The 57671-nt window shown below is 62.8% G+C and carries 52 protein-coding genes (2 of these 52 cut by a window edge); 15 read left to right on the forward strand and 37 right to left on the reverse strand.

The window, feature by feature from the left end:
* The 13 genes from ASD31_RS10715 to ASD31_RS10775 all read right to left on the reverse strand — a co-directional run.
* Positions 1-23 carry the start of a F0F1 ATP synthase subunit B gene (locus ASD31_RS10715; RefSeq protein WP_056332688.1) on the reverse strand. It extends 469 nt beyond the left edge of the window, so 23 of the gene's 492 nt are visible here — the first part of the coding sequence; it begins with the start codon at positions 21-23; its stop codon lies beyond the left edge, outside the window.
* Positions 24-33: 10 nt separating this feature from the next.
* On the reverse strand, positions 34-642 hold the full coding sequence (locus ASD31_RS10720; RefSeq protein ID WP_056332691.1) for a F0F1 ATP synthase subunit B: 609 nt from the start codon (positions 640-642) through the stop codon (positions 34-36).
* A gap of 71 nt (positions 643-713) precedes the next feature.
* A complete protein-coding gene (locus ASD31_RS10725) occupies positions 714-941 on the reverse strand; it encodes a F0F1 ATP synthase subunit C (protein WP_056332699.1) in 228 nt (75 codons plus the stop codon).
* A gap of 80 nt (positions 942-1021) precedes the next feature.
* Positions 1022-1783: a F0F1 ATP synthase subunit A gene (locus ASD31_RS10730; protein ID WP_274534260.1), complete on the reverse strand. Its 762-nt coding sequence runs from the start codon at positions 1781-1783 to the stop codon at positions 1022-1024.
* A gap of 61 nt (positions 1784-1844) precedes the next feature.
* Entirely contained in the window at positions 1845-2210 is a 366-nt protein-coding gene (locus tag ASD31_RS10735; protein WP_056332705.1) for an AtpZ/AtpI family protein, read from the reverse strand.
* Positions 2211-2452: 242 nt separating this feature from the next.
* Complete coding sequence (locus ASD31_RS10740; RefSeq protein WP_056333228.1) at positions 2453-3631, reverse strand: cell wall hydrolase; 1179 nt, start codon at positions 3629-3631, stop codon at positions 2453-2455.
* Between the two features lie 239 nt (positions 3632-3870).
* Positions 3871-5772, reverse strand: a complete 1902-nt coding sequence (locus tag ASD31_RS10745; protein WP_056332708.1) for a potassium transporter Kup — start codon at positions 5770-5772, stop codon at positions 3871-3873.
* A 15-nt stretch (positions 5773-5787) separates the two neighbouring features.
* Entirely contained in the window at positions 5788-6765 is a 978-nt protein-coding gene (corA, locus tag ASD31_RS10750; protein WP_056332712.1) for a magnesium/cobalt transporter CorA, read from the reverse strand.
* A gap of 376 nt (positions 6766-7141) precedes the next feature.
* On the reverse strand, positions 7142-8323 hold the full coding sequence (gene apbC / locus ASD31_RS10755; RefSeq protein ID WP_056332714.1) for an iron-sulfur cluster carrier protein ApbC: 1182 nt from the start codon (positions 8321-8323) through the stop codon (positions 7142-7144).
* A 522-nt stretch (positions 8324-8845) separates the two neighbouring features.
* Positions 8846-11248, reverse strand: a complete 2403-nt coding sequence (locus ASD31_RS10760; protein ID WP_056332717.1) for a methyl-accepting chemotaxis protein — start codon at positions 11246-11248, stop codon at positions 8846-8848.
* 290 nt (positions 11249-11538) lie between these two features.
* On the reverse strand, positions 11539-12279 hold the full coding sequence (locus tag ASD31_RS10765) for a LuxR family transcriptional regulator (protein WP_056332720.1): 741 nt from the start codon (positions 12277-12279) through the stop codon (positions 11539-11541).
* A 55-nt stretch (positions 12280-12334) separates the two neighbouring features.
* Positions 12335-13075 (reverse strand): helix-turn-helix transcriptional regulator, encoded by a 741-nt coding sequence (locus ASD31_RS10770; protein ID WP_056332723.1) that lies wholly within the window; start codon positions 13073-13075, stop codon positions 12335-12337.
* Positions 13076-13289: 214 nt separating this feature from the next.
* Entirely contained in the window at positions 13290-14108 is an 819-nt protein-coding gene (locus tag ASD31_RS10775) for an IclR family transcriptional regulator (protein WP_056332726.1), read from the reverse strand.
* A gap of 143 nt (positions 14109-14251) precedes the next feature.
* On the opposite strand from ASD31_RS10775, the gene ASD31_RS10780 reads away from it, so the two are divergent.
* From ASD31_RS10780 to ASD31_RS10805, 6 genes are all read left to right on the forward strand, one after another.
* The gene (locus ASD31_RS10780; RefSeq protein ID WP_056333231.1) at positions 14252-15022 is read left to right on the forward strand and encodes an SDR family NAD(P)-dependent oxidoreductase; all 771 of its coding nucleotides are present in this window, start codon (positions 14252-14254) and stop codon (positions 15020-15022) included.
* Positions 15022-15939, forward strand: coding sequence for a 2-dehydro-3-deoxygalactonokinase (locus tag ASD31_RS10785; RefSeq protein WP_056332729.1), 918 nt, complete (start codon positions 15022-15024; stop codon positions 15937-15939). Before ASD31_RS10780 ends, ASD31_RS10785 begins: the two co-directional genes overlap by 1 nt.
* Before the next feature lie 29 nt (positions 15940-15968).
* Entirely contained in the window at positions 15969-16607 is a 639-nt protein-coding gene (locus tag ASD31_RS10790) for a 2-dehydro-3-deoxy-6-phosphogalactonate aldolase (RefSeq protein ID WP_056332732.1), read from the forward strand.
* On the forward strand, positions 16604-17488 hold the full coding sequence (locus tag ASD31_RS10795; RefSeq protein ID WP_056332734.1) for an SMP-30/gluconolactonase/LRE family protein: 885 nt from the start codon (positions 16604-16606) through the stop codon (positions 17486-17488). Before ASD31_RS10790 ends, ASD31_RS10795 begins: the two co-directional genes overlap by 4 nt.
* 89 nt (positions 17489-17577) lie before the next feature.
* A complete protein-coding gene (locus tag ASD31_RS10800) occupies positions 17578-19305 on the forward strand; it encodes an IlvD/Edd family dehydratase (protein ID WP_056332737.1) in 1728 nt (575 codons plus the stop codon).
* Positions 19306-19545: 240 nt separating this feature from the next.
* A complete protein-coding gene (locus ASD31_RS10805; protein WP_056332740.1) occupies positions 19546-20202 on the forward strand; it encodes a PRC-barrel domain-containing protein in 657 nt (218 codons plus the stop codon).
* 95 nt (positions 20203-20297) lie between these two features.
* Here ASD31_RS10805 and ASD31_RS10810 read toward each other — a convergent pair whose 3' ends face one another.
* The gene (locus ASD31_RS10810; RefSeq protein WP_056332743.1) at positions 20298-21851 is read right to left on the reverse strand and encodes a trimethylamine methyltransferase family protein; all 1554 of its coding nucleotides are present in this window, start codon (positions 21849-21851) and stop codon (positions 20298-20300) included.
* Between the two features lie 90 nt (positions 21852-21941).
* On the opposite strand from ASD31_RS10810, the gene ASD31_RS10815 reads away from it, so the two are divergent.
* Positions 21942-22910 (forward strand): LysR substrate-binding domain-containing protein, encoded by a 969-nt coding sequence (locus tag ASD31_RS10815; protein WP_056332746.1) that lies wholly within the window; start codon positions 21942-21944, stop codon positions 22908-22910.
* Here the strand turns inward: ASD31_RS10815 and ASD31_RS10820 are convergent.
* Positions 22877-24235 carry a putative bifunctional diguanylate cyclase/phosphodiesterase gene (locus ASD31_RS10820; protein WP_056332748.1) on the reverse strand — a complete coding sequence of 453 codons (1359 nt, stop codon included), beginning with the start codon at positions 24233-24235 and terminating at the stop codon, positions 22877-22879. The two genes, ASD31_RS10815 and ASD31_RS10820, sit on opposite strands and share 34 nt — an antisense overlap.
* A 184-nt stretch (positions 24236-24419) precedes the next feature.
* Positions 24420-26135 (reverse strand): response regulator, encoded by a 1716-nt coding sequence (locus tag ASD31_RS10825; protein WP_056332751.1) that lies wholly within the window; start codon positions 26133-26135, stop codon positions 24420-24422.
* Between the two features lie 280 nt (positions 26136-26415).
* Between ASD31_RS10825 and mutL the strand changes: the two genes are divergently transcribed.
* On the forward strand, positions 26416-28215 hold the full coding sequence (gene mutL / locus ASD31_RS10830) for a DNA mismatch repair endonuclease MutL (RefSeq protein WP_056332754.1): 1800 nt from the start codon (positions 26416-26418) through the stop codon (positions 28213-28215).
* Between the two features lie 138 nt (positions 28216-28353).
* Complete coding sequence (locus ASD31_RS10835; RefSeq protein ID WP_056332757.1) at positions 28354-28587, forward strand: DUF2093 domain-containing protein; 234 nt, start codon at positions 28354-28356, stop codon at positions 28585-28587.
* 6 nt (positions 28588-28593) lie between these two features.
* Here the strand turns inward: ASD31_RS10835 and lpxK are convergent, their stop codons facing one another.
* Entirely contained in the window at positions 28594-29631 is a 1038-nt protein-coding gene (lpxK, locus tag ASD31_RS10840; protein ID WP_056332759.1) for a tetraacyldisaccharide 4'-kinase, read from the reverse strand.
* A gap of 311 nt (positions 29632-29942) precedes the next feature.
* On the opposite strand from lpxK, the gene ASD31_RS10845 reads away from it, so the two are divergent.
* Positions 29943-31040: a flagellin gene (locus ASD31_RS10845; protein WP_056332762.1), complete on the forward strand. Its 1098-nt coding sequence runs from the start codon at positions 29943-29945 to the stop codon at positions 31038-31040.
* A gap of 10 nt (positions 31041-31050) precedes the next feature.
* Here ASD31_RS10845 and ASD31_RS10850 read toward each other — a convergent pair whose 3' ends face one another.
* The 5 genes from ASD31_RS10850 to ASD31_RS10870 all read right to left on the reverse strand — a co-directional run bounded on the left by ASD31_RS10850 (position 31051) and on the right by ASD31_RS10870 (position 35723).
* A complete protein-coding gene (locus ASD31_RS10850) occupies positions 31051-31758 on the reverse strand; it encodes an HAD family hydrolase (RefSeq protein ID WP_056332765.1) in 708 nt (235 codons plus the stop codon).
* Between the two features lie 27 nt (positions 31759-31785).
* Complete coding sequence (waaA, locus tag ASD31_RS10855) at positions 31786-33099, reverse strand: lipid IV(A) 3-deoxy-D-manno-octulosonic acid transferase (RefSeq protein ID WP_056332768.1); 1314 nt, start codon at positions 33097-33099, stop codon at positions 31786-31788.
* Positions 33100-33199: 100 nt separating this feature from the next.
* Complete coding sequence (locus tag ASD31_RS10860; RefSeq protein ID WP_056332771.1) at positions 33200-33436, reverse strand: DUF4170 domain-containing protein; 237 nt, start codon at positions 33434-33436, stop codon at positions 33200-33202.
* 59 nt (positions 33437-33495) lie between these two features.
* Positions 33496-34317, reverse strand: coding sequence for a 3'(2'),5'-bisphosphate nucleotidase CysQ (locus ASD31_RS10865; protein ID WP_056332774.1), 822 nt, complete (start codon positions 34315-34317; stop codon positions 33496-33498).
* A gap of 59 nt (positions 34318-34376) precedes the next feature.
* Complete coding sequence (locus tag ASD31_RS10870; RefSeq protein ID WP_056332777.1) at positions 34377-35723, reverse strand: TldD/PmbA family protein; 1347 nt, start codon at positions 35721-35723, stop codon at positions 34377-34379.
* A 172-nt stretch (positions 35724-35895) separates the two neighbouring features.
* Here ASD31_RS10870 and ASD31_RS10875 point away from each other — a divergent pair, with 172 nt between their 5' ends.
* Entirely contained in the window at positions 35896-37749 is a 1854-nt protein-coding gene (locus ASD31_RS10875; RefSeq protein ID WP_056332780.1) for a monovalent cation:proton antiporter-2 (CPA2) family protein, read from the forward strand.
* A gap of 4 nt (positions 37750-37753) precedes the next feature.
* Here ASD31_RS10875 and ASD31_RS10880 read toward each other — a convergent pair whose 3' ends face one another.
* Genes ASD31_RS10880 through ASD31_RS10890 form a run of 3 tightly spaced genes read right to left on the reverse strand, consistent with a single transcriptional unit; the run spans position 37754 to position 41221 of the window.
* A complete protein-coding gene (locus ASD31_RS10880) occupies positions 37754-38623 on the reverse strand; it encodes a patatin-like phospholipase family protein (protein WP_056332783.1) in 870 nt (289 codons plus the stop codon).
* A gap of 18 nt (positions 38624-38641) precedes the next feature.
* Positions 38642-39202, reverse strand: coding sequence for a 16S rRNA (guanine(966)-N(2))-methyltransferase RsmD (rsmD, locus tag ASD31_RS10885; RefSeq protein WP_056332786.1), 561 nt, complete (start codon positions 39200-39202; stop codon positions 38642-38644).
* Positions 39203-39208: 6 nt separating this feature from the next.
* A complete protein-coding gene (locus ASD31_RS10890; protein WP_056332789.1) occupies positions 39209-41221 on the reverse strand; it encodes a pseudouridine synthase in 2013 nt (670 codons plus the stop codon).
* 77 nt (positions 41222-41298) lie between these two features.
* On the opposite strand from ASD31_RS10890, the gene ASD31_RS10895 reads away from it, so the two are divergent.
* Positions 41299-41748: a nucleoside deaminase gene (locus ASD31_RS10895; RefSeq protein ID WP_056332792.1), complete on the forward strand. Its 450-nt coding sequence runs from the start codon at positions 41299-41301 to the stop codon at positions 41746-41748.
* Between the two features lie 21 nt (positions 41749-41769).
* Here ASD31_RS10895 and ASD31_RS10900 read toward each other — a convergent pair whose 3' ends face one another.
* The 7 genes from ASD31_RS10900 to chrA form a co-directional block, all read right to left on the reverse strand.
* A complete protein-coding gene (locus ASD31_RS10900) occupies positions 41770-42246 on the reverse strand; it encodes a GNAT family N-acetyltransferase (protein WP_056332795.1) in 477 nt (158 codons plus the stop codon).
* 6 nt (positions 42247-42252) lie between these two features.
* Positions 42253-42870: a hypothetical protein gene (locus ASD31_RS10905; protein WP_056332798.1), complete on the reverse strand. Its 618-nt coding sequence runs from the start codon at positions 42868-42870 to the stop codon at positions 42253-42255.
* A 137-nt stretch (positions 42871-43007) separates the two neighbouring features.
* Complete coding sequence (gene ileS / locus ASD31_RS10910; protein ID WP_056333234.1) at positions 43008-45977, reverse strand: isoleucine--tRNA ligase; 2970 nt, start codon at positions 45975-45977, stop codon at positions 43008-43010.
* Positions 45978-46466: 489 nt separating this feature from the next.
* Complete coding sequence (locus ASD31_RS10915) at positions 46467-46706, reverse strand: BrnA antitoxin family protein (RefSeq protein WP_056333236.1); 240 nt, start codon at positions 46704-46706, stop codon at positions 46467-46469.
* A 12-nt stretch (positions 46707-46718) separates the two neighbouring features.
* The gene (locus ASD31_RS10920; protein ID WP_056332801.1) at positions 46719-47717 is read right to left on the reverse strand and encodes a bifunctional riboflavin kinase/FAD synthetase; all 999 of its coding nucleotides are present in this window, start codon (positions 47715-47717) and stop codon (positions 46719-46721) included.
* 82 nt (positions 47718-47799) lie between these two features.
* Positions 47800-48648: a TIGR01459 family HAD-type hydrolase gene (locus ASD31_RS10925; RefSeq protein WP_056332802.1), complete on the reverse strand. Its 849-nt coding sequence runs from the start codon at positions 48646-48648 to the stop codon at positions 47800-47802.
* Between the two features lie 131 nt (positions 48649-48779).
* Positions 48780-50144, reverse strand: a complete 1365-nt coding sequence (chrA, locus tag ASD31_RS10930) for a chromate efflux transporter (protein ID WP_056333240.1) — start codon at positions 50142-50144, stop codon at positions 48780-48782.
* 173 nt (positions 50145-50317) lie between these two features.
* Here chrA and groES point away from each other — a divergent pair, with 173 nt between their 5' ends.
* From groES to ASD31_RS10945, 3 genes are all read left to right on the forward strand, one after another.
* Positions 50318-50614, forward strand: coding sequence for a co-chaperone GroES (gene groES, locus ASD31_RS10935; protein WP_056332810.1), 297 nt, complete (start codon positions 50318-50320; stop codon positions 50612-50614).
* A gap of 64 nt (positions 50615-50678) precedes the next feature.
* Positions 50679-52322, forward strand: coding sequence for a chaperonin GroEL (gene groL, locus ASD31_RS10940; protein WP_056332812.1), 1644 nt, complete (start codon positions 50679-50681; stop codon positions 52320-52322).
* A 506-nt stretch (positions 52323-52828) separates the two neighbouring features.
* A complete protein-coding gene (locus ASD31_RS10945) occupies positions 52829-53278 on the forward strand; it encodes a hypothetical protein (RefSeq protein ID WP_056332814.1) in 450 nt (149 codons plus the stop codon).
* 27 nt (positions 53279-53305) lie between these two features.
* Here the strand turns inward: ASD31_RS10945 and ASD31_RS10950 are convergent, their stop codons facing one another.
* The 5 genes from ASD31_RS10950 to hisS form a co-directional block, all read right to left on the reverse strand.
* Positions 53306-54523 (reverse strand): NAD(P)/FAD-dependent oxidoreductase, encoded by a 1218-nt coding sequence (locus ASD31_RS10950; RefSeq protein ID WP_056333243.1) that lies wholly within the window; start codon positions 54521-54523, stop codon positions 53306-53308.
* Between the two features lie 94 nt (positions 54524-54617).
* Positions 54618-55325 (reverse strand): glutathione S-transferase C-terminal domain-containing protein, encoded by a 708-nt coding sequence (locus ASD31_RS10955; protein WP_056332820.1) that lies wholly within the window; start codon positions 55323-55325, stop codon positions 54618-54620.
* A gap of 116 nt (positions 55326-55441) precedes the next feature.
* Positions 55442-56140 (reverse strand): ATP phosphoribosyltransferase, encoded by a 699-nt coding sequence (hisG, locus tag ASD31_RS10960; RefSeq protein ID WP_056332822.1) that lies wholly within the window; start codon positions 56138-56140, stop codon positions 55442-55444.
* A complete protein-coding gene (locus tag ASD31_RS10965) occupies positions 56137-57276 on the reverse strand; it encodes an ATP phosphoribosyltransferase regulatory subunit (protein WP_056332825.1) in 1140 nt (379 codons plus the stop codon). Before ASD31_RS10965 ends, hisG begins: the two co-directional genes overlap by 4 nt.
* 268 nt (positions 57277-57544) lie before the next feature.
* Positions 57545-57671, reverse strand: partial view of a histidine--tRNA ligase gene (hisS, locus tag ASD31_RS10970; RefSeq protein ID WP_056332827.1) — the final stretch only. Its footprint extends 1394 nt past the window's final position; 127 of the gene's 1521 nt are visible here — the last part of the coding sequence; its start codon lies beyond the right edge, outside the window — the gene reads right to left on this strand; its stop codon occupies positions 57545-57547.

Genomic DNA, 57671 nt, shown 5'->3' on the forward strand with positions numbered 1-57671 from the left:
GTGGCCAGTGCGGTCAAGTCCATGACGCTCTCCCTACTTTGCTGATGCCTTGACCGCAGTTGCGATCTCGGCCTTCGATACCTTGCCGCCGATCAACTGCTCGACGACGGCGCTTGCGGTTTCCTCGGCGATGGCGCCGACATCGGCAAGTGCCGTTGCCTTGATACCGGCGATGCGGGCCTCGGCAGCGGAAATCTTGTCGTTGAGGCTGGCCTCGACCGCGCTGCGATCGGCTGCCGCCTTGGTCTTTGCGGCTTCGCGCGCGGTGGATGCGATGGCGTTGCCCCGAGCCCTGGCCGCAGCCAGTTCCTGTTCATAGGCGGCAATCGCCGCGTCCGCCTCTGCCTTCGAACGGGAGGCATCATCGAGGTCGCGGGCGATGGTGTCGCTGCGCGTTTCGAGAATGCCGCCGATGCGCGGCATGACGACCTTCGACATCAGGAGATAGAAAAGACCGAAGCTGATCGCCAGCCAGAGAAGCTGCGATGCGAATGTCGAAGAATCGAAGGGCGGGAACACTCCCGAGCCATGTCCGCCTTCATGGGCTACACCGGTTTCGGTGTGGACCTCGCCGGCGGCGGCGTCGTGGGTCTCTGCGCCTTCGGTGGTGGTTGACTGGGCATAGGCCGCGGTCACGAACATGCTCACCTCCAGGTGCATTAAAAAGATGCGGGTCGCGGACGAAAGACCGCGACCCTGCCTTCAAGCCGTTATCAGACGGCGAAAAGGAGCAGCAGCGCTACGAGCAGCGAGAAGATGCCCAGAGCTTCCGTAACGGCGAAGCCGAATACGAGACGGCCGAACTGGCTGTCTGCTGCCGACGGGTTGCGCAGGGCGCCCGACAGGTAGCTGCCGAAGATGTTGCCGAGGCCGAGAGCCGTGCCGGCCATACCGAGGCAAGCGAGACCTGCGCCGATGTACTTTGCTGCTTCCGCTTCCATGATTTTCTCCTTCGAAATGGTTGTTGCGGCTGGATTGGTACTTTCGCCGGCGGCAAACCGGGAAAGGCCATGACTATTCCCTAGTGACCACCCGGATGCACTGCGTCGTTGAGGTACATGCAAGTGAGTACCGCGAAGACATAGGCCTGGAGGAAGGCGACGAGGAATTCGAGACCCGTGAGGGCCACGGTCATGATGAGCGGCAGAACCGCTCCTCCGATGCCCAGCGCGCCGAGGGTTCCGAGCGAGGCGACGAAGCCTGCGAACACTTTCAGCGTGATGTGACCGGCCAGCATGTTCGCGAAAAGACGAACGGACAGGCTGATCGGGCGGGACAGGAAGGAGATGATTTCGATGGAAACCACGAGAGGCAGAAGAATGCCGGGTACGCCAGAGGGCACGAACACATTGAGGAAGCCAAGGCCGTGCTTATAAAAACCATAGACCAGAACCGTGCCGATCACGAACAGCGCGAGCGCAAACGTCACGATGATCTGGCTGGTAACGGTGAAGAAATAGGGGACCATGCCGATCATGTTCGCCGTCAGGATGAACATGAACAGCGAGAACACCATGGGGAAGAACTTCATGCCGCTCGAGCCGGCGCCTTCGCGCAGCATGGAGGCGATGAATTCATAGGACATTTCGGAGACGGACTGCATGCGGCCGGGAACCAGGCTGCGCTTCGACGTCGTGAAATAAAGGAAACCAGCTGCGACGACAAGGGTCGCGACCATGAACAGCGAGGCGTTGGTGAAGGAAAAATCCACGCCGCCGATTTCGATCGGAATGATCTTGTTGACCATAAACTGGTGGGTCGGATCTACCTTGTCGCCTGCCACAGCCGCTCTCTCTCGTTCTGGTCCGCCTTGCGGTGGACATCTCTATCTTGCAACGGCGGCTCTAGGCGCCGTCTCTTCCGTTCTTGCCATCCTTGCCCGACAGATCCACGGGACGGGGCGCCGCCACCATGCCCGCCGAACGAAGGACGTTCAGCACGCCGGCACAGAAGCCGAGCAGGAGAAGGACGATCATTCCCCACGGCCCTGTACCTGCAAAACGATCCAGAAGATAGCCCAGAAGCGCACCGACGATGATCGCCGCCACGAATTCGCTCGAAAGCTTCACGGCGACCTGATAGCCCTTGCGGTTTTCGGCGGCCCGCGCCTCGTCCGCAGCATATTTCGGATCTTCCCTGCGCTTTTCGGACAGTTGCGAACCGAGGCGTTTCAGCCGGTCTTCCAGACCTTCTTTCCGGTTGTCCGCCATGTGGCCTTCCTTCCTGTTGCCGCCGCCCCATGGCTTTAAACCATGCATTCGGTCATACAAAGGCCGGATTTGAAGCCACCGTTCGGCCCGTTTCGAAGTCGGCCGCAACATAGTTTCAGGTGTTGCCATAGTCAAGGCGTCCACGCGCCTTGCCAGAAGACAATATTCTCGTTTTATATCAATAACTTAATTGGATCGCAGGTGACTCTCGCAGGAATCCGGGCGGAATCGCCGCGGCCGGGTCAGCTCCAGCCGCCGCCGTAAGTGCGGTAGAAGATATGCTTGCCGATCTTCGCGACCCGCTCCATTGTCGGGCCCCAGTCGGGCTTCACATAGGTGGCGTGGTAGTGAGTCGCCGAACCGACTTCGGAAAACCAGATTTTTCCCGCCGTCACGGCCAGTGCGATTTCCTTGGCGGTCTGCCAGTGGGACGGCGACCAGACGATGTCGGGAATACGGTCGCAGGCAAAGGAGAACTGGCAGCGATTGTACCAGCTCTTATTCTGGTAGACGACGCCGCAGATGGTGCCCGGATAGGCCGGGTTGCGGACGCGGTTGAGGATGACCTGCGCCACGGCGGCCTGCCCCTTCAGGGTTTCGCCGCGCGATTCGAAATAGATACCGGCGGTCAGGCATTTCTGCTCAGCCTGCGAAAAGACGCCCGCAGGCAGCGGATTGGCCGCCCAGGCGTGATCCTGCGGGGAGATATCCGGAATGAAGCGGCCATCGGCCTCATCCTTCTTCAGGATCGAATCGAACGGCGACTGGCGCGAATAATCCGGCTTCGGCGGGGCATAGGCCGTGGCCAGCACATCGGCCCTCTCATTGGTGACCAGGCTTGCCAGCATCGGCGACAGGCCAGAATCCTGCTTCGGCGCCCGTTTCTTGTAGAAAGCGGTGGCGATCTCGATTTCCTTGCCGAGGATTTTCGGCTTGGAGAAGACCATGCGCTCCTGTTCCTCGAACATCGGTTCCGTCAGGGAACTGGTACGCTCGAGGATTGAGCCGGCGGAAAAATCCTTGGGCGGCGCGACCGGCGCCACGGCGATGATCCGGCTCTTCTTCTCGCGGCGGTTGACGCGCTCCTCGTCGGTGCGCGGATCGGCCTTTTTGTTTGCCGCCGACAGCGACAATTGCCCGCCGCCGGGCAGGTCGATGCCCGCTCCGTCGCCGATCGCGTTCGTGATGGTCGGATCGTTGAAGACCATCTCCACCTCGTGCAGCGATCCCGCGGGAGAACGGGTCATATGCATCCGCCAGCGCTCGCCACCGCGATTGATGCCGGACAGGAAGGCTGCGAGATCCGTATGGGCCGAAACCGTGGGAAAGCCGACGAACAGTCCGATGCCGAGCATCAGGGGCACAGTCCAGCGCCGGGAGGGCACGCGAAACCTGTCGAGGGACCGTCTACTCTTACGCACCAACACCACTCCACGCACTGGCAGACACGGGTCATCCCTCGGCAAAGTGCCGCGATGCATTCCCGCGAATGTTCATCAAGAAAGCTGTGACGACGACGCCAACCGCGCGCCTGCCGCTTCAAACCTGGGGCAACAATGAAGCATTAACCTTGATGCTTGGTTAATGGCGGACTGCGGGAATAGGGAGGGACAGGGGTAATCCATCGCCCGTCGCGGGCGATGGCGCACTATCCGGGCCTTCAGATGATGACGTGCGAGCCCAGTTCCACCACCCGGTTGGTGGGCAGGCGGAAGTAATCCGAAGGATCGATCGCCGCATTGGCAAGCGCGATGAACAGACGGTCCTGCCAATGCGGCATGCCCGATTGCGCATCCGGCACCAGCTTGCGCCTGCCCAGATAGAAGGAGGTCGACATGATATCGAATTTCAGCCCGGTCTTGCGGAACAGGCCGAGCGCCTGCGAAACATTCTGGGTTTCCATGTAGCCAAAGCGCATTTCAAGAAGGCTGAATCGCTCGGAAATACTGCTGGCCGAGACGCGCTGGTCCTTCGGCACGATCGGCATATTGGCGGTGCGGATCGTCAGGATGAAGTTTTGCGCATGGAGGACGTGATTGTGCTTGATATTGTGCAACAGCGCCGCCGGCGTCGATTCCGGGTCACTCGTCAGGAAAATGGCGGTACCGGGAACCGAGACCGGCGCGTGTTCGCTCTTGCGCTCTATCGACTTGACGAAGGAAGCGAGCGGAATATCGGTGTGGCGCGTCTTGTCGTGCAGGATCTTCGTGCCGCGCTTCCACGTCCACATGATGAGGATGATGGTGACGGCGATCATGACCGGCACATAACCGCCATCGTGAATTTTCAGCATATTGGCGCCGAAGAAGATCATTTCCAGGGCAAGCAGCGGCAAAAGGACGCCGAGTGTCAGGTAGAGCGGCCATTTCCAGCGGGCCCGCACGAATTCATAGGCAAGCAGCGTATCCACGACCATGGCGCCGGTCACGGAGATGCCATAGGCCGTCGCCAGCGATTCGGACGAGCCGAACACGAAGACCAGCAGCATGACGCCGAACATCAGCAGCATGTTGACATTGGGCAGATAGATCTGGCCGGTCAGGGTCTCCGACGTGTGGAAGATCGCCATGCGCGGCAGGAAGCCGAGATGGATGGCCTGGCGCGTCAGCGAGAAGGCGCCGGTGATCACGGCCTGTGCGGCAATGATGGTGGCCGCCGTCGCCAGGATGACGACGGGCAACAGCGCCCATTCGGGGAACATCAGGAAGAAGGGATCGGAAATCGCCTCCGGATGCTTCAGCACCAGGGCGCCCTGCCCCAGATAGTTCAGCGTCAGCGATGGGAAGACAAGGCCGATCCAGGCCAGTTGGATCGGCTTGCGGCCGAAATGGCCGAGATCGGCATAGAGCGCCTCGGCGCCGGTCACCGTCAGGAAGACGGCGCCGAGCACGACGATGCCGACATAGCCGGCATGCAGAAGGAAATAGACCGCGTAGTAGGGATTGAAGGCAGCCAGAATGCCGAAATCGTCGCGGATATGATTGATCCCGGCAATGGCGAGAACGATAAACCACAGCGCCATGATCGGACCGAAGAATTTGGACACCGCTTCCGTGCCGCGCGACTGGACGGCGAAAAGCAGAAGCAGGATGACCACCGAGATCGGCACGACATAGGGCGACAAGGCCGGGGTCACGAGCTTGAGGCCCTCGACCGCCGACAGCACCGACAGGGCCGGCGCGATGATCGCATCGCCGATGAAGAGTGCCGCGCCCGCAATGCCGAGAAAGAAAAGCCGGCTGGCGCGGGTGCTAGCATATTTCATCAGGAGGGCCAGCAGGGACAGCGTACCGCCTTCGCCATTATTGTCGGCGCGCAGCAGGAAGAACACATATTTCAGCGTCACGATGATCGTTAGCGTCCAGATCACCAGGGAAATCAGGCCGATGATCTCGAACCGGCTGACCCCGTCATGGGCAACGGGGCGCAGGGCTTCGCGGAACGCATAAAGCGGGCTGGTGCCGATATCGCCGTAGACGACGCCGACAGAGCCAAGCGCGAGAACCAGGAGCTTGCGCAAATCCTTCTCGCGCGTACCGGTGGGGGCGGCCGAATGGGACATCTGAGGTTTCCGGCTTTAAAGCCAGCCTTTCCAGCGGAAGAAATAGAAGGGAACGATGGCCGAAAGCACCATGGCACCAATCGCCATGGGATAGCCGTAGGTCCAGTGTATCTCGGGCATGAACTCGAAATTCATGCCGTACAGGGAGGCCACCAGCGTCGGCGGCAGGAAGACCACGGCGGCAACCGAGAAAATCTTGATGATGGCATTCTGCTCGACATTGATCAGGCCGAGCGAGGCATCGAGCAGGAAGGTGATGTTACCGGAAATGAAGGACGAGTGTTCCGACAGCGACTGGATATCGCGCGAAATCGTCCGGCAGAGTTCCCTGGTTTCCTTGTTTTCCTGGATGGCCGGCACCGTATAGAGGAACGTCAGGACGCGCGAGAGCGAGGACAGGCTGTCGCGGGTCTTTGCCACCAATCGGTGATGGGTGGCAACGTCGAGCAGCTTGGTTTCCAGGTAATGCGGCGGCCGGCGCTTGCCGACGGTACGCTCGCCGAAGACCTGCTGCGACAGTTCGTCGATCCGGGCAACGGCGATCTCGAGGATCTCCGCCGTGCGATCGACAATGGTTTCGAACAGGCGGGTCGCCAAAAGCGCTCCGGTCGCGCAGCCGCCGGGAATGCGGTGCATCGCCGCGATGAACAGGTCGAAGGCCTTGGGCTCGTCGTAGCGCACCGTGATCAGCACATTCCTGGCCACGACGAAAGCGATATCGGCCAGTTGCGGGCGGTTGCCTTCCGCCTTGCAGACCAGCGATGCGGTCATGAAGACCGCGTCGCCATCCGTATAGAGACGGCTCGAAGGCTCGATATCCTTCAGGTCTTCGCGGGTCGGCACTTCGATGCCGAGCAGGGTTTCGACCAGCAGATCCTCGCCCTTGCCGGGATGCAGCATGTCGATCCAGACAATATCGGGCGACAGGAAAGCAGGCGGTTCGAGCGCGCTGATCTTCACCGCCTCGCCGTTGGCGCGATAGGCGGTGATCATGCGGACGCCTTCGCCTCGCCGCCGCACGGATGGGCGGCGGACGGGTTTTCACCGACCGGTGAAAGCCGGCGGCACTGTGTCGAAGCTGCTCGCTGCAGGTGCATAGGCAAACTCTCGTCGCTCAGGACAAAGGCTCAAACGGTCGTCACGGTCATGCGGAGCCCACCGAGGGCAACGCCGCTGCTGCATCTTGCGAATGCGGGGAGGCATATGGAACAAGGAACGCTCAAAAGCAATGCCGAAAGTGGCAGATCGCCACAATGTCGCCCAAGGACTTAACGATGGCGGCCCGCCCTCTGTCAACATTTACCGCGGCGACGGCAGCGGTTTTCGAAGCAGTCGTGGCCGCGTCCGAAGGGGATTCGCCCCCCCGCCATCACTCGAAAACGATATTCGGCATGGCCCGCGACGCATCCTTCTCGCTGGCTGAAACCTGCTCCCAGACCTTGGCGGCAATTTCGCGATAAGCCTTGCTGACCGGGCTGTCCGGCTCGCAGGCGACGACCGGCGTGCCGGCGTCGGAGGTTTCGCGGATGCCCATGGTCAGCGGTATTTCTCCGAGGAAGGGCACGCCGATGCGCTCGGCCTCCTTGCGGGCACCGCCATGGCCGAAAATATCGTAGCGTGCGCCGGTATCGGGCGCGATGAAGTAGCTCATATTCTCGACGATGCCGAGCACCGGCACCTCGACCTTGCGGAACATGGCAAGGCCCTTGCGCGCGTCGATCAGGGCCAGGTCCTGCGGCGTCGAAACGATGACGGCGCCGGCCAGCGGCACCTGCTGGGCCATGGTCAACTGCGCATCGCCCGTTCCCGGCGGCATATCGACGACGAGAACGTCGAGATCGCCCCAGGCGACTTCGCGCAGCATCTGCAGAAGCGCCGACTGGATCATCGGGCCGCGCCAGATCATCGCAACCTCCTCATCGACGAGGAAGCCCATCGACATCACCTTCAGGCCGTAATTTTCCATCGGCTTGATCATCCGGCCCTCGATCTGCTCGGGACGGCCGGAAATCTTCAAAAGGCGCGGCATGGAGGGACCGTAGATATCGGCATCGAGGATGCCGACCTTCAGGCCATTGGCCTTGAGCGCCAGCGCCAGATTGACGGAGGTGGTCGATTTGCCGACGCCGCCCTTGCCGGACGCGACCGCGATGATGGCACCGACGCCCGGAATGCCCGACTTCTTCGGCGGTGTCGGGCGCTGGCCAGAAGCTGGCGCGTGGGAATGGCCTGCATGGGCGTGGCCCGGGCGAGACGGCGCGGCAGCGGGCCTTTGCACCGGCGCGGAGGACGCGGTCCCCTTCTTGTCGGCGGTCAGCGCCACCATGGCACCCTTGACGCCGGGAATATCCTTCACCACCCGTTCGGCGGCGGCCCTGAGGGGATCGAGTTCGCGGGCGCGCTCGGCCGGAACGGTGATCGAGAAATAGACCTTGGAATCGGAGATGAACACATCGGAAACGAGGCCCATATCGACGATATTGCCGTCCATATCGGGGCCACGCACGCCGCGCAGCTTTTCGAGAACCTGTTCCCTCGTGACGTCGGCCATTTCATCCACTCCTGCCGCCGGAACGAAACGGTTGCGCGCCCGGCTTTCTCTGCGCAATGCGGGCTTTTAACGCGCATCGCGATTTTCATATTCGCTTCCCGCGCTTCAGGTCTTTGATTTTGCGCATGTTGTTGTCGCAAAATCGCTGCACGTACTTGCGCGATATGCCTTAGATAATCGAGCCGGAGAGTTTCGCCAATGCGAAAGAGCGGAAAAGCGGGTACGGACGGAAAAGGCCGCCTCATGCGCGCGGCGTCCGTTCATCCGGGATCACCTGCGGCTCGAAGCGGCCTTGTCCGTCGCGGCAGCCTTCGTGGGCGCCGTCATGTTGAGGTCCCCTCTGGACCAATCTCTCCCAAGCAGGAAGCGTGCCAGTTCTAAAGAGGCCCGCGATCTATCGCCAATCGCGGCCCCCTGCGCTGGGAACGCGGCGGCCAGCGCCCGGTTCTTGTGCAGATGCACGGCCGAATGGACCGCATTGACCGATTTTGGGACATGCTGGCATAACGATCGCTGCGATCATCAGAATTCGTCCCATCCGTCATTTGCCGGCGCCGGCGTGCCATGTCCCTGGAAGGCACCGGCCAGTTTCTGGCCAAGCGCGCGGGCTGGCGATTGCACCGCCGGCGTGACCGTCGACGCAGGGCGAAGGGCGGACTTCTGCTGGCTGGCGCTGCGGACCGGCGCAGACGTGGACGTGGACGTGGGACGATGGCTGCCAGCCGCCTGTGCCGAAGGCCGCAATGCTGCCTGTGACATCTCACCGAGCGAGAAATTTGCCAGCAGTGCTGTCAAGGCCGATGCTTCGGAGGCCAGCCCATGGCTGGCGGCGGTGGATTGCTCCACCATCGCCGCATTCTGCTGGGTTCCCTGGTCCATGACATTGACCGCACGATTGATGTCGTTGAGGCCGATCGACTGTTCGCGGGCGGCATCGACGATCGAGGTGACGCGCAGATTGATCTCGTCGACCTCGTGAACGATGGCTTCCAGCGCCCTGCCGGCCTGACCGACCAGCTCGACACCCGTCTTGACCTGATTGCCGGACCTGGAAATCAGCGCCTTGATCTCCTTGGCGGCATTGGCCGAGCGCTGGGCGAGTTCGCGCACCTCCTGCGCCACCACCGCAAACCCCTTGCCGGCCTCGCCGGCACGGGCCGCCTCGACGCCGGCATTCAGCGCCAGAAGATTGGTCTGGAAGGCGATCTCGTCGATCACGCCGATAATGCTGCTGATCTCCTGCGAGGAGCTTTCGATCTCGCCAACCGCATCGATGGCATTCCTGACCACCGTGCTGGAGGTCTCCGCGCCGGATTTTGCCCGGGCAACGAGTTGTCCCGCCTCTTCGGCCCTCACTGTCGAATCCTTCACCGAGGCGGTGATTTCATCGAGTGCCGCGGCCGTCTGTTCGACGGAGGCGGCCTGCTGCTCGGTGCGCTTGGCGAGATCGTCGGCGGCGGCACGGATTTCCGCGGAACCGGCCTGGATGCCCAGCGCATTGGCGCCGACCGATTGCAACGTCTGCTGCAATGTGGCCATCGACCGGTTGAAATCCTCGCGCAATGCATCCAGCGCGCCGATGAAGGGCGTTGCCAGCCGGAAGGTCACATCGCCGTCGGCAAGGCGTTGCAGGCCGGTCTCGAGTTCGCTGACGGCAAAGCGCATCTGGCGGTCGCTTTCTTCGCCCTCCTCAGTGCGGCGGCGACGCTCGTCCTCCGCGAGCATACGGGTCTGATCCGCTTCCGTCTCGAGGCGCTGCTTGGCGATCGACGCATCGCGCAGGATGGCAAGCGACCGGGCCATTCCGCCGATTTCGTCCTCGCGTTCCTCATCGGCGATGGCGACGGCGGTATTGCCGCTGGCAATTTCGCCGGTGGCATTGACGATGGCCTGCAGGCGGCGGCGGAACCGGTTGGAGATCAGGATGCCGAGGACGACAAGCAGGACCGAGGCGACGGCGATGATGATCACCGAGACCCATGCCATGCGCGTCAGATAGGCAAAGACTGTCGATTGCGGCACGGAAACGACGGCGTACCAGGCGGTATCCGGCAGCAATTGCACGGGAACGGCGACCGACAGGAAAGCACGATCGTCGGCGCCGACCGTCTCGACCGGCGTACCGGGATGGTCGATCATCCGCTGCCAGGCCTCCGCGTCGATGCTGCTGTCCTTGAAGGACTTGCCGAGATTGGCGGCGTCGACGTGGCTGAGAAAATTGCCGCCCTGCGAGACCAGCGCCACATTGCCGTCGCCGAGCGGCTTCATCTCGGCAAGTCTTGCGGTCAGGCTGTCGAGAGCGATATCGACCCCGGTAACGCCGAGCGGCTTGCCGGCGACCGTGACCGGGCCGGCCAGCGTGGTCATCATCACATCCTTGCCGTCGATCGTGTATTTATAGGGTTCGATGACGACCGTTTTCTGCGACTTGAAGGGAAGCTGGTAGTAGTCTCCGAGGCCGGGCTTGTCGTAGTCGACCAGCGCGGAGACGATGATGTCGGCGCCGGAGCGCACCCAATAGGGGACATAACGGCCGGTGGCGTCGTGACCCGGCGCATTGGCGTAGTCGGCATCCTTGCCGTCGAAGGCGTTCGGCTCCCAGCCGGTCCAGACGCCAAGCGCGAAGGGATTGTCCTCGAGCGTCTTCTTGAGGATCGCATCGGTTGCGGCGCGATCCGCGCTTCCCGACGCCTCGGTGGCGGTAAAGACGCTCTGGAAGGCGCTGACCAATTGCAGGCCTTGGCTCAATTGTGCCTTGAGATCGGCGGCAGTCAGGGCGGCAGCGGCGTTCATTTCATCGACGCTGCGCCGCTTGACCTCGGAATAGGAGATGAAGAACAGCGTTCCGGCGGTGACGACCGTGGCGAAAAGCCCGGTCGCAACGACGGAAAAGATATTTCGGGAGGTCGCAGTCTTGAACAGCATCTCTTATCCTTGAAAGCGCAATGGCAGCGAATGGCGGGCCGCGAGATTGCGATCTCCGGCGTCGTCAGAGGGAAAAATGCGGAGGATGGACTTGAGCCGAGACAGCCGCTTTCAAAACGGCGGCGCGCAGAACGTCAAGGCATTGCGGAATCCGCGCCGCATGGCGGCAACGGGACCTGTTCAGGTGCCCTCCCGATGAAATCATTCCACCGGCGATCAAGGTGCACCGCAAATCTTAATGTTCGTCTAATATACCGGCGGGCAGACCCCGTTCCCGGTGAAAAGAAAGATCAGCTGATATAGCCCTTCTTCATGGCCTTGACGACAGCCTGGGTGCGATTGACGGCATCCAGCTTCTTGCTGACATGATTGAGATAGTGATTGACGGTATGTTCGGACAGGCCGAGGATCCCGGCGATTTCCGAACTGGTCTTGCCGGCCGCCGTCCAGCTGAGACACTGGATCTCCCGTTCGGACAGGTTGATGCTGTTGTCCTTCCAGACCGTGCCGATCTCTGCCAGGCGATTGTAGACATGGATGGCGATCATTTGCAGTTCCATCATTGCCGCCATCGGCAGGTCAACGTGCTTTCCCATCCAGATGACCGTGGCGCGGTTGCCGCTGGCATCGTGAACCGGGAAATAATTCGCCTGGAAGATGCCGTGCTCGCGCAGAAGCGCAATATATCCGTCAAATTGCCTGACGTCGCCGCTCTCCCTCTCCCATTCGTCGAGGGTCAGTTGGAAGGGCGTCGTGGTTTCCTTCAGGCGACGAATGCCCGTGCTGTGCTTCAGGAGGGAAACACTGTCATATTTGTTGACCAGCTCGGCCGGCATGTTGGAGAGGATCGCGGCGCCGGAAAGCTTTTCCGCATCGAAGGAGGGCACGGTGCAGATCAGGAATACCTTGAAGCCGAAAGCCTGGGTGGTTCGCTTCATGTAGCGGATCGCGTCGAACTGCGTCTCCAGCGCCGCGATCTCGGACGTGAAGTCTCCGGCACGCGGCTCATCTTTTTCCATCGGTTCCGCCATCAGCCTGCCCTGCGCCCAGGGTTTGCGCCGCCTCGCCGCCCGATTACCGGGCCGGTCAACTGATCAGACCCGCGCGGATCGCCTTGGCAACGGTCTGCACGCGGTTGACGGAATCGAGCTTGCGGGTCGCGCGGCTCAGGTAATGATTGACGGTATATTCGGAAAGCGCGAGAATCTTTGCCATTTCGGTCGTGGTTTTTCCGGCAGCCGCCCAATGCAGGCATTCGATTTCGCGGCGCGACAATGTGCCGGGTGTCCGGGGGCGCCTTTCCCGGATGTCGCTGAGGCGGCTGAACAGATAGCCGGCAACGAAGGTGAGTTCCTTCAACTCGCCGGCATCGACCGGCTCGCGGTCGCCGCCAAAGGCGACAGCGCCACAGGTGCCGCGCACGTCGTGTACCGGAAGATAGACGCCACGCCTGAGATGCGCCTGCACGAACAGGTTGACGACGGCGCCCGCCTTGCCGTCTGAACGCCTGCGGGAATCAAGCTCGGTGTCATAGGTGAAGGGAACGGTGCTGCGTTGCAGCCGGGCGATGACGGGGCTGCCGGCCATCATGCTGGCGGCATCGTAGCTTGCCAGGAAATCCTTCGGCCAGTTGGTCATGACCACGGATTGCGACAGGCTGCGCGACGCCTTGTCCGGCACGACCATCACCATGAAACCGTGGAAACCATAGGCGGCGGTCACCTGCTCAAACGCCTGGCGGATATCCATTTCCTTTACCGCCGGCCCGGCAAGCCGCCGGCCGGACGCAAGCATGACAGGCGAAAGTCGCCCGCTGAAATCGACCATTTCCACGTCTTCCGGCAGCGTCGGCAGTTCGGGGCACTGTAGCAAGACAAACTCCCTTTCGCCGTTTCGAGGCCTTTTCACGAGCGGCCGGCTTCGACGGAAACCTTTGTTTCAGGCAACGAATCGTCACCCACGAGATTGGACATCCGATATATGAAAGCTACAGTCCTGTTTTCCGGACGTCCAGTCGAATTGACTAACCTGCGGCGCGCCATCACGAAAACCTGCCGCCGGGGCCAAGCCGGATATCGACATCCTCGCTGATGGCCACCGCCGTCCGGCGCACCGGCGCAGCCCAGATTTCCAGTTGTTCCATCGTAACCCGGTAGGCCGGCCCGGTGACCGAAACGGCGGCGACGAGATCGAAGCCGGCATCATGAATGGGCGCCGCGACGCAGCGGATTTCCGCCTCATGCTCCTCCCGATCGAATGCATAGCCGCGCCCGCGCGCCGCATCGAGATCGGAGCCGAGCGAAGCGACGGAGAGATGGGTGTTTTCGGTAAAGCGATGAAAAACCAGCGCGGCGAGCACCTCGGCAAGCCTTGCCGGCGGCAGGGCACAGAGCGCCGCCTTGCCGAGGCCGGTACAATAGACCGGCGAGGCGTTGCCGATCTGCGATTCCATCCGCACGGTCTGCCGGCTCTCGACCTTGTCGACATAGATGATTTCCGTACCGTTGAGGACGCCGAGATGCACGGTCTCTCCGGTTTCCTCGTGCAGGCGGCGCAAATGCGGCTGGGCAACGGCCCGGAACCGGTTCTTCGACCACGAGCGATGGGCGAACTTCAAAAGCCGCAGGCCGGGCTCATAGCGCAGTTCACGATCCTGGGTCAGCATCCCCTCCTCGACCAGGTGGGAAAGCTGGCGATGCAGCGTGCCGCGCGGCTGGTCCGATAGGACAAGGATATCGCTGAAGCGGAGCGGCCTGTCGGCGCTCACCACCGTTTCCAGTACCGCCAGCACCTTGCCGAGTGTTCCCGTGCTACCCTGCCCGGTCTTCGCCGGCGAACCGGCGCTCGTCTCGCCTTGCATGATGCCCCCGTCCTGCGTGTCCGCGTCTTGACAAGTCGTCTTCCGTGGCGCGATTATTCCGCATAATAAAATTGCATTCCAGATAATGGAATATGCAGGCCGTGGATGCAAGGCCTTTGATGATCGCGGGGAAAAAGACGCAGATGGTATTGCCCAAAGCCCGATTTCACGACCTTGAGGGGCGCGGCGTCCTGATTACCGGCGGCGGCTCCGGCATCGGCGCGGCGTTGGTCGAGGGCTTTGCCCGCCAGGGCGCGCGAGTCGCCTTCATCGACATTGCCGAAGCCGAGAGCCGGGCGCTCGTCGAGCGCCTTTCATCCAGTAGCGAACACAGGCCGGTCTTCATCGCCGCCGACCTGCGCGACCTGGAGGCGCTGACATCTGCCGTCAATGGCGCTGCCGAGGCGCTTGGTTCGCTCGACATCCTGGTCAACAATGCCGCGCGCGACGACCGGCAGGCGCTTGAGGAGGTCACCGGCACAAGCTGGGACGAGAGCCAGGCGGTCAATCTACGGCACGTGTTCTTCGCAAGCCAGGCGGCCGCTCCCCATATGCGCCGCGCCGGCGGCGGGTCGATCGTCAACTTTTCCTCGATCGCCTTTATGCTGAATATGGGCGACATCCCCGCCTATGCCGCCGCCAAGGCCGGGATTATCGGTCTCACCAAATCGCTTGCCGGAAAGCTCGGGCCAGACAATATTCGCGTCAATGCCATATTGCCCGGGATGGTGGTGACCGAGCGGCAGCGGAAGCTCTGGATAAACGACGCCGCGATCGAGGCCATGATGGCGAAACAATGCCTGAAGCACATGCTGGTCGCGGAAGACATGGTAGGCCCTTGCCTCTATCTTGCCTCCGACTGCTCGGCGCGCATGACGGCGCAGGCCATGATTATCGACGGAGGTGTGTTTTGATGACGACGGCAGCCTATGCGGCGGTGGACTGGGGAACCTCCAGCTTCCGCCTGTGGATCATCGGCGAGAATGGCGCGATCCTTGCTGAGCGCCGCAGCGGCGAGGGCATGACGACCGCCGCGACAGCCGGGTTTTCGGCCATCCTGGAATCCCACCTGCGGGCGGTATCGGCGGCGCCGCACCTGCCGGTGGTCATTTGTGGCATGGCCGGCGCACGGCAGGGCTGGGTCGAGGCCGGCTATCTCGATACGCCTGCACCGCTTGCCGCCATTGTCGGGGCGGCGGTCACGGTGGCCGACGACAACCGCGATATCCGCATCCTGCCCGGGCTTGCGCAGCGCGACGAGGCCGCCGCCGACGTGATGCGCGGCGAAGAAACGCAGTTGCTCGGCGCGCTTTCTTCGCTTGAAGGCGGCAGCCATCTCGTCTGCATGCCCGGCACGCACAGCAAGTGGGTGCGTGTCACCGGCGGCGTGGTCGAGGGGTTTTCCACCTTCATGACCGGGGAACTGTTCGAGGTCATCTCCCGCCACTCCATTCTCAGCCATACACTTGCCAACGGCGGCGCCTTCGACGGCAGCGACCCGGCTTTTGCAAGCGCCGTGGCGGCCGCCGTCCGCAACCCAGCGCTGGCCACCAACCTGCTGTTTTCGATCCGCGCCGGGCAATTGTTGCATGGGCTGGCCGCGACACAGGCCAAGGCGAGGCTTTCCGGCATATTGATCGGGCTCGAAATCGGCGGCGCCCACGGCCTGGCGAAGGCCGGCAGCAATATCTGCCTTGTCGCCTCGGGCCCGCTTGCAGCCCTTTATCAATCGGCCCTCTCTGCCGCCGAACTCCCATCCGTCACCATCGATGCCGACGACGCCGTGCGGCTGGGACTTGCAGCGGCCGCGCGCGCCCTCTGGCCTGCCTGAAGCTGGCCCGCTCGAACAAGGAAAAAATCATGAAACGTATCCCCTTCCCGCCGATGAAACATCCGCTGATCGCCATCCTGCGCGGCCTCAAGCCTGAGGAAACGCAGGCCGTCGTCGGCACGCTGATCGAGGCCGGGTTCACGGCCATCGAAATTCCGCTGAATTCGCCAGATCCCTTTCGCTCGATCGAGATGGCCGTGAAGATGGCCCCCGCCGGCTGCCTGATCGGTGCCGGCACGGTCTTGACCACCGAGCAGGTCGAGCGGCTGGAAGGCGTCGGCGGCAGGCTGATGGTCAGCCCGAATGTCGATCCGGCGGTGATTTCGCTGGCCGCCGCTCGCGGCATGGTGACCATGCCGGGCGTCTTCACCCCGACGGAAGCGCTGGCCGCTGCCGCAGCCGGGGCGACCGGGCTCAAATTCTTTCCCGCCAGCGTGCTCGGTCCGTCCGGCATCTCGGCTATCCGCGCTATCCTGCCGCCCGATCTCGTGATCGCCGCGGTCGGCGGCGTCTCGGAGGCGGATTTCACCGATTATGCCAGGATCGGGGTGAAAAGCTTCGGCCTCGGCTCCAGCCTCTACAAAGCCGGCATGGATGCCAGCGAGGTCGGCGCGCGCGCACGGGCGACGATCGCAGCCTATGACGCGGTCTATGGAGCAGCGGCATGACGGAGACGATCGCCTTTTCCGGGAAAATCCTTTGCGACACAGCCCTCGAACTGGGCGAAGGCCCGACCTTCGATCCGGCCACCGGCACCGCCTGGTGGTTCAACATCAAGGGCCGCGAGCTGCACGAACTGCATCTGGAGAGCGGCCGCAAGCAGGTGCATCCCCTGCCCTTCATGGGCAGCGTTCTTGCCGTGATAGACCCGCAGCGGCAATTGCTCGCCTCCGACCAGGGACTATTCATCCGCGATACGCAGACCGGCGCGCTTTCGTCCTATGCTGCGCTCGAGAACGTCCCGGCCAATCGATCGAATGACGGACGCGTTCATTCCTCGGGAAGCCTCTGGGTGAGCACGATGGGCAAAAGCGCCGAAAAGAATGCCGGCGTCATCTACCATGTCGCCAAGGGCGTGGTGACGAGGCTCTATGGCGATATCACCATCGGCAACGGCATCTGTTTCTCTCCGGACGGAGGCACCGCCTATTTCGTCGATTCCTCCAACAACCGGTTCATGCGCGTCGCCGTCGATCCGCAGACCGGCCTGCCTTCAGGTGAGCCCACCCTGTTCAGCGACCAGAGCGGCAATCCGGGCGATGTCGATGGCGCGGTCTGCGATGCCGAAGGGCTGGTCTGGAACGCCCGCTGGGGCGAAGGCACCGTCGATGTCTATGCGCCGGATGGCACGCGGATCAGGCGTCATGCCGTGCCGGCCAGCCAATCGACTTGCCCCGCCTTCATCGGCGCCGGCGCCGACCGGCTTTTGGTGACGTCGGCCTTTGCAGATATGGATGACGCGGCGCGGGCAGCCGACCCTTACGCCGGCAAGACCTTCGAGCTGGGTGTCGCCGTCAAGGGCCGTTTCGAGCCCGCCTATAAACTCTGAGCGCCCGCATCGCAGCGGTTTACAGAGCTTTCCATTAAAAGTAATACAATTGATCCAGGCGGGCATCGCCGGACCGAGGGAGTGCTCTGATGAGCGACGAGAAGAAAAAAGAACTGCGCAGCCGGCACTGGTACGGCGGCACCGACAAGGATGGTTTTATCCACCGCTCCTGGATGAAGAACCAGGGATTTCCCGATCATGTCTTCGACGGTCGACCGATCATCGGCATCTGTAATACCTGGTCGGAACTCACCCCCTGCAACAGCCATCTGCGCATCCTGGCCGAAGGCGTCAAGCGCGGCGTCTGGGAAGCCGGCGGCTTTCCGGTGGAGTTTCCGGTCTCCTCGCTCGGTGAAACGCAGATGCGCCCGACGGCGATGCTGTTTCGCAACCTGCTTGCCATGGATGTCGAGGAAGCGATCCGCGCCTATGGCATCGACGGCGTCGTGCTGCTCGGCGGCTGCGACAAGACCACGCCCGGCCAGTTGATGGGCGCGGCCTCCGTCGACCTGCCGACCATCGTCGTCTCCTCCGGTCCGATGCTGAACGGCAAGTGGAAGGGCAAGGATATCGGCTCGGGCACCGATGTCTGGAAATTCTCCGAAGACGTGCGCGCCGGCAAGATGAGCCTTCAGGAGTTCATGGCGGCCGAAAGCGGCATGTCGCGTTCGCCCGGCGTCTGCATGACCATGGGCACGGCGACCACGATGGCCTCCGTGGTGGAGGCCATGGGGCTTTCGCTGCCGACCAATGCGGCGCTGCCTGCCGTCGATGCCCGCCGCATGGCGTTGTCCCACATGACCGGCAAGCGCATCGTCCAGATGGTGCACGAGGACCTGCGACTGTCGAAGCTGCTGACCAAAAAGAATTTTGAGAACGGCATCATTGCCAATGCCGCCGTCGGCGGATCGACCAATGCGGTGGTGCATCTGCTCGCCATTGCCGGCCGCGCCGGCGTCGATCTGACGCTCGACGATTTCGACCGCGTCGGCGGCCAGGTGCCCTGCATCGTCAACTGCATGCCGTCAGGCAAATATCTGATCGAGGATCTGGCCTATGCTGGCGGTCTGCCGGCGGTGATGAACCGCATCCAGCACCTCCTGCATGCCGATGCGCCCACCGTGTTCGGCGGGCCGATCTCCGACTATTGGCGCGACGCCGAAGTCTATAATGACGACGTCATCCGCCCGCTCGACAATCCGCTGCGCGAACGCGCCGGCATCCGCGTGCTTCGCGGCAATCTTGCTCCCAATGGCGCCGTCATCAAGCCGTCGGCGGCGAGCGAACATCTGCTTGCCCATGAAGGCCCTGCCTTCGTCTTCGAGACCATCGAGGAATTGCGCGAGAAGATCGACGATCCGAACCTGCCAGTGACGAAGGACACGATCCTCGTCCTCAAGGGCTGCGGGCCGAAGGGTTATCCGGGCATGGCGGAAGTCGGCAACATGCCGATTCCGCGCCGCCTGGTCGAACAGGGCGTGCGCGACATGGTGCGCATTTCCGACGCCCGCATGTCCGGCACCGCTTTCGGCACCGTCGTCCTGCATGTGAGCCCGGAGGCCAATGCCGGCGGGCCGCTGGCGATCGTCAGGACCGGCGACCGCATCCGCCTCGATGCGATGAAGGGCGAACTTTCGCTGCTGATCGGCGAAGAGGAGTTTTCCGCTCGTATGGCCGCCTGGCAGCCGCCGGAGCAGAAATGGACGCGCGGCTATTACAAGCTCTATCACGATACGGTGCTGCAGGCCGACAAGGGAGCCGATCTCGACTTCCTGGTGGGCGCAAGCGGCAGCGAAGTGCTGCGCGAAAGCCACTGAACTGCTGGAAAGGAAACCGGGCGCAGCACCCGGTTTCTTCCTTCTGATTGCAATCACGGCAGCTTACGGTTCAGCCGGATACGGTTGCGGGATTGGATATGCGGAAAAGTTCCTTCACTTCCCTGTTATTTTTTTACGGAACCACTGACCATCTTTGACGTTTTGTTGGCATCACCGGTGCGGCGGACCCCTCGACCCCGCGCCCTGATCGACAAAGAGAACGAAAAGGAAGGTTTGAAAATGACCAAGAAACTCGTAGCTTCCGTCGCCGCAGGCGCACTTTTTGCAGGCGTAACCGCATTCGCACCGCTCGGCTTTGCTCAGGACGCCACCCAGCCGGCCGCACAGCCGCAGACCATGGAAACCCAGCCGATGGCTGGCGAGCAGCCGGCCGACGCCACCCAGAAGCCTATGGATCAGGCCGCTGAAGCAGCGCCCGCCGGTGGTTCCAACTATCTGACCGAACAGGGCCAGGACCAGATCGCCGCCAGCACCTATATCGGCCAGTCGGTCTATAACGCCGCCGATGAAAGCATCGGTGAGATCAACGACGTGATCTTTACCAAGGACGGCTCTGTCGAAGCTGCCGTCATCGGCGTCGGCGGCTTCCTCGGCATCGGCGAAAAGAACGTTGCCGTTCCGCTTGACACCATCACCGTTGCCGAAGTCCCGGACTCCGACGACCTGAAGCTGACGACGGCAGAGACCGCCGACACGCTGAAGGCTGCTCCGGAATTCAAGACCAAGTCGCAGCAGGTGGCTGAGCAGAACGCCAATACGCCGGTGGATACGTCCACCACGTCATCGACGGGCATGGCTCCTGCCGACCCGGCAACTGCCCCGGCAACCGGTAGCGATCCGGCCGTCCAGCCGGCCGCGCCAGCGACCAACAACTAACAGGGATCATTCGGTCCTGATGAACGGCGGCGCGCAAGCGCCGCCGTTTTTCGTGGCCGGCTTATTGGCCAGATACGGACCTGAACGCAACAGGATCAGTACCAGGCGTCAGTCATCTCATTCTTGCGTCTCGCCATGTAATCGCCGAGAGCCTCGTCGATCGCCTCGTCCAGGGGCGGCGCCTCATATTCGGCAAGTGTCTTCTTCCAGCGCCGGTTGGCGCGCGCCGCCATGTCGGTCGATCCGCCCTCCTCGCTCCATTTCTCGAAGGGCTCGTTGTCGGAAAGCGCCGAGTCCCAGAAGGCCGTCTGGTAGTTGCGCATCGTATGATCGCAACCGAGGAAATGGCTGCCGGGGCCGACCTGCAGGAAAGCATCCATGGCAAGCGTATTGTCGTCCACCACGACGCCGGCGAGATAGGAATGCAGCGCACCGCAGAAATCCGTGTCCATCACGAATTTCTCGTAGGACATGGCGAGCAAGCCGTCCAGGAAACCGGCTGAATGGAGGATGAAGTTTGCGCCGCAATGCACCGCCGAGAGCATCGACATGACGCCCTCCTGCATGGCCTGCGCGTCGGGCAGTTTCGAATTGGAGAAATTGCCGGCGCAGCGCAGCGGCAATTTCCTGCGGCGGGCAAGCTGGCCGATCACCATCGAGCCGATCGCCGGCTCCGGCGTGCCGAAGGTGGGCGAGCCCGATCGCAGCGACATGGACGAGAGGAAGTTGCCGAAGATCACCGGCGCGCCCTTGCGCTCCAACTGCGTCAGCGCGCAGCCGGCCAGCGTTTCGGCATAGGACTGGGCAATCGCGCCGGCATTGGTGACCGGCCCCATGGCGCCGCCGAGGATGAAGGGCACGATGACCGCCGCCTGGTTGGCGCGGGCATAGGCGCGCAGCGATTTCGTCATCGTGCCGTCCCAGACGAGCGGCGAATTGACGTTGACATTGCCGAGGATGACGCAGTTGCGATCGACGAAATCACGGCCGAAGACGATCCGGGCCATGTCGATGGAATCTTCCGCCCGGTCTTCCGCCGTGATCGAGCCCATGAAGGCGCGGTCCGAATATTTGATATGGCTATAGACCATGTCGAGATGGCGCTTGTTGACCGGCACGTCCACCGGCTCGCAGATCGTGCCGCCGGAATGGTGCAGCCAGGGGCTCGACTGGGCGAGCTTGATGAAATTGCGGAAGTCCTCCAGCGTGCCGTAACGGCGGCCCTTGTCGAGATCCATGACGAAGGGCGAGCCATAGGCAGGGGAGAAGACGACGTTCCTGCCGCCGATCTCGACATTATGGGCGGGATTGCGCGCATGCTGGGTAAACTGTGCCGGCGCTGTCGAGACGATCTCCTCGAGCATGCCGGGCTCGAACCGCACCAGATCGCCATCGACCTTTGCGCCGGCTCGCTTCCAGTGCTCAAGCGAGGCCGGATCGTCGCGAAATTCGATACCCACCTCCGAAAGGATGCGATCCGCCACCCGCTCGATCTTCTGCAGGCTTTCCTCGCCCAGGATGTCGTAGGTCGGGATGTTGCGGGCGATATAGGGAACGCCGGCAATTTTTTCCGCACCGTCGCGGCGCGCTGGGCGCCCGCCCCTCGACCGTCTTGCCGGTTGAGCCTCTGCCGCCATCAAGGTTTCCATCCGCCGCCTCCCATTTCTTCACGGAAGGCTAGCTGCGAAAATCCACGCTGTAACGCTGGAAAGATTCGAGATATCCTATAAACTCAGCTTATGGAAACCCTGCGCCGTCTGCTGCCCTCCGCCTCCAGCCTGATCGTCTTTGAAGCGGCCGGGCGCCACCAGAATTTCACCCGCGCCGCCCATGAGCTGGCCATGTCGCAGGCCGCCGTCTCCTATGCCATCCGCGGATTGGAGGAACAGCTCGGCGTGCCGCTGTTTCACCGCGTCCACCGGGCCGTGCAACTGACGGAAGCGGGGGAGAAATTCCATGCCGACGTGTCGCTTGGCCTTGCGCGTATCCAGAAGTCGGCCGAGGACATCCGGGCCAAGCGCCGCGAGACCAATGTCACCCTGGCCGCCTCGACAGCCTTCGCCTCCATGTGGATGTTGCCGAGGCTCAACCGGCTGCGCGAGGATCTGCCGGATATCGATCTTCGCATCCAGACGAGCGTGCGCGATCTCGATCTCGACGAGGAGCCGATCCCGCTCGGGGTGCGGGGCGGCAACCCGGCGAACTGGCCGCGCTACCATGCCGCCCTTCTGGCGCCGGAGGTGATCACCGCCGTCGCCTCGCCCGCCTTCATCGAGGCGCATGGCATGCCCCAGACCCCGTCGGACCTGCTCGGGCACCGGCTGATCCATCTGGAGGAGCCGGTTCGCCAGGCTTGCGACTGGCCGGAATGGTTCGCAAGCGCCGGGCTTACCTATCCGGCCCGGTCGCGCCGGCTGGCGATCAATGATTATGTACTGGTGCTGCAGGCGGTGCTGGCCGGGGAAGGCATCGCACTTGGCTGGCAGCATCTAATCGAACGGCAGGTGAAATCAGGCGCGCTGGTTCCGGTCGGCCATCATGTGCTGGCCACGGATCTCGCCTTCTACGTCGTCTGGCCGCGTTCGCGCGAGCTCAACCAGCAGGCGCGCCGGGTGCGCGACTGGCTGCTCGCCGAAGGCCGGAGCGAGCGCGACGAGAGAGCCGCGTCGGCGGCTCAGTCGGTCGCAGACGCCGCTGCCGGGTCCTGATATTTTTCAGCGAGATAGCGCAGCGTCGTCACCGAATCGGCGGGCTTTCCGTAGAAATAGCCCTGGCCCATGCCGCAGCCGAGACCTTTGAGTTTCAGGGCCTCCGAAAAATCCTCGATCCCCTCGGCAACGACTTCGAGGTTGAGACCGTCGCACATGGTGATGATCGCCTTGATGATATGCTCGGAGGCGCGGTCGGCGGAAATGCGCGAGACGAAGGCGCGATCGATCTTGACCTTGTCGAAGGAAAAATCGCGCAGGCGGCCGAGGCTCGACTGGCCCGTGCCGAAATCGTCGAGCGAAATGCGCACGCCGGCAGCCCGCAGATCGGTGACGATCTTGTGGGCGACATCGGCGTCGGTCATGACGGCGGTCTCGGTGATTTCCAGCTCTAGCCGCCGGGGATCGAGACCGGCGCGCCGGATGATCGACAGCACGTTGGCGCTCGTGGAGGGATCGGTCAGCTGCGCCGAGGACAGATTGAAGGAGAGGAAAAGCTCCTTCGGCCAGAGAAGCGCGGTCTCGGCCGCCTTGCGCAAGAGCGTCTCCGACAGGGAATCGATAAAGCCGCGCTCTTCGGCGAGCGGCACGAAGACGGCGGGCGAGACGTAACCGAGATCCGGGTCGCACCAGCGCGCCAAAGCCTCGAAGCCGACCACCATATCCGTCTTCAGATTGACGATCGGCTGGAAATGCACATCGACTTCATCGGCGATGATGGCATTGCGCAGCGCCTGCTCGAGCTGGGTCGAGCGTTTCATCTCCTGGGCGATTTCCTGCGAATAGACGGTGATCTGGCCGCGCCCGCGACGCTTCGAGCGATAGAGCGCGGTATCGGCGCTCTTCAGGAGATCCTCGAATTCCTCGCCGGCAAAAGGGTAGACGGCAAAGCCGAAGGAGGCCGAAAGCCGGACATTGCGCTCGCCGAGATCGAAGGGCGCCGACAGCACCTCCTTCAGCATATTGCCGACCTTCTCGGCGCCCTTGCGCTCGAACACCAGTGGCAGCACGAAGGCGAATTCATCGCCGCCGGCCCGGATCACCGTTGCTCCGTCCGGCATGCAGGCAACCAGCCGGTTGGCGACCTGGCAGAGAATTTCATCTCCGGCATGCGGACCGAAGAGATCGTTGATCGGCTTGAATCCATCCAGATTGGCAAGGCCGATGGTAAACGGCGCCGGATCGCTGGCGCGCTCGGCGGCGATCTCCCGGACCTTGTCACGCAGGCGATATGAATTACCTAATCCCGTCAAGGGATCGGTATAGGCCATCGCATGCAGATCGTTCCGGCTGAGGTGCTGAGACAAGGGTTCAGCAGAGGTCATCAACGCATTCCCGGGACTGGATTTCAGAATTTTATCATAAACGGACGATGCGCATCGAGAGTTAAGATTTCTACAGCAAAGCCTCCCTCAGATTCGCGATGCTCTCCCTAATACTGGGGGTTGACAGAGATTTTGAACAATCGTTCGCCTCTGCCACATCCGGCACGAAGCGTAGCGCGCCCGTTCAACCGACCCGACGCTCGGCTGCCAGGGGCACGAATTTCCGGTAGACGGCCTCGATCATGTCCGGGCTGATCGGCTTGGTGATATGGTCGTTCATGCCGGCCGCAAGCGCCCGTTCGATATCGATATCGAGAGCCTGCGCCGTGACGGCGACGATCGGGGTCTGGAACTCTGCCGATTTTTCGGCCGCGCGGATGACGCGCGCCGCATCGAAGCCGTTCATGACCGGCATGGAAACATCCATCAGCACGAGGTTCGGCCGATATTCCTGCCAGAACCGCACGGCTTCCTCGCCGTTTGCGGCGATGCGGTAGGAAATCCCAAGTCCTTCGAGGATCTGCGAAAAGACGATCTGGTTGATCTCGTTGTCCTCGGCGACCACGACTTCGATTTCCGGCGGCGGCCGGCCCTGAGGTTCCGCATCGGGAATGACGATCTCCCAATCCGCCGGAACCTCGGAGCCACTGCCGTTTTCGCAAAGCCCGGTGAGACTGCCCCGCAGATCGGCCGGCTTCCAGTCCTTGGCGAGAAGCAGAGACGGCGAGTTCTTCCATTGCGCAATGACGCCCAAGGCATCGGCGCCCGTTCCGTCCACCACCAGTGCGTCGATGCGGATATCGCACCCCGCGCAAAGGTCGGCAAAGGCTGTGAGTTCGGTTCGGTTCCGAACCGCACAGGCGTCGAAGCCCCAGCGGCACAGCAAGGGAACCAGGCTTTGCTCCAGGGCGGGCGCGGATGTCAGCACCAGAACCCGGCCATTGGCCGGCGCCGCCGGCTTGATGATCGCACCTGCCTCGACCAGATGCTGCATGTCGATGGAGAGGAAAGGATCGTAGCAGTTCTGCGCCGGGACAAAGGCTGCATAGTCTTTGATTTCCAGCGGCGACCGGCCGGAGAAAATGCCGTTCCCGTCATAACCGACGACGAGGTCGGTCACGTCGTTCATGCAGGTGACCAGCAGATATTTGCCGGGCGTACCGACGCGGAATTTGCGGGTGACGACCCAGAGATCCTCGCCGTCCGCCTTGACGATCTGTTCCGGCAGGCAATGGACCTCACCGGTCTCCAGCGTGGCGCGGTCGGAGCGCTCGAATTTTTCCGCCAGTTCCGGCTCCAGCAGGTCCCAGACCGAGCGGCCGAGAATGGCATCGGCGGTCATTCCGTGCAGGGTGCAGAAGGCCCTGTTGACGGCGACGTAATTGAGGCTGCGGTCCTTGACGCAGATCGGATTGGGCAGGCAATCGAGAATGCCCTCCGTGAGCTCGACGCGCTCCACGTCCAGCTGCATCTGCTCGTCGCGCTTCTTCTGCTCGGAGACATCGCTGATGGCGACGATGCCGAGGCCGTTCGAAAGGCGGCGCTTGCGCACGCTGATCCAACGGTGACGGCCGATGCGCTCCACCATTTCGAAACGTTCGCGCCAATGGTGGGAAAGCTGCTCTGAAATCCACTCGTCGCGGTTGGAATGCCGGTGGCTCGTCTCGGGCGCCGTGCCGGAGCGAACGCCGGAATCGAAGATCGCGCCGAGAAATTCCCTCAGCCGCGTCCCGGGCTCGAGAAATTGCGCGGGGATCGGATAGAATTGCAGGATGGGCCGGCTTGCAAAAACGATCTCGTCATTCTTGTCGCAGACAAGGATGGCCAGGCCGAGAGCGTCGGATGTCGCCTCGAGCACGGTTTTCTGGATGTTCGCGCCAAATGACGCTACATCATTCATTGCATAGCCCTCACACAAGCTTGCGGCTTCTTTTCCGGGGGGACATGCTGATCAGATGGCGCAATGGCCCTATCTGGGGTTCAATCCTGGGCGGCCAGCATCGCCACAGGCTCCAAATCGACGAACCCGTGCTCATTCAGGTTCATGGGGAAAATCGCAGCTTTGTATTAAGGCGAGATTAAATTCGGCCCGATCCTGTCGCGCATTCCCATTGCGACACAGCCGGGGATAGAGGTCGGGGAACCCTTTCCACGACGGCCCGAATCCGGGACAATAGCCCATGCCCATCAAACAGCTCTCCGAAACCCTGATCAACCAGATTGCCGCCGGCGAGGTCATCGAACGGCCGGCAAGCGCTGCCAAGGAACTGATCGAAAACGCGCTCGACGCCGGTGCCACCCGGATCGAAATCGCGACAGCAGGCGGCGGCAAGACGCTGCTGCGCGTCAGCGACAATGGCTGCGGCATGGGGTCGGAAGAGCTCGAACTGGCGGTGCAACGCCATTGCACCTCCAAGCTCGACGACAATCTCCTCGATATCAGGACGCTCGGCTTTCGCGGCGAGGCCCTGCCGTCGATCGGCTCGGTGGCCCGGCTTACCATTGCCAGCCGACCGGCCGGTGCCGGCCATGGCGCCGAGATCGGCGTTTTCGGCGGCAAGCTGCAGCCCGTAAAACCTGCTGCGGTGAACCAGGGCACGATGGTGGAGGTGCGCGACCTGTTCTTCGCCACGCCGGCGCGGCTGGCCTTCATGAAGACCGAGCGGGCCGAGGCAGCGGCCATCTCGGAGGTGGTGCGGCGGATGGCGATCGCCTTTCCCGGCGTGCGTTTCGTGCTTTCCGGCTCGGACCGGACAACGCTCGAATTTGCCTCCACCGGCGAGGATCGGCTGGCCCGCATCGCGCAGGTGCTCGGCCGCGATTTCCGCGACAATGCCATTGTGATCGATGCGGAGCGCGAGGGCGCGCGGCTGACCGGATTTGCCGGCGTGCCCACCTTCAACCGCGGCAATTCCCTGCAGCAATATGCCTACGTCAACGGCCGCCCGGTGCAGGACAAGCTGATCTGGTCGGCCCTGCGCGCCGCCTATGCCGAAACCATTCCGCAGGGGCGCTATCCCGTTGCGACGCTCTTTCTCGATGTCGATCCCGATATCGTCGACGTCAATGTGCATCCGGCCAAATCGGATGTCCGTTTTCGCGATCCGGGCATGGTGCGCGGACTGATCATCGGCGCGATCCGCCAGGCCCTGGCACAGGATGGCGACCGGGCCTCGACGACCGGCGCCGGCGGTCTGATGCGGGCCTTTCGCCCGGAACCGCAGCGCCACAACGGCACATGGAGTGCCGCGACATCGCCCTACCGGCCGATGGATTTCGGCTCCGTGCCGACCGGATTTGGCGAGACGCCGCAGGCAGGCCTTTCCGGCCTCACCATGCCATCGGCGCGGATGTCCGTGCCCGAACCCGAAACGGCATTTGCGGAACCGGCCGATCAACCGCATCCGCTTGGCGCGGCGCGGGCGCAGTTGCACGAAAACTATATCGTCGCCCAGACCGAGGACGGCCTCGTCATCGTCGATCAGCATGCGGCACACGAACGGCTGGTGTTCGAGGCATTGCGCAAGGCATTGAATGCGCGGCCGATTCCGGCACAGGCGCTGCTCATTCCCGAAATCGTCGATCTTCCCGAGGAGGATTGCGACCGGCTGATCAGCCATGTGGACGAATTTTCGCGGCTGGGACTTGGGATCGAGCGTTTCGGCCCCGGCGCCGTCGCCATTCGGGAGACACCGGCGATGCTCGGCGAAATGGACGCTGTGGGGCTGGTGCGCCAACTGGCCGACGAGCTTGCCGAATGGGACACGGCGAACGGCCTCGCAAACCGGCTGGACTATCTGGCGGCGACCATGGCCTGCCACGGCTCGGTGCGCTCCGGCCGCAGGCTTCGGCCGGAAGAGATGAACGCGCTGCTGCGCCAGATGGAGGCGACGCCGGGCTCGGGCCAATGCAATCACGGCCGACCGACCTATATCGAGCTGAAACTGTCGGATATCGAGAAACTGTTCGGCCGCAGTTGAGCCGTTCGCGTCAATTGCGCTGGAAATATGGGCCATGGCGAGCTAGAGCAAACAAGGCGACGAGAGATCGCGCACCGGTGAAGGCGGGTGCCGGCCGGCCTATCATTGAAAACGGACAACGACATGCGAGGTCGAAGGGTGATGAACCGGTTTGAAGGCAGTGGCGACAGGCAGGCCAAGATCCGCTATCTCGATGGCGATTTCCAGATCGTGCTGCCCGGATCCCACGTCATCTGCGCGGTCACTGGCGCCGTCATCCCGGTGGACGAATTGCGCTACTGGAGCGTGGCGCGGCAGGAAGCCTATGCCGACGCCGCCGCTTCCTATGAAGCGGAAAAGCGTGCCGGGGCTCTACCCGGCCAGACATCGTAGGCCAGTTCAGGCCCGGTCTTTCCGCAGGCTGCGCATCCGGGCGGCATTGACGGCGGCGTCGATGATCTTGGCTGGCACCGCAGGATCGTCGAAGCGCACATCCACGGCGATGATCCGGCTTTTCTCCATCAGTTCCCCTGCCCGGCCATGGCCCGGCTCCAGCCGTACCATATCCTTGGCCGTGGTCACCATTCGGTAGCCCTTCGCGGCGGCGAGATCGAGGAGGTCGGCGATCTCATCGGTCGAGAAATGGTGATGGTCCGGAAAGCTGCGGGTTTCGGCAAGGACCGCGCCTGTCTCACGAACGGTGCGGAAGAACTTCTCCGGATCGGCGATACCCGCCCAGGCAAGCACCGGCACATCCTTCAGGCCGCCATCGTCCAGATGCACGATATCGGCCGCGTGGATCGGCTTGCCGGCCCGCGCCGCCCGGCGAACCAGCACATCGGCGCGGTCGCCATTGCCGATTTTCAGCAGCGCCGAGGCGTGGCGCAGTTGTTGGCCGATCGGCGCCCGGACCGGGCCGGACGGGATCATGAAGCCATTGCCGATACCGCGCCGGCTGTCGATCACCAAAAGCGAGAAATCGAAGACCAGCCGGGCGCTCTGGAACCCGTCATCCATGATGATGATGTCGGCGCCCTCGGCAACCAGCCGGCGGGCACCTTCAATGCGTTTGCGGCAGACCACGGCCATGCCTTCGCGGGCAAGCAGCAGCGGTTCGTCGCCGACATCGCGGGCGCGGTGATGGCCGGCATCGACGACAGTCGTCACATCGAGCGAGCCACCATAGCCCCGGCTGAGAAAGCCCGGATTCAGCCCCTTCTTCCGAGCGGCGCGGGCGAGCGCGATCGCCGTCGGCGTCTTGCCGGCGCCGCCGACGGTGAAATTGCCGACGCAGATGACCGGAACCGGAACCGAGGCGCGCCGCGCGTGATCCATGCGCGAGCCGGAAATACGACCGTAAACCCAGGAGAAAGGCCAGAGGCCATAGGCGCGCCAATCCGCCTTGGTCCACCAGAACGGTGGTGCTTCAGATACCATCAGTCTTTCCGCCTTCCGCGCCCATGGTTTTCGGTTCACCATGCTTGACGCGGTATTTTTCGTAGGACCGGAACAAATTTTTTAAGCCTGAGACAAATGTTCCGAACGGCGATACAAAACGGCAGATCGCCGGGAATTGCAAGCCTCGCACGGTAGTCCGGCTGGCCGCATGTTTTCGCCGGCATCGCACCGGGCGTATTTTTACGGGTATGCGGCCAGCCGGATATACCGGGTGTTAACCAGCTTTGGGCGACAACTGGTTAACTACGTTATCGACTTCCGTTTTCCTGTTTTTTGTAGCGGTTTTGACAATGATCACCACAAGTTTCAATTCGGCGGCGACCGCCGCCCTGGCGATCCTGCGCCATAATGACAGCACCCACGACAAGTTACAGAACGTCGTCACCACCGGCATGCGGATATCGGAGGCGGCGGACAATGCCGCCTATTGGTCGATCGCCACCGACATGCGCAACACCGCCAAGGCGACGAGCACCGTCATCGACGCGCTGGAACTCGGCGCGGCACTGATCGACGTGTCCTACCAGGCGTCCGAAACCCTCATCGACATAAGCTCCGAGATCAAGGCCCGGGTGCTGATGATGAAGGATGTCGGCATCGACCGCTACAAGGTCAGCTCGGAAATCTACGAGTTGGAAAAGCAGTTCCTGTCGACCTTGGAATCGGCCTCCTTCAACGGCCGCAATCTGCTGGCGCCGGGCAAGCTCAATTATGTGGAAAAATCCTATGTCGACGGCAATGGCCGGACGCTGAACTATATCGAGATGAGCCCGCCGGATGCGGGCCTGGTCTTCGGCGGTATCGTTGCGAGCTATACCAAGGGCAGGGTCGGCATCATCAACATCCATGGCGACAGCAATCTCAACATCTTCGGCCCGGCCTCCTACAAGAACGAGGATGGCTCGATCAGTCCGCAAAGCGGCCTCGTCGACGATCCGCAGGCGGATGGCATGACGAATGGCGTGACGCATGAGGACCCCGCCAAGACTTCGGCCTGGCTGCCGGCCTTCAACGGCCGCACGCAGGTCGCGTTCAATCATGGCGGCCATACCGACGACATGTTCAGCGCTTCACATATGGGCGAAGTGCCCGACGACCTGGTCGACTATGCCACCGACCTCCTGCTCACCCGCTACGACACCATCCACGCGACGCTGACCGACCGGGCGGCGACGCTGGGCTCGCTCAGCATGCGCATCGACATGCAGGCCGACTATAATCGGACATTGACGGCGACGATCGAAAAGGGCGTGGGGCGGCTGGTGGATGCGGATATGAGCGATGCTTCCACCAAGCTCAAGGCCATCCAGTCGCAGGTGCAGCTGACGGTCCAGGCGCTCAATATCGCCAATAATTCGCCGTCGCTGCTGATGCAGCTGTTCCAGTGAGCATCGGCTCTTAGACCAGGACCGCCTCAAGCTCGGTAATATCGTTGAGGCAATGATCGGAAGCGGCCGCCAGCGATTGCGGCGAGCCGGTGCCGGTCAAAACCGCGACGGTCAATCCGGCGCCGGCATTGCGGCCCATATGGAGATCGTGATTGTTGTCGCCGACAACCGCGACCTGGTGGGGTTGAAGCCCCGTCGCGGCGCAGAAGCCGTGCACCATGCCCGGCTGCGGCTTTACGCCGAAACCGCTATCATAGCCGGCGACATAATGCAGGTAGGTGTCGAAGCCGAAGCGCTTCGCGGTTCCCCGGATCGAGCGCTCATTGTCGCTGGAGGCAACACCGAGCCGGTAGCCCTTGGCGTGCAGGTCCGCAAAGAAGGCTGCGAGGTCGGTGACCGGCACGGCATAGGCGGCCGAATTGGCAAAGAGCCCGTCGAACTTCTCAGTCAGCGCCTCCACCGTATAGGGGGCACCGGCCGCGACCATGCCGGCGGCGATCTCCGCCGCGGTTCCGGCGGCAAGCAGGCTGTCGGGCGTCACATGCCCAGTATCGGGGTCCATGCCGCCGGCCAGAAGCAGGCGTCTTGCCAGTGCCGCATCGCCATTGGCGGCGATGGTGGCGACCTCGTAGTTCACGGGCACCCAGCTTTTCACATAGTCGAGCAGCGTGCCGTCCTTGTCGAACAGGATGCCGGCAATGGTTCTATCGGTCGTCATCGGGCATCCCGTCGGAGAAAGGAAAATTTAGTTTTCACCGCGCGGCTGCAGCCGCGCCTTCACCGTCAGCGGGTTGATATAGGGCTCCAGCCCCCTCACCGTCGCCGACAATGCACCACGCATTTCATGCACGGTTTCAAGGCCGGCATCGATCATCTTGCGACGAACCTCGTCGTTGATGAGAAGATAGTTGACGCCCTTGGCCAGCATCTCGACATCGCGGATGATCTTGGCGCTGCCGTTCTTGGCCAGCATCTGGTAGGTATCGCGGAAATTCTGGACATTGCCGCCCGACAGGATCGCGCAGCCGAGCATGGCCGGCTCCAGCGGGTTCTGCCCGCCCTCGCCGAACAGCGAGCGGCCGACAAAGGCCACTTCGGTCATCCTGAGATAGAGCCCCATTTCGCCGATCGTATCGCCGAGGAAAATGTCCGTCTGCGGGGTGATGGGATCGTTGCGGGTGCGCCTTGCCACAGTCAGCCCCTTGGCGGTCAGCATCGCCTCGATGGCGTCGCAGCGTTCGGGGTGGCGCGGCACGATGATGGTGAGAAGCCCGGTGCGCTCCCTCAGGGCGCGGTGGACGATGCCGGCGGCATTTTCCTCGCCCTCGAAGGTGGAGATCGCCGCCCAGGTCTTGCGGTCGCCGATCTGCTGTTGATAGTGGCGCAAGGCGCCCTTGTCATAGGGCGGCGCATCGGTATCGACCTTCAGATTGCCGGATACCATGACCGGCAAGGCACCGAGAACGCGGAACCGGTCGGCATCGAGCTCGGACTGGGCAATCACCAGCGCCAGGTTTTCAAACAGGGCATCGGCAAGCCAGGGGCGCTTCTTCCAGCGGCCGAAAGTACGATCCGACAAGCGTCCATTGACCAGAACCTGCGGAATATGGCGCTGCCCGAGTTCCATCATCGTCATCGGCCAGATTTCCGATTCCGCGATGATTGCCAGATCCGGTTCCCAGTAATCGAGGAAGCGGCTGACGGCCGGCTTGAAATCGAGCGGCACATATTGATGGATGACGTCGGAACCCAGCCGCTCGGCGGCGACGTGCGCCGATGTCTTCGTGCCGGTGGTGAGCACGATCGCTATGCCGCGACGCGAAACTTCCCTGATCAGCGGAATGACGGCCGTCGTCTCGCCGACGCTTGCCGCGTGAAACCAGATCAGTGGGCCTTGGGGCCTCGGGGCGCTGGCATGGCCGTAGCGCTCCTGGCGGCGGGCAGGATCTTCCTTGCCCTTGGCGGCGCGGGCGGCGAGATAGGCCCAGACCAGAGGATAGATCGCGGTGCCGATCCAGCGATAGCTAGACAGGACCAGGCGGGCAATCTTGCGGTTCATGACGGGACGTCCTCACCGGCACGGACTAAGGCCCGTCCGCCGGCGCCGTGCATGGCAAAGTCCACGATCATGCCTTGCGCCTTTGCTGGCAGCATCCGCATCAGGCCTGTTCCGGCTCGAGAAGCCGGTGCATATGGACGATGAAATAGCGCATATGCGCATTGTCCACGGTCAGTTGCGCCTTGGATTTCCATGCCGTCAGGGCCGTGTCGTAATCGGGGTAGATACCGACGATATCGAGCTTTTCGAGGTCGCGGAACTGCACGCCGGTCAGCGTCGTCAATTCGCCGCCGAAGACGAGGTGCAGGCGCTGTTTCTTTTCCGAATTCTCAGCCATCAGACTTTCCCGTTTTCTTCACGTATTTTCGTTTGGTTTGCGGCATCCGGCTGGAAAGGTCAATGCCTCTCCAGCGCCTCCAGCCCCTGTGACGCGGCAATCAGGGCCGGCAGCGCCGGCATTGCGGCAGCACACAGGACCGTATGGCTGACATTGGGGCGATTATAGGAAAGAGGCTGCCCGGCAAGATCGAAAAGCGCCCCACCGGCCCTTTCCAGGATCAGGTCTGCGGCGGCCAGATCCCAGTCGTGGGAATTCTTCTTGACCACCGTGCCGTCGATCCGGCCATCGGCGACCATGGCGATGCGATAGGCAAGCGAGGGCACATGGGCAACGCGCGTGATGCCGACCCTGTATCCCTGTTCGAGAAGCCGGACCGTATCCTCCGCAAGAGCGATGCGCAGGACCGGATCGGCAGCCGGCCCGACAGTGATCGGCGCATCGTTCTTCAGGGCGGGACCCGTCTCTGTCGCCTGGAACAATTCGTCGAGCGCCGGCGCATAGAGGACGCCCGCGACCGGACGCCCCAGATGCACGACGGCGACGCTGACGCACCAGACATCCTTGCCCGCGATGAAGGCGCGCGTCCCGTCGATCGGGTCGACCACGAAGACCGTGTCGCAGCCGAGCCTTGCCTCGTCGTCATCGGTTTCCTCCGACAACCAGCCATAATTGGGCCGGGCCGCCAGCAGCTTTTCCTTGAGAATATCGTTGGCGGCGAAATCCGCCTCGCTGACCGGCGAGCGTCCTTCGTTCTTCCACTGGACCGAGGGGTCCTTGCCGAAATAGGTGAGCGCCTTTTCACCCGCCGCCCGGGCAGCATCCGTGATCAGTTCCAGATCGCTGGACCATTGCTGCGGCGCGTGCGGGGCGGCGTTCATTTCGGTCTTTCCATTTCCCGCGGCGAATGCCGCATTGAGGATCTTCCATCCAAGGGCGTTCAGCTGCCTGCGAGCGTCATGCCCTCGATGGCGAGCGTCGGCGCGGCGACGCCGAACTTGCGGTCGATGTCGTCGGCAAGGGTCAGGTTCATGAACATCTGCCTGAGGTTCGAGGCGATGGTGACCTCGGAAACCGGGAAGGCCAGTTCACCGTTCTCGATCCAGAACCCCGACGCGCCACGGCTATATTCGCCGGTCAGCATGTTGACACCCTGGCCGATCAACTCGGTGACATAGAAGCCCGTACCAACACTGCGGATCAGGTCCTCGCGGGACATGGTGCCGGGCTCGAGTGCGAAATTCGTAGATGCGGGCGAGACGGCGGGGCCGCTGCGCACGCCACGCCCATTGGTTTCCAGCCCGAGTTCAAGGCCGGTTGAGGTCGACAGGAACCAGTGCTTGAGCACGCCATCCTCGATCATCGACAGTTTCTGCCCGGTGACGCCTTCGCCATCGAAGGGACGCGAGGAGGCGCCGCGCACCACCAGCGGATCGTCGGTGACGGTAATCCTCTGTTTCATCACGGGCTTGCCCATCATGTCGCGCAGAAAGCTGGTCTTGCGGGCAACCGAGGCGCCGTTGATGGCGCCGGCGATATGGCCGGCAAAGCCGCGGGCCATGCGCGGATCGAAAACGACGGTGACATTCTTGCGGGTCGGCATCTGGCGCGGGCCGAGCCGGGCGACGGCCCGCTCGCCCGCCATGCGGCCGATCTCCTCGGCGGGCTTCAGATCGGCGAGATAGAGGCGGCTGTCGAAATCATAGTCGCGTTCCATCTTGGTGCCGTCGCCGGCAATGGCGCTGACGGAGCGGCCGAACCGCGTGCCCATATAGGCGCCGGAAAAGCCATGCGAGGTCACCAGGACCAGGCCGCCCATGCCGGCAGATGCGCCGGCACCGCTGGAATTGGTGACGCCATCGACGGCAAGCGCCGCCGCCTCCGCCTCAAGCGCCGCCGCAGTCAGTTCCTCCGTGGAGACCTCCGCCGGATCGAACAGATCGAGGTCCGGATAGGATTTGGCCAGACGGTCGCCATCGGCAAGGCTCGCAAACGGATCTTCCGGCGAAGCCTTGGCCATGGCCACGGCCCGTTCGGCAAGCAGCTTCAGGTCGAAGCCCGGATTGGCCGAAACGCTGGCGACGCGGCGGCCGACGAAAACGCGCAGCGAGAAATCATCGCTCTCCGAGGCTTCCGTCGCCTCGACCTTGCCAAGCCGCACCGTGACCGAGCGCGACCGGCCCCGCACCACCACGGCATCCGCCTGATCGGCCCCGGCCTTCAGCGCGAGATCGAGAAGCTGGGCGGCGCGCGCTTCAAGGACGCCGGTTTCATTGGTGTCGGACATGATTTAGCCTTTCATTCCCGCTCCATTTATTGTGCACTGGCGCGGGCATCAAGGTCATATCCTGATTCTTGCCCGCCCGCCCCCGATGAAATATCGATTGCGGGCGGCATTGTCCGTTACAAGCCCGCAACAGCCCCTGGAACTATATCCCCGGGCCAGAAAGACCAGATGCATGTCGACGACCTCCGTCTTTACGTCCCAGGCACTGCTGCTGCTCGCCGGCGCCGTTATTGCCGCCCCCGTCTTCAAGAAGCTCGGGCTCGGCACGGTGCTTGGCTATCTGGCGGCCGGGGTGATCATCGGGCCGCTTCTCCACCAGATCAACGACGGGGAACAGATCCTCGGCTTTGCCGAACTAGGGATCGTCTTCCTGCTCTTCATTATCGGGTTGGAGCTGAAACCATCACGGCTCTGGCAGATGCGGCGCGATATTTTCGGCCTCGGCACCGCGCAGGTTCTCGTGACGGGGGCTGCCCTATCGGGGATCGTATATGCGGCCGGCTTGCTTGACTGGGGCGGAAGCATCGTCACCGGCTTCGGCCTGGCGCTGTCGTCGACCGCCTTCGCGCTACAAATCCTTGACGAAAAAGGCGACACCAATACGCGCTACGGGCAGCGGGCGTTTTCCCTGCTCCTGTTCCAGGATCTGGCCATCGTGCCGCTTCTAGCGCTGATCCCACTGCTTGCCCTGCAGATGCCCGAGGACACGTCGCCGCCGCTCGAGGATTTCGCCATCGCCGTCGGCGCGGTGCTGGCCATGGTGATCGCCGGCCGCTACCTGCTGAACCCGCTGTTCCAGGTGATCGCCCGCACCGGCGCCCGCGAGGTGATGATCGCCGTTGCCCTGCTGATCGTGCTGGGCGCCGCCACGATGATGCAGCTTGCCGGCCTCTCCATGGCCATGGGCGCATTCCTCGCCGGCGTGCTGCTGGCCGAATCCTCCTATCGGCATGAGTTGGAAGCCGATATCGAGCCGTTCCGCGGTCTGCTGCTGGCCCTGTTCTTCATGGCCGTCGGGCTGTCGCTGGAAGTGCATGTCATCCTTGAAAACTACCTGCTGATCCTGGTTGCCGTGCCGGCGCTGATGGCGATCAAGGGCCTCGTCATCTATACGCTCTGCCGGTTGACGGGCTCGCCGCACAATGATGCGGTTCGCATCGGCCTGCTGCTGCCGCAGGGCGGGGAATTCGGCTTCGTGCTTTTCAGCGCCGCCGCTGCGTCGGGCGTGTTTTCCGCCGGCTGGGCTTCGCTGCTGATCTCCATCGTCACCCTGTCCATGGCACTGACGCCGCCGGCCTCGGCGCTGGCGCGGTTTCTGATGCGCGAGCAGAACGAGGCGACCGAGGAACTGGAAGAGGATTTCGCCGGCGCCGGCGCCGATGTGCTGATGATCGGCTTTTCCCGCTTCGGCCAGATCGCCTCCCAAATACTTTTGGCCGGCGGCCGCGAGGTGACGATCATCGATCATTCCGCCGCCCGCGTCCGCCAGGCCTCGACCTTCGGCTTCCGCATCTATTTCGGCGACGGCACGCGGCTGGACGTGCTGCGCGCCGCCGGCATCGAACATGCCAAGATCGTCGCGGTCTGCACCCATAAAATGGAGATCACCGACCGGATCGTCGACATGGTGCAGGCGGAATATCCCAATGCGCGGATCTATGCGCGCGCCTATGACCGGCAGCACACGCTGTCGCTTCGGGCGCGCGGCGTTCACTACGAACTGCGCGAGACCTTCGAATCCGGCCTGGTCTTCGGCCGCAAGTCGCTGGAGGGCCTGGGCGTCGGCGACAATGAGGCGCTTGCGATCATGGATGATATCCGCCGCCGCGACGAGGCGCGCCTGGTGGTGCAGGAAGCCGAAGGCATTACCGCCGGTCGCGACATGCTGCATTTCAAGCCGGTGCGGCCAGAGCCGCTGATCAAGCCGAAGCGCGAAACGGTTTCATCACTGGAGGACGAGGAGCTTCCTTCCGCCGCCCCCGCGACCGCCGTGCCGGGCGGGGACCTGCTGGCGGGCGCGGACTAACCACTCATCCCGCTTTCCTCGCCTTGAAGGCAGCATCGAGGGCTGTCTTCAACTCGTCCTTGACGGTCAGCGTCGCCGCCAGCACCTCCTGTGCCTTCAGGAAGTCCATGACCCGGAAACGGTTGACCTGCGGGCGCAGCAGGATATCGGGTGGACGCGCCTTGATCTTCATGGCGATGATCGACTGCATCATCAATTGGCTGGCACCGAACAGGCTGTCGATCCGGCTCGGCATCGCCTCGCCGTCGCCGTCCGGCCCGCCCACGACATCGACGGCGATGACGATATCGGCCAAACCCGCCAGATGATCGAAAGGAACGGGGTTGTAGATGCCACCGTCGATCATAATCCGGCCATCGATCCTCACCGGCATGAAGACGGCGGGAAGTGCCGCCGACGCGGCCAGCGCCTGATGAAGATCGCCGCTGTCGCGAACCGTTTCATGCTGCCCGTAATAATCGGTGGTCATGACCTTGAGGGGAATGGCGAGACCCTCGAAATCCTTCGGCACGGCATTCGGCAGGAAGGCCGGCAGGATGCGCTCTATATTGAACTGGCCGACGCGAAAACCGCCGCTCATCGCCGCTGCAAGACTGGAGGGGCGCAAGCTCCAGAGCCGGTTAACGATCTCCTTGCGGCGGCCGACGGTCGCCAGTGTATGATCGCGAATCTCGGCCCCGCTCAAACCGGCCGCCATGCCGGCACCCATGATCGCGCCAATCGAGGAGCCGGCGATGACGACCGGGCGAATGCCCATCTCGTCCAGCGCTTCGATGACATGAATATGGGCAAGACCGCGAGCGCCGCCGCCGCCGAAGGCAATGGCGACGGTCGGCCCGGCCTTCGCTTCCGTGTGTTGGAGACCTTGCGTCATGCCAGGCATCCTCCCCTGTCAGGCGGCGCGGTAACGGTAGAAATGCATCCTCGTATCGCCGAACAGGCGATCGTCCACAGGCTCGAAATTGTCGGGCGTTACGGGGCGAATATCGGCTCGCTCCTCCAGGATGGCAAGGGCACCCGGCACCAGCCAGCCGCCGACGGCCGCCGAAGCCAGCGCCTTTTCGCCAAGACTCCCGCCATAGGGCGGATCGGCAAAGACGAAGTGGAAGGGCTCGACCGTGCCCGCCGGTCCAAGGTCTGTGGCATCGCGACGGAAGACGCGGGCCCGGCCGGTCAGCCCGAGAGTTTCGACATTGGTGCGCAACAGCCCCCTGCCCTCGGCGCCGTTCTCGACGAAGAGCGCCTGCCGGCAGCCGCGCGAAAGGGCTTCCAGGCCCACCGCACCGGTACCGGCGAAGAGATCAAGGACACGCCCACCGTCAAGAACATCCGGATAGGCATGGCTCAGAATGTTGAACAGGCTTTCCCGCGTCCGGTCCGTCGTCGGCCGGATGTCGTTGGACCGGGGCGTTACCAGCCCGCGCCCACGAAACTCGCCTCCGACGATCCGCACGCGCGCTTAATTCCCGCGTCCGCGCGGCTTGCCGCCGGCGGGCGGACGCCCACCCGAAGGCCTGCCGCCGGAGGGCTTGCCGCCACTAGGCCTGCCGCCACCGGGCCTGCCATCGCGCGGGCCACCCGCTTTCGCGCCAAAAGGCTTTGCTCCGCCCGGCTTGCCGCCGAAGGATTTTCCACGGGGCTTGTCACCTGCCGGCCTGTCGCCATTTTCGCGGCGTGGCGGACGATCACCGAAATCACGCGGCTTGCGGTCGCCGTCCTCACGCGAGAACGACTTTTCGCCGAACGGCTTGCGTGGGCGGTCGCCCGCGGGCCGGTCGCTTTTCGGACGATCGGAGAATGAGCGTGCGCCTTCGGCGCGTGGCTTGCGATCACCGAACGGCTTGTCACCGCCTTCGCGGCGCGACGGGCGATCCCCTTGTGGACGGGCACCCTGCGGACGGTCACCCTGGGGACGGTCGCCACGCGGCGCGCGGTCGCCGAAGCTGCGGGCACCGCGATCGTCACCGCCGAAACGCTTGCGGTCGCCGCCGCGGCCCTCATCCCGGCTCGGCTCTTCGGTTGCGCGGATCCAGTCCTTGTCGTCATCGTCGCGGGTGACGAGCACCCGGGGACCGCGATCAGGACGATCGTAGACGCTCGCCTTCTTGCGATCCGGGTCGAACTTCCGCGTGGATTTCGTCGCCACGCCGTCCTTGTTGCGGCCATAGCGCTTGGTTGCAGGCGCGCCTTCGGGGCGCTCGCGGCGGACCGGCTTTTCAGCGGCATCGGCTGCCTGCCCATCCTTCGGCTTCTTCTCCGCCAGCGGCCTGGCGCCGGGCGCCATCCAGACATTGGCCTTGCGCGCCCGAAAGCCGGGCTCCCGTTTCGGCTGGTCATCATATTTCGCAGCCGGCGCATCGCGGCCGCCGCGTTCCCTGCGCTCGGGGCGTCCGCCCCCTTTTTCGTCACGCCTGGTATCGAGCCGCGACAGCGCCCGTTCGCGCTTGTCACCGGGTTTTTCCTTGAATGCGCCGCGTTCACGCGGCTCCGGCTTGCCGGCCGCCCATTCGCTCTTCTGCGGCTTGTCTTCTTCGGCGGCAGCCGCCTCGAACAGCGGCGCATCGAAATTCGCCTTGGCATCCTCGATCAGACGGGGGCCGAGCTGGTCGCGCAGCGTCCGGCCGCGGATTTCCTGGGCCTGGCCTTCCGGCAGTTCGCCAAGCTGGAACGGGCCATAGGAGATGCGGATCAGCCGGTTCACGTCGAGGCCAAGGGCGCCCATGACGTTCTTGATTTCGCGGTTCTTGCCTTCGCGCAGGCCCATGGTGATCCAGACATTCGAGCCCTGGACCTTGTCGAGGGTCGCCTCGATGGGGCCATAGAGCACGCCATCGACGGCGATGCCCTCCTTCAACTTGTCGAGGCCGGCCTGGTCGATCGCTCCATGGGCGCGCACGCGGTAGCGGCGCAGCCAGCCGGTGGAGGGCAGTTCCAGTACACGGGCCAGGCCGCCGTCATTGGTCAGCAGCAGCAGGCCTTCGGTGTTGATATCGAGACGGCCGATCGACAGGACGCGCGGCAGGTCCTCCGGCAGGTTGTCGAACACGGTCGAGCGGCCTTCCGGATCGGAATTGGTCGTCACCAGGCCGGACGGCTTGTGGTAGAGCCAGAGGCGGGTGCGTTCGATGCCGCGGATAGGCTGGCCGTCCACTTCGATATGATCGGCGAGCGTCGCGTTGACGACCGGGCTATCGAGCAGCTTGCCGTTGAGCGAGACGCGGCCTTCCATGATCATGCGCTCGATATCGCGGCGCGAAGCGACGCCGGCGCGCGCCATGATCTTGGAAATGCGCTGGGGAACATCGGCGCCGACCGTCTCGGTCGTCGCGCTCGGCCGGGGCTTGCGCGGCTTTGCGCTTGCGGCGTCATCGGCGCGGGGCGCATCCGCGGGCTTGCGCGCACCGGCGCCGGGTTTCTTGTCACGGGCGTCGGGCTTGCCGCCAGGCCGCTTGGGCTTGTCTTTGAATGTCATTTGTGTTGCCTGCCTTTTAAGGCTGTCCTATCAGGTCGCAGCCCAAGGGTTAAGAGAAATTATTACGGGTTCCGACGATGGCCGAAACGCAGCGATTCATGGATATGGCTCTGTCGCAGGCGCAAATGGCGGCCACGCGCGGCGAGGTTCCGGTTGGCGCCGTTCTCGTTCTCGACGGTGCCATCATTGCCAGTGCAGGAAACCGCACGCGCGAACTCAACGACATTACCGCCCACGCCGAAATCGAGGCGATCCGCGCGGCCGGGCGCGCGCTTGGCGCGGAGCGACTGACCGGCGCCGATCTCTATGTCACGCTCGAACCCTGCACCATGTGCGCAGCGGCAATCTCCTTTGCCCGGCTGCGCCGGCTTTATTACGGCGCCGAGGATATCAAGGGCGGCGGCGTCGACAATGGAGTGCGCTTCTTCAGCCAGCCGACTTGCCACCATGCGCCGGATGTCTATTCCGGGCTTTCCGGCCGAAGCGCCGCCGAGATCCTGAAAGATTTCTTCAGCGGGAGACGCTGACCGCAAGCCTGACCACGGGCGTCAACCGGCGGCGAAGGTTTCGAGCGCGTCACCGGCAAGACGGTAGCGCGTCCACTCGTTCAGCGGCTCGGCGCCGATCGCCTCATAGGCCTTGATCGCCGGCTCGTTCCAGTCGAGCACGCTCCACTCGAAGCGTCCGCAGCCCTTTTCGACCGCGATCCGCGCGAGATAGCGCAGCATCAGCCGCCCGGCGCCGGAGCCGCGCTGATCGGGCGTGACGTAAAGATCTTCCAGATAAAGGCCGTTGCGGGCCTGCCAGGTCGAATAGCTGAAGAACCAGACGGCGAAGCCGACCGGCACGCCATCACGCTCGATGATGGCCGCCTGCGAGACGGATTGCGGGCCGAACAGGGACCGGGTGACGGTCTCCACCGTCGCCTCGACCTCGTGACCGGCCTTTTCATAGACCGCGAGTTCGGTGATGAAGCGCAGGATGGTGCCTGCATCCTGGGGAACGGCCTTGCGAATATCAAACATGGGCGATCAGAAAATCTGGTACCATTTCTTGCCGCTGCCCTTGACGGTGGCTTCCTTCTTGCGGCGGCGGGCCTTGACCTGTTCCGGCTCGCCCAGATCGGCCGTCGCCTCTTCGGGCAGCTTGCGGTATTCAAGCGGCGGGTCGCTGAGGAAGCGGCGCTTGTCGGCATAGGCGCCCATCTGGATCTTGCGGGCTTCGCGATAGGCTTCCTGCTGTTCCTTGGCGGTCAGCCGGCGGCTATTGGCGCTGGACTTCGCCAGAGGCGAAACATAGCCGGGCCGGTTGGCATTGGCATCCGCCTCTTCGCGCAGGCGCTGGCGCGTCTCCTCGGGCGCCTCGATCCACTGCGGATTGTCCTTTGTGGCAAGCGCCTGCTGCGGCTGGACGAGCGCAACCTTCTCCTCTTCCGGCGGCAGGACAAGGCCCGGGCGCGGCTGGTACTTGACGCTCTTCGGCTTGTCGCCGCCAAGGCTGACGGCGCTGCCGAGATCGTCCATCAGATGTTCGCCGGCGGTCTTGTCGGTTCCATAGGTCGGGCCGCCAAGGCAGCCCGTCAGTACGAAACTGCCAGCCACGATACCGACGACACCGGCATACACTCGAAACTCTCGCGTCATTCCCATGAAATCCTTCCAGCGGCGCCGGCCCGATCGATATCTTCAGGCCGCATTCGCTGCGCCCATGACGGATAAATCCGCCGATTTTCAGGCAGGTTTACCGGATGAGCCGCAAAAGCGCAATTCATCCGGTAAACAATCCCTTAAGACGCGTAGCCCAGTTCACGCAGTGCAGCCGCGTCGCGGGCCGAGACATCCGGGAAGGCCGGATCGGATCCGACATCGGCGGTGATGCGCCAGGACCGGGCGCATTTGACGCCCTCCGCAAGGCGAGGCTCGACGCTGACGGAACCCAAATCGTCCAGCCGGAAGGCGTCGTCCGGGCCCTTGCCTTCGACGATCGTGATGCCGGAGGTGATGCAGATCTCGGCAAAATCCTGGCCCTCGAGAGCGCTCAACAGGCCGGCGTCAGCGATATGGACGACCGGCGCGGCCTCGAGCGAGGAGCCGATGCGCTTGTCGCGGCGCTCCACCTCCAGGGCTCCGGTGACGGCGCGGCGCACGTCGCGGATCTTTTTCCACTTTTCCGCCAGGGCTTCGTTGCGCCATTCGGCCGGAACCTGCGGGAACTGCTCGAGATGCACGGAGACCGTCGAGGGATCGCGCGACAGCCAGGCCTCTTCCGCGGTAAACGGCAGAACCGGAGCAAGCCAGGTGACAAGGCAATCGAACAGCTTGCGGATGACCGCAAGGCTTGCGCGACGGCGCGGGCTCGACGGGGCGTCGCAATAAAGCGCATCCTTGCGGATGTCGAAATAGAACGCCGACAGCTCGATGTTGGAGAAGTCGATCAGGGCACGGGCAATACGCTTGAAGTCGAAGGCGTCATAGCCTTCGCGCACGAGTTGATCGAGCTCCGACAGGCGGTGCAGCATCAGGCGTTCGAGCTCCGGCATCTCGGCGAAGGCGATATCCTCGCCCTTGTCATGCGCCAAAGTGCCGAGCATCCAGCGGATGGTGTTGCGCAGCTTGCGATAGCTGTCGATATTGGTCTGGATGATCGCCTTGCCGAGACGCTGGTCTTCCCAGTAATCGGTGGTGGCGACCCAGAGGCGCAGGATATCGGCGCCCGATTCTTTCATCACGTCCTGCGGGGCCACGACATTGCCCTTGGACTTCGACTGCTTCTCGCCCTTCTCGTCCATCGTGAACCCGTGGGTGACGACGGCATTGTAGGGTGCGCGGCCACGCGTGGCGCAGCTTTCGAGCAACGAGGAATGGAACCAGCCGCGATGCTGGTCAGAGCCTTCGAGATAGACATCGGCCGGCCATTTCAGGTCCGGACGGTCTTCCAGCGTGAACGTATGGGTGCAGCCACTGTCGAACCAGACATCGAGGATGTCCATGACCTGTGTCCACTTCGCATGGTCGTGGTCCTGCCCAAGAAAACGATCCTTGGCACCTTCGGCAAACCAGGCATCCGCGCCTTCGACTTCGAAAGCCGCGATGATGCGGGCGTTGACGGCTTCGTCGATCAGCACTTCACCCTGCTCATCGGCAAAGACGGCGATCGGCACGCCCCAGGCGCGCTGGCGCGACAGCACCCAGTCCGGGCGGTTCTCGATCATGGCGCGCAGTCGGTTCTGGCCGGCGGCCGGCACGAAGCGGGTCTCGTCGATGGCAGAAAGTGCGCGTGAGCGCAGTGTCGTGCCGTCGGCAAGGTCCTTATCCATGTAGACGAACCACTGCGGCGTGTTGCGGAAGATGATCGGCTTCTTCGAGCGCCACGAATGCGGATAGCTGTGCTTCAAACGTCCGCGTGCGAACAGGTTCTTAGCCTCGATCAGCGCCTTCATGACGAGTTCGTTGGCATTGCCCTTCTTGCCGTTGTCATCCATGACGCGGCCGGCGCCGCCTTCCCGATCCGGGCCGAAGCCGGGCGCGTCGGCGGTGTAGAAACCGGCATCATCGACGGTGAACGGGATCTTCGACGAGATGCCACGCGCTTCCAGAGCCCGGGCGTTGTCCATCCAGGCTTCAAAGTCATCGGCGCCATGGCCGGGAGCCGTGTGGACGAAACCGGTACCGGCGTCATCGGTAACATGGTCGCCAGCGAGAAGCGGGACTTTGAAATCGTAGCCAAGCGCGGCCAGCGGATGGGCGCAGATGATTGAACCAAGCAAATCGGAGCTCAAATCAATCAGGCGCTTGAAGACCAGTTTGCCCTTCGAGGCGGCATCCTCTGCCAGCTTATCGGCAAAGATCAGCTTTTCACCGGGCTGCGGACCGAAATCATTGGCAGCTTCCGTTACTTCATAAAGCCCATAGGAGACACGGGGCGAATAGGCGATCGCCCGGTTACCCGGGATGGTCCACGGCGTGGTTGTCCAGATGACAACATGCATCTGATCGTCAGCAGGAAGCTCCGTCGCCTCATCGTGCCAATAGGTTGAATGCCCTGTATCATCATCCGAATTCCTTTTGAATCCGCGATCCTTTACCGGGAACTTCACCCAGATCGTGTCGCTCTCGATATCGGCATATTCGACCTCGGCTTCCGCCAGCGCGGTGCGCTCGACGACCGACCACATGATCGGCTTGGAGCCACGGTAGAGCTGGCCGCTCTTGGCGATCTTCAGCAGTTCGCCGGCGATGCGGGCTTCCGAGTGGAAGGCCATCGTCGTGTAGGGATTGTCGAAGTCTCCCTCAATCCCCAGGCGCTTGAACTCGCCGGACTGAATCTTGATCCAGTTGGCGGCGAAGTCGCGGCATTCCTGGCGGAATTCGTTGACCGGAACCTCGTCCTTGTTCTTGCCCTTGGCGCGGTAGGCTTCCTCGATCTTCCATTCGATCGGCAGGCCGTGGCAGTCCCAGCCCGGAACGTAGTTCGAGTCGTAGCCGCGCATCTGGAACGAGCGGGTGATGACGTCCTTGAGGATCTTGTTCAGCGCATGGCCGATATGGATGTTGCCGTTGGCATAGGGCGGGCCGTCATGCAGCACGAATTTTTCGCGGCCGGCGGCGGAGGCGCGCAGCTTTTTATACAACCCCATCTTCTGCCAGCGGGCCACCGTTTCCGGCTCCTTCTGCGGCAGGCCGGCGCGCATCGGAAATTCGGTTTCGGGCAGATAAAGTGTCTTCGAATAATCGAGCTTTTCAGCAGTATCGGTCATGGTTTTTGCAATCGTCTCTAGGCGCGTTTCGCCGCGCATGCGAACGGGATATCTATGGGGACAACGGAGGCGCTTGCAGGAAACGCCGAAAACCCGGACCTTCCGGCGGCAATCAAAGCGCTCGGAAAGCCGGGCCCGTAATTCGCTGATCACTCATCAATCGACGGTATCGGGTCATGCTGGCCGGTTGTTTAAGCGGTTTTCCGGGGAAAAGGAAGATGACAAAGACAAAGTTTCCAAGAAGGATGCGCGCCGTGGCAATGGACTGCATTCCGCGAAGCACCTCGTCGAAGTTCGAAAGCGCGGAGGCTTACCCCCTCTGTTGGCGACGCCGACATCTCCCCCTCAAGGGGGGAGATGGGCCGCAAGCTTTGTGCTTCCCTTACATTTGAGGCATTGGCGGTCTTGGTAATCTCCCCCCTTGAGGGGGGAGATGTCACGGAGTGACAGAGGGGGGTAAGCCTCCCAATCTCCGAGCCAATGACGCTCTCAATCCCTGGGATTTGCCATCATCGCTGCCCGCAGTGCGTCGTTGATGCGGTCCTGCCAGCCGGGACCGTCGTCCTGGAAATAGTGCAGGACCGCGCTGTCGAGCTTTAGGGAAACGAGTTCCTTGGTCTCGGGCAGTGCCCGCTTTTCGACGGCCGGCGCGGCTGCTTTCTTTGCGGGCTTGAACAGGGCTTCGGCGGCGTCCATGGCGCTGACGGGCCGGCGTGGCGTGGTGGCCATGACATTCATCCTTTACAGGTTTTCATCCGATGCGAATGCGATTCTGCCGTCGATCAGACCGAGCGGCCTGACGCCGGACAAGAGGGCGCGGGCTTCCGCCTCGTCCTGTTTTATCTGCTCCACCAGCGGATCGAGACCGTCGAACTTCAACTCGTCGCGCAGATGGCCGAAAAAGGAGACCGAACAGATCTGGCCGTAGAGATCGCCGGAGAAATCGAAGACGAAGGTTTCCAGGAGCGCCACGCCGTCCGTATCGACCGTCGGGCGCTTGCCGAAGCTTGCCACGCCGTCATGAAGCCTGCCGTCGGCACTGCGGAAGCGCACGGCATAGATGCCGTTGCTGAGTTCGACTTCCGGCGGCAGTTGCATATTCGCAGTAGGATAGCCAAGGGTGCGGCCAAGCTTCTTGCCGCCGATCACCTCAGCTTCCACCGTATAGCGGTAGCCGAGCATGCCGGCTGCCTGCGAAACATCGCCCTCACCCAGCAATCCGCGGATATGGCTGGAGGAGATCACCGAGGCGTTCTCGTCGCGGAAAGCATCGACCAGCGTCACGCCGAAACCGTTTTCGCCGCCGGCCGCCATTAGGAAGGCGGGGCCGCCTTCCCTGCCCTTGCCGAAATGGAAATCGAAGCCGGTCACCACATGGCCGGCATGCAGCCAGTCCATCAGGATCGAACGGATGAAATCGGAGGCAGAAAGCTGCGAGAAGGTGCGGTCGAAGGGATATTCGATGACGGCGGAAAAGCCCATGCCTTCGAGGATACGGGCCTTCAGCGGCGCCGGCGTCAGGCGGAAGACCGGCTGGTCGGGCCGAAAGACGCTGCGCGGGTGCGGCTCGAAGGTCAGGACCAGCGCAGGGACGCCGCGTGCGCGCGCCTCATCCAGAGCCCTGTTCAGCACCGATTGATGGCCGCGGTGCACGCCATCGAAATTGCCGATGGCGATGACGCCGCCGCGCAAAGCCTCCGGCAGGGGTTCTCGGGTCTCGTTGCGATGGAAAACCGTCATCGTCGTTACGCCAGTCATCTCTTGTGCAGTTCGATCACGCCAAGTGGCCGGCCTGTCCGGGCTTTGCGCTTCGCGTCAGTCATCAGGCGAGCCGCGGCATCCACCATTTCGGCGTCGCGCCTTCGCTCTTCAGGAAAGCCGTGAGCCTTGCCTCGTCGGTCTTTTCGCCTGCCATATATTCGGCCGCATGGATACCGGCGCTGATATAGAGGAGATCGAGCCCGAAATCCTGCGCGCCCTTGACGTCCGTGGGCATGCCGTCGCCGACGGCGATCACCCGCGACAGATCGAGCCCGCCGCGTACGGCCTTGGCTTCCGAGAGCGAAGCCCGGTAGATCGGCACATAGGGCTTGCCGGAAATCCGCGTCTCGCCGCCCAGGTCCTCATAGACCTTAGCGATGGCGCCGGCGCAGGGAACGAGCCTGTGGCCGCGCTCGACCACCAGATCGGGATTGGCACAGATGAACGGCACCTTGCGGCTTGCAAGACCCGACAATGTCGCGCGGTAATCCTCGGCCGTCTCCGTCTCGTCGTCGAAAAACCCGGCGCAGACGACGATCTCGGCCTCCTCCGAGGAGACCAGGCTGACATCGAGGCCTTCAAGCAGTGGCAGGTCGCGCTCGGCACCGATGAAATAGACCTTTTTCGGCCCAGCGGATATCAGCGCCCGAGTGACGTCGCCGGAAGTGACGATGCGGTCATAGGCGGTATCGGGCACGCCGAGACCGCGGATCTGGACGATGACGCCGGGATGCGGGCGCGGCGAATTGGTGATGAGGACGACGGTCAGTCCCCTGGCGCGGGCTTCGGTCAGCGCCTCGCAGGCGCCCTTGAAGGCGGCCACGCCATTGTGCAAGACGCCCCAGACATCGCACAGGACGACATCGTAGCGGCTGGCGATGTCGCGAAAACTGTTGATCCGAACGGCCATTCTGGCTTCCCGAAGAAGAATTGATCGGGCTGACATCGCAGGCAGGCGCCAAAAACACAAGACGCCAACCGGAAATTGCCTGAAATTGGCCGGCCAATCCCAAGGATTTGCGGAACGGACGGCCGCTACCGTCAAAAACCGTGGATCACCCAGCCGGCACAGGCGCAGACGGCAAGGGTCGCGACAATGCCGGCGCGGAAGCGAAAGAGCATGAGGGCGGCCAGAAGCGCCAGGAAAAACGCCGGCCATTGAAATGTCCACCATGTCGGCAGCGGCATCGACAGCGGCCCGGCCACCAGCTTGCCGACATCGGCGAAAAAGACATGCAGGCCGAACCAGACGGCGAGATTGAGGATGACGCCGGTGACGGCCGCCGAGATCGCCGCCAGGGCACCCGACAGCGCCCTGTTGTTGCGGAGGTTTTCCACATAGGGCGCACCGAGGAATATCCACAGGAAGCAGGGAACGAAGGTAACCCAGGTGACGAGCGTGGCGCCGACGAGGCCCGACAGCAGCGGATCGAGCCCCAGGGACGCACGAAAGCCCGCCATGAAGCCGACGAAGGTAAGCACGAGCACCAGCGGTCCCGGCGTCGTCTCGGCCAGCGCCAGGCCATCCAGCATCTCGCCCGGTTTCAGCCAGTGATAAGCCTCAACCGCCTGCTGCGCGACATAGGCCAGCACCGCATAGGCCCCGCCGAAGGTCACCACCGCCATCTTGGAAAAAAACAGGCCGATCGTGGCATAGGCATTTTCGGTACCGAACACGGCTGCAAGAAGGATGAAGGGCACGATCCAGAGCGCCAGCCAGAAGGCGAAGACCCGCATTGCGCGGCGGCGGCTCGGGGCGCCGTCCGGGAAGTCGGCATCGATGACCGACGGCCTGTCGGCAAGCGCCTGCCTGGCCGCCGCCGCGCGTACTCCATCCTCAGGCTGCAGCCGCGTGGCCACATATCCCGCAATTCCGGCCGCGAGCACGATCAGCGGAAAAGGCAGGCCGAAAAGGAACAGCGCCGCAAAGGCCGATGCGGCGACGAGGAGCGAGAAGCGGGTTTTCAGCGCCCGCCGGCCGACGCGAATGACCGCCTCGACGACGATCGCCAGCACTGCGGCCTTCAGGCCGAAGAAAAGCCCGGCGAGCCAGTCCGTCTGCTGGAACAGGGCATAGGCCGAGGACAGGCCAAGAATGACGAAGAAGCCGGGAAGAATGAACAGCGTGCCGGCGACGATGCCGCCGCGGGTGCCGTGCAGCAGCCAGCCGATATAGGTGGCGAGTTGCTGGGCTTCTGGTCCGGGCAGCAGCATGCAGAAATTCAGCGCATGCAGGAACCGGCTTTCGGAAATCCAGCGGCGCTCCTCCACCAGTTCCTTGTGCATGAGGGCGATCTGCCCGGCCGGGCCGCCGAAACTCAACAGGCCGATCTTCGCCCAGACTTTCGTCGCCTCGGCAAAGGAAGGATGGGGTGGTGTCACATTGAGGTCGTGTTGTTGGATCATGAGCATGCCGGACAGATAACCATGATCGATGAAATATTTTCGACAGGCCGTTCTTGACTCATTTCGCGGCCGTCCTTATCTCCAAGCCGCTAGCACTCAAGTAACAGGAGTGCTAACACTCATCCATCGGGCCGTTTCAGGCCCGTGAAGTCATTTGATCGAGGGATTAGACAATGACAAGCACCAATTTCCGTCCGCTGCACGACCGCGTCGTCGTTCGTCGCGTCGAGTCCGAAGCAAAGACCAAGGGCGGCATCATCATTCCGGATACCGCCAAGGAAAAGCCGCAGGAAGGCGAAATCGTCGCCGTCGGCACCGGTGCCCGTGACGACAAGGGCACGCTCATCGCGCTCGACGTCAAGGCTGGCGACCGCGTCCTGTTCGGCAAGTGGTCGGGCACCGAAGTCAAGCTCAACGGCGAAGACCTTCTGATCATGAAGGAAGCCGACATCATGGGCATCATCGGCTGATCCAGCCGGTACCCGCTTCTCACTTTCCAGAAAACCAATTGGGCATCAGCCCGGGAGTTTTAACATGGCAGCCAAAGAAATTAAGTTCGGCCGCACCGCGCGCGAAAAGATGCTGCGCGGCGTCGACATCCTCGCAGACGCAGTGAAGGTCACGCTCGGCCCGAAGGGTCGTAACGTCATCATCGACAAGTCCTTCGGCGCACCGCGCATCACCAAGGACGGCGTTTCCGTCGCCAAGGAAATCGAACTGGAAGACAAGTTCGAAAACATGGGCGCCCAGATGGTCCGCGAAGTTGCTTCGAAGACCAACGACATCGCCGGCGACGGCACCACGACAGCAACCGTTCTCGCCCAGGCCATCGTTCGCGAAGGCGGCAAGGCCGTTGCTGCCGGCATGAACCCGATGGACCTGAAGCGCGGCATCGACCTCGCCGTTTCCTCCATCGTCAAGGACCTCGTTGCCAAGGCAAAGAAGATCAACACTTCGGAAGAAGTGGCCCAGGTCGGCACGATCTCCGCCAATGGCGAAAAGGAAATCGGCCAGTACATCGCCGACGCGATGCAGAAGGTCGGCAATGAAGGCGTCATCACGGTTGAAGAAGCCAAGACCGCCGAAACCGAACTCGAAGTCGTCGAAGGCATGCAGTTCGACCGCGGCTACCTCAGCCCCTACTTCGTCACCAACCCTGAAAAGATGGTTGCAGAACTGGAAGACGCTTACATCCTTCTCCATGAGAAGAAGCTCTCCAACCTGCAGGCCATGCTTCCGGTTCTCGAAGCCGTCGTTCAGACCGGCAAGCCACTCCTGATCATCTCGGAAGACGTCGAAGGCGAAGCTCTCGCAACGCTCGTCGTCAACAAGCTGCGTGGCGGCCTGAAGATCGCTGCCGTCAAGGCTCCGGGCTTCGGCGATCGCCGCAAGGCCATGCTCGAAGACATCGCCATCCTGACCGGTGGCCAGGTCATTTCCGAAGACATCGGCATCAAGCTCGAAAACGTCACGCTCGAAATGCTCGGCCGTGCGAAGAAGGTTTCGATCTCCAAGGAAAACACGACGATCGTCGACGGTTCCGGCAAGAAGGCCGAAATCGAAGGCCGCGTCGCGCAGATCAAGGGCCAGATCGAGGAAACCACCTCCGATTACGACCGCGAAAAGCTGCAGGAACGCCTTGCCAAGCTCGCTGGCGGCGTTGCCGTCATCCGCGTTGGCGGTGCGACCGAAATCGAAGTGAAGGAAAAGAAGGACCGCATCGACGACGCGCTCAACGCAACGCGCGCTGCCGTTCAGGAAGGTATCGTTCCCGGTGGTGGTACGGCCCTGCTCCGCGCCTCGATCGTTCTCGACCTCAAGGGTGCAAACGACGATCAGACCGCCGGTATCTCGATCATCCGCAAGGCGCTTCAGTCGCTGGTTCGCCAGATCGCTGAAAACGCAGGCGACGAAGGCTCGATCATCGTCGGCAAGATCCTCGAAAGCAACACCGACAACTACGGCTACAATGCCCAGACCGGCGAATTCGGCGACATGATCGCCATGGGTATCGTCGATCCGGTCAAGGTCGTTCGCACGGCTCTGCAGAACGCAGCTTCGGTTGCTTCGCTGCTGATCACCACCGAAGCCATGATCGCCGAACTTCCGAAGAAGGAATCGGCCGGTGGCGGCATGCCTGACATGGGTGGCATGGGCGGCATGGGCGGCATGATGTAATAGGGCATCCGCCTTATTACGAATGACGTTTCAGTTTCGGAACAAGACAAGGGCGGACCTCCGGGTTCGCCCTTTTTGCGTTCCATCAATTCCAGCGCGATACAAACGCAGACGAAGGGCCGCATGGGAAAATATTTGCCTGAGACCATTGATGCACGAACAAAAGCAATTATAACAACGCTCGAAGTGAACCAAGATTCACGGGGATCAAAAACCAGGAAGAATTCGGGAATAGTATTACTCAATTTTTCCATATTAACTCTATGCGCAGGATCGCTTTGATTCCGCGCGCCGAAACATATAGATTTTATCGCATGCAATTTGTTTCGTCTTGAGCATGAACAGCCGCAAGACCTTGAAATTGAGCTTCCATATCCTGCCGTTCATGAGCCTGGCTTCGTTTTCGCGCCATTCGTTCATGCTGTGCAATGGAAATGTTTCTTTCGCATTCGTGAGCGGGAACAGACGAATGGATTTCGGATTTTTTGTTTCTGTCGGGGACGGCCATGTTTAAGATTGCCAGAGCCGGTTTTTACCAGCCCTTCGGCGCGCCGCCCCTTGCTTCCGGTGAAGGCGAGCAGGATCTGCTGCGCCAGTTCTGCGCCTCGGAAAGCTGGTCGGGAGACCTTTCGAACGGCCTGTTCCGCCTTGGCGAGAATGCGGTGGCGATGCATGGCCTGGAGCAAGGCGAGTGCGGGCTTCTCAACCTGGTGCGCTGCTATGACGATGCCGACCGCAACCATGTGCTGGAGCTTTTCGAGCAGGCAGCGACGACATCCTCGTCCTTCTGCTTTTCAACGACCATCAATCTGGCTTTCGGCCAGAAGCAGCCGGTGTTCTGCATCGGCGAATCGACGGGGCTCGAAGAGCGCTATTCCGGCACCATGCTCGGCGTCTTCTTCTTCCCGCGCTTCCAGCTTGAATCCAAAATCCGGGTCTTCGCCCATCATCAATGAGGCCGCCGCCGGCCAGGCCGTCGCCAGCTAGGACAGCAGCGTCTTCAGATCAAGCTGCGGGTCCTGGAGCAAGGTGCGATCGGGCGTTCGTTCAAGGTCGATCAGCTTCTTGCCCGTCACATAGGCCTTGGCATCGTTGAGCGCATCGACGGCAACGAGCTTGCCTTGCCTGAAATACCAGACCGAGACGCTGCCTTCCCGCTGGCCCTTGCGCACCAGCGTTTCGTCATGGCCAAGGCCGAAGCCGGCGATCTGCAGCTTGACGTCGTATTGATCCGACCAGAACCAGGGTTTGGGCTCATAGGGCGCGGTTCCGCCGGCAAGCAGGGTTGCGACGGCTTCCGCCTGATCGACGGCGTTCTGGACCGATTCCAGCCGGATGCGCGCACCCTGCCATGGCAGCAGCGCGCAATCGCCCATCGCATAAACAGCAGGATCGACGGTGCGGCCGAATTCATCGACGACGATGCCATTGGCCACTTCGAGGCCGGCTTCGCTGGCCAGCGCATCATTGGCGGTGACGCCGATGCCGACGATGACCAGATCGGCCGGAAGCACCGTGCCATCGGTCAGTTCCGCAGCCACAACCCGCCCATCGGTGCCGACGAGGCGGACAAGACCGACCCCTTCCCTGATATCGACGCCGCGGGATTGATGAAGATCGCGGACGAGATCGGAGGTCGCCCGCGAGGCGACGCGCTGGAGGATACGGTCGGCCATCTCGATGACGGTCACTTCCAGCCCGCTCGAGCGGGCAACGGCCGCAGCCTCCAGACCGATATAGCCGCCGCCGATGATCAGCGCGCGGCGACCGGGCGTCAGCTCCCCGGCGAGCCGGTCGGCATCGGTAAAGTCCCGCACCACGAAGACACCGTCGAGATCGCCGCCGATACTGGCCGGCAGGCGGCGCGGCGTCGAGCCGGTGGTAAGCGCCAGCACGTCGTAATCGAGCGTCGTCCCATCGCTGAGCGTCACGAATTTGGCGGCGCGGTCGATGGCGGTAACAGTCGTCGACAGGCGGATATCGACATTCTGCTCGCCATACCAGGCCGGCGGTCGATAGAGCAGCCGGTCGAGATCCATCTCGCGCAGCAGATATTTCTTGGAGAGCGGCGGCCGCTGGTAAGGATAGCTTGCTTCCCCGGCAAGCATGGTGACCGGACGCTCGTCCTTCAGGGCCCTGAGCCTTGCCACCAGAGCAAAAGCGGCCTGACCGCCGCCGACAACAACCAGCCTACCTGCCACGTCCGCTCCATCCACCCCGAAAACTGCCTTTCCCGAGACCTAGCCCGCCCGCCCGAGCTTCGTCAACTCAGCCGGGCGGCGGGAGATGACGCGATCAGGCGCGGGCCGGGATATCCATGCCTTTTTGCGCCGCCGGGCGGGCAAGACCGCGTTCGACCCAGGCCATGACATTCGGGTAGCGCTGATATTCCAGCACCTCGGCACCGCCATAGAATTTGCGGGCGCCTTCGATCCAGGGATAGGTGGCGATATCGGCGATCGTATAGTCATCGCCCATCAGCCATTGGCGGCCGTCAAGCCGGGTTTCCAATATGCCGAGCAACCGCTTGGCTTCGTCGCGGTAGCGCTCCATCGGATAGGAATTATTGGCGACCTTCTCGGCGGCGAATTTGAAGAAATGGCCGAACTGGCCGAGCATCGGCCCAACGCCGCCCATCTGGAACATCACCCAGCACAGGGTCTCGTAGCGGCCGGCGGCATCGGCAGGCAGGAGCTTGCCGGTCTTCTCGGCGAGGTAGATCAGGATGGCGCCGGATTCGAACAGGCCGATCGGCTTCCCGTCCGGCCCGTTCGGATCGATGATCGCCGGAATGCGGCCATTCGGATTAAGCGAGATGAATTCCGGCGTCTTCTGGTCGTTGGTACCGAAATCGATCCGGTGCGGCTCGTAGGCGAGGCCGAGTTCTTCCAGTGCGATCGAGACTTTCACGCCATTCGGCGTGGGCAGGGAATAAAGCTGGATGATATCGGGATTGGCGGCGGGCCAGCGGGTGGTGATCGGGAAAGCGGAAAGATCGGCCATGGAGAACTCCTCGGGGTGGGACGATCAACATAAGTCGGTTCAGCCCGAATTTTTAGATGCGCGGACGATAGCGCCTGGATTTTGTATCGCCGGGGCGCGAGGTGGCCGCCAACGCTCTAACGGCAGGCGGCCCGGACCGCATCGGCGATCCGCGCGACCAGCGGATCGGCCTCATGCTCGGGCTTGCGTGCCCGCACCAGGCAAGCCTGCGATTTCAGCATTACGCCGTCCGACAAAATCTTCAGGTGATTGGCCCTCAGCGTCGAGCCGGTGGAGGTGATATCGACGATGATATCGGCAGAGCCGGCGGCGGGCGCGCCTTCGGTGGCACCCAGGCTCTCGACGATCCGGTAGAGCTGGATGCCATGGGTGGCGGAGAAAAATTGCTGCGTCAGCCGCCAGTATTTCGTGGCGATCGCCAGGCGGCGCCCATGACGGGCGCGGAAATCGGCGGCGACATCGCCGAGATCGGCCATGGTATCGACATCGAGCCAGATTTCCGGCACGGCGACGACGACATCGGCATGGCCGAAGCCGAGCCTTGCGCAGAATTCGACGCGGCTATCGGCCTCCGACAGGCCTTCGCGGATCAGGTCCTCGCCGGTAACGCCGAAATCGATTGCGCCGGTGCCGATCTCGCGGGAGATTTCGGACGCCGACAGGAAGGCGATCTCGACGCCGTCAAGCCCTTCGATACGACCGCGATAGGAGCGTTCGTTGCCGACGGCGATGATCTTCAGGCCGGCTCTTTCGAAGATTGCCGAGGCGTCCTCCTTCATCCGGCCCTTGGAGGGTAGCGCCAGAGTGATGGTCATTGGGCGGCCTCCCCGTTTTGCGGTGCCAGCGCTTGGTCGATCCGATCGAGCCAGAGCGCGAAACCGACGGCGGGAATGCGTTGGCGGGCGCCGAGCAGCGTCATCAGCCGGTCGAAGCGGCCACCACCGGCCAGCACGTCCAGCGAACCGTCGATACCGATCTCGAAGACCAGCCCGGTATAATAGTCGAGCGGCCGGCCGAAGGCGGCGCGATAGGTGATCGGCGCGGGATCGACGCCGGCGCGGCCAAGCGCCTCGACCCGGGCCTCGAAGCGCTGCAGGGCACCATCGAGCGCAAGCCCTGCCTTTTCCGCAAAGGCGAACAGAGCGGCGGGGGCGGCGGCCAGGGAAAGATCCAGCGACAGGAAATCGCGCAAAATGCCAAGGGTCGCTCCATCGAGCGCCGTCTTTTCGAGCGCCCGCTTTTCCTTCAGCCGCTCGGCGATTTCCTTCGGGCTGCGGCTGGCATTGGTGGAATAGCCGGTCGCCTCCATGGTCTCGTCGAGATGGGCGACCAGCGTCGCCTCGTCGCCGCTCACCAGCAGGGCCTCGATCTCGGGGCTGAGCCCGGTCACCGGCTGCGGTCGCGACAGCCGGGTCAAAAGGGTTTCGATGCGGGCCGGATTGCCAAAAGCATGGATCAGCCGCTTCTGCCAGCCGGCCGGCAGGCCGCAGGCGGAAATCACCGCCTCGAACACCGACTGATCGCCGAGCGTGACCCTGAGCGACCGGCCTGGAAGATGGGCGGACAGGATGGCGATGGCGTCACTGAGCGCGCGCGCATCGGCGCTTGCGACATCCGTTTCCCCCAGATCCTCGATGCCCGCCTGATAGAATTCGCTTGCCCCCTGGCGGCGCTGGCGAAAAACCTGCCCGAGATAGGAATAGCGCTGCGGCGTGCCGGAGGCGGTCTCTATATGGCGCAGGCAGACGGGAATGGTGAATTCCGGCCGCAGGCAGAGGCTTTTTCCGGTCTCGCTCTCGGTCATGAAGATGCGACGGCGCAGATCTTCGCCGGCCATGTCGAGAAAGGGCTCGGCCGGCTGGATCACCGGCGTATCGACCCGCACCGTCCCCAACCGCTCGAAATCGGCCAGCAGATCGGCGGCAAAGGGGGGAAGGTCGATCAGGGGCATGGGCTGAAAACTCTGAGTTTCGGGCGGGCATACCCCCCTCTGTCACTGCGTGACATCTCCCCCTCAAGGGGGGAGATGAGTCCAGTCACTTGAAGGCGGTTTCTGCCCAGAATGCCCCTCATCCGCCCTGTCGGGCACCTTCTCCCCGTCATGACGGGGAGAAGGGAGAAGCTGCACATTCCGTCGTCCCCTCTCCCCGCCTGCGGGAAGAGGGCTAGGGTGAGGGGCAATCTTACGTTCGGAAAGGAGGCGGTCGCCATCTTCACACTCAAACGTCCCTACCCGCCCGCGCCCGATCCTCGGCCTGCTCCGCCAGTATCTCGCGCACCTTGGCGACGAGGTCGGCCTCCGGCACGGAGACCTGGGCCACGCGGGCTTCGCGCCAGGCGGCATTG

This window comes from Rhizobium sp. Root482, assembly GCF_001426565.1.
In the GTDB taxonomy this organism is placed as follows: Bacteria; Pseudomonadota; Alphaproteobacteria; order Rhizobiales; family Rhizobiaceae; genus Pararhizobium.

Excerpts from the sequence above, each read along its gene's own strand:
- ASD31_RS10795 (WP_056332734.1), top strand. The coding sequence starts at position 16,604 with ATGACGGAGACGATCGCCTTTTCCGGGAAAATCCTTTGCGACACAGCC.
- ASD31_RS10745 (WP_056332708.1), bottom strand. The coding sequence starts at position 5,772 with ATGTCCCATTCGGCCGCCCCCACCGGTACGCGCGAGAAGGATTTGCGC.
- ASD31_RS10925 (WP_056332802.1), bottom strand. The coding sequence starts at position 48,648 with ATGGCCGTTCGGATCAACAGTTTTCGCGACATCGCCAGCCGCTACGAT.
- ASD31_RS10870 (WP_056332777.1), bottom strand. The coding sequence starts at position 35,723 with ATGTCCGACACCAATGAAACCGGCGTCCTTGAAGCGCGCGCCGCCCAG.
- ASD31_RS10785 (WP_056332729.1), top strand. The coding sequence starts at position 15,022 with ATGACGACGGCAGCCTATGCGGCGGTGGACTGGGGAACCTCCAGCTTC.
- hisG (WP_056332822.1), bottom strand. The coding sequence starts at position 56,140 with ATGACCATCACTCTGGCGCTACCCTCCAAGGGCCGGATGAAGGAGGAC.
- ASD31_RS10905 (WP_056332798.1), bottom strand. The coding sequence starts at position 42,870 with ATGGGAATGACGCGAGAGTTTCGAGTGTATGCCGGTGTCGTCGGTATC.
- ASD31_RS10890 (WP_056332789.1), bottom strand. The coding sequence starts at position 41,221 with ATGACATTCAAAGACAAGCCCAAGCGGCCTGGCGGCAAGCCCGACGCC.
- ASD31_RS10810 (WP_056332743.1), bottom strand. The coding sequence starts at position 21,851 with ATGGAAACCTTGATGGCGGCAGAGGCTCAACCGGCAAGACGGTCGAGG.
- groL (WP_056332812.1), top strand. The coding sequence starts at position 50,679 with ATGGCAGCCAAAGAAATTAAGTTCGGCCGCACCGCGCGCGAAAAGATG.
- ASD31_RS10780 (WP_056333231.1), top strand. The coding sequence starts at position 14,252 with ATGGTATTGCCCAAAGCCCGATTTCACGACCTTGAGGGGCGCGGCGTC.
- ASD31_RS10765 (WP_056332720.1), bottom strand. The coding sequence starts at position 12,279 with ATGGCGGAACCGATGGAAAAAGATGAGCCGCGTGCCGGAGACTTCACG.
- ASD31_RS10860 (WP_056332771.1), bottom strand. The coding sequence starts at position 33,436 with ATGGCTGAGAATTCGGAAAAGAAACAGCGCCTGCACCTCGTCTTCGGC.
- ASD31_RS10965 (WP_056332825.1), bottom strand. The coding sequence starts at position 57,276 with ATGCCCCTGATCGACCTTCCCCCCTTTGCCGCCGATCTGCTGGCCGAT.
- ASD31_RS10815 (WP_056332746.1), top strand. The coding sequence starts at position 21,942 with ATGGAAACCCTGCGCCGTCTGCTGCCCTCCGCCTCCAGCCTGATCGTC.
- ASD31_RS10770 (WP_056332723.1), bottom strand. The coding sequence starts at position 13,075 with ATGGTCGATTTCAGCGGGCGACTTTCGCCTGTCATGCTTGCGTCCGGC.
- waaA (WP_056332768.1), bottom strand. The coding sequence starts at position 33,099 with ATGAACCGCAAGATTGCCCGCCTGGTCCTGTCTAGCTATCGCTGGATC.
- ASD31_RS10945 (WP_056332814.1), top strand. The coding sequence starts at position 52,829 with ATGTTTAAGATTGCCAGAGCCGGTTTTTACCAGCCCTTCGGCGCGCCG.
- ASD31_RS10720 (WP_056332691.1), bottom strand. The coding sequence starts at position 642 with ATGTTCGTGACCGCGGCCTATGCCCAGTCAACCACCACCGAAGGCGCA.
- ASD31_RS10805 (WP_056332740.1), top strand. The coding sequence starts at position 19,546 with ATGACCAAGAAACTCGTAGCTTCCGTCGCCGCAGGCGCACTTTTTGCA.
- ASD31_RS10895 (WP_056332792.1), top strand. The coding sequence starts at position 41,299 with ATGGCCGAAACGCAGCGATTCATGGATATGGCTCTGTCGCAGGCGCAA.
- ASD31_RS10725 (WP_056332699.1), bottom strand. The coding sequence starts at position 941 with ATGGAAGCGGAAGCAGCAAAGTACATCGGCGCAGGTCTCGCTTGCCTC.
- corA (WP_056332712.1), bottom strand. The coding sequence starts at position 6,765 with ATGATCACCGCCTATCGCGCCAACGGCGAGGCGGTGAAGATCAGCGCG.
- apbC (WP_056332714.1), bottom strand. The coding sequence starts at position 8,323 with ATGGCCGACGTCACGAGGGAACAGGTTCTCGAAAAGCTGCGCGGCGTG.
- ASD31_RS10845 (WP_056332762.1), top strand. The coding sequence starts at position 29,943 with ATGATCACCACAAGTTTCAATTCGGCGGCGACCGCCGCCCTGGCGATC.
- ASD31_RS10850 (WP_056332765.1), bottom strand. The coding sequence starts at position 31,758 with ATGACGACCGATAGAACCATTGCCGGCATCCTGTTCGACAAGGACGGC.
- ASD31_RS10955 (WP_056332820.1), bottom strand. The coding sequence starts at position 55,325 with ATGGCCGATCTTTCCGCTTTCCCGATCACCACCCGCTGGCCCGCCGCC.
- ASD31_RS10800 (WP_056332737.1), top strand. The coding sequence starts at position 17,578 with ATGAGCGACGAGAAGAAAAAAGAACTGCGCAGCCGGCACTGGTACGGC.
- lpxK (WP_056332759.1), bottom strand. The coding sequence starts at position 29,631 with ATGGTATCTGAAGCACCACCGTTCTGGTGGACCAAGGCGGATTGGCGC.
- ASD31_RS10735 (WP_056332705.1), bottom strand. The coding sequence starts at position 2,210 with ATGGCGGACAACCGGAAAGAAGGTCTGGAAGACCGGCTGAAACGCCTC.
- ASD31_RS10760 (WP_056332717.1), bottom strand. The coding sequence starts at position 11,248 with ATGCTGTTCAAGACTGCGACCTCCCGAAATATCTTTTCCGTCGTTGCG.
- ASD31_RS10875 (WP_056332780.1), top strand. The coding sequence starts at position 35,896 with ATGTCGACGACCTCCGTCTTTACGTCCCAGGCACTGCTGCTGCTCGCC.
- ASD31_RS10865 (WP_056332774.1), bottom strand. The coding sequence starts at position 34,317 with ATGAACGCCGCCCCGCACGCGCCGCAGCAATGGTCCAGCGATCTGGAA.
- ASD31_RS10900 (WP_056332795.1), bottom strand. The coding sequence starts at position 42,246 with ATGTTTGATATTCGCAAGGCCGTTCCCCAGGATGCAGGCACCATCCTG.
- ASD31_RS10790 (WP_056332732.1), top strand. The coding sequence starts at position 15,969 with ATGAAACGTATCCCCTTCCCGCCGATGAAACATCCGCTGATCGCCATC.
- ASD31_RS10775 (WP_056332726.1), bottom strand. The coding sequence starts at position 14,108 with ATGCAAGGCGAGACGAGCGCCGGTTCGCCGGCGAAGACCGGGCAGGGT.
- groES (WP_056332810.1), top strand. The coding sequence starts at position 50,318 with ATGACAAGCACCAATTTCCGTCCGCTGCACGACCGCGTCGTCGTTCGT.
- mutL (WP_056332754.1), top strand. The coding sequence starts at position 26,416 with ATGCCCATCAAACAGCTCTCCGAAACCCTGATCAACCAGATTGCCGCC.
- chrA (WP_056333240.1), bottom strand. The coding sequence starts at position 50,144 with ATGATCCAACAACACGACCTCAATGTGACACCACCCCATCCTTCCTTT.
- ASD31_RS10825 (WP_056332751.1), bottom strand. The coding sequence starts at position 26,135 with ATGAATGATGTAGCGTCATTTGGCGCGAACATCCAGAAAACCGTGCTC.
- ileS (WP_056333234.1), bottom strand. The coding sequence starts at position 45,977 with ATGACCGATACTGCTGAAAAGCTCGATTATTCGAAGACACTTTATCTG.
- ASD31_RS10915 (WP_056333236.1), bottom strand. The coding sequence starts at position 46,706 with ATGGCCACCACGCCACGCCGGCCCGTCAGCGCCATGGACGCCGCCGAA.
- ASD31_RS10880 (WP_056332783.1), bottom strand. The coding sequence starts at position 38,623 with ATGACGCAAGGTCTCCAACACACGGAAGCGAAGGCCGGGCCGACCGTC.
- ASD31_RS10820 (WP_056332748.1), bottom strand. The coding sequence starts at position 24,235 with ATGACCTCTGCTGAACCCTTGTCTCAGCACCTCAGCCGGAACGATCTG.
- ASD31_RS10920 (WP_056332801.1), bottom strand. The coding sequence starts at position 47,717 with ATGACGGTTTTCCATCGCAACGAGACCCGAGAACCCCTGCCGGAGGCT.